Consider the following 57,671-nt stretch of genomic DNA (forward strand, 5'->3'; position numbering starts at 1 on the left):
GGTACATTCTTGTAAAAACATTAAAATCAGCACCTAAACTATTTTCATTATATATTCCATAATTCCGAAGTACATGTTGAATAAATATGTCTTTCGAAAACTCAATCCGCTCCTTTCGAAGACGGTTGAAAATCAAAGAGTAAATTGATGCATGCCCCTCTTTAACTAGGTGAAAATGAAGAAGCCATAGCGTAACATCATCTTCCAAATATTGGTCAACTCCATCTGAATCCCGAAAAATAAAGTCAGCCAAAGGTGTGAGTTCTCCATTCAAATCTAAAATCCCAAATGATTTCATCCAGAACTTTATGGCGCTTACCATATTTTTCCCAACTCCAAGCTCAATTACAGAGTCTTCATCAGAGAAATTTTTACCTGACCGGATGTAATCATAGCCCTTTTTCAACCAGAAATTCCTACATGGAAACGAATCATGTCCCGAAAAAGTCAACCTTGTTTTATCCTCTAAAATCTCCATCGCTTTACTTCCGATTTTCTATAAAATAAGTCAAATATTCTCTCATTACAAGTTCAGTTACCACAAAAAAACCACAACCTTTTCAAGTTGTGGTTTGAATCTATTTTTGGGATTGGGATTAGCTGCCTTCGAGGGCGTTGGCACCGGCCACAATCTCCAAGATCTCGTTTGTAATTGCCGCCTGACGCGTACGGTTGTACATCAAGCGAAGTTCCTTCAGTAGCTCTCCTGCATTTTCAGTCGCCTTATCCATGGCAGTCATTCGGGCACCATGCTCGGAAGCATTGCTTTCCAATACTGCCTTATAAACCTGAATCTTCAAGGAGGTAGGCACCAGTTCTTCGATGATGTAGGCTCGGGAAGGCTCCAAGATATAATCCGTCTCAGCAGTCGTTGCTTCCTCTTCGCTTTCCTCTTTTGCCATGGGCAAAAACTGCTCAGTTTGGACGATTTGGGTAGCTACGTTTTTGAATTCGTTGTACACCAAGGTCACCTGATCGTAATCACCCGCAGCGAAACCATTCATGGCGAATTCTGCTGCCTCTCGCACTACGTCGAAGGACAAGTCCATGAATACACCGTAAAATTGATCTACAAGGGTATAATCAGTCTTTTTGAATGCTTCAAAAGCTTTCTTGCCCAAAGGAAGAATAGAGATCTCTTTCCCTTCAAACTGCTGCCGAATAGCGGCATTGGTAGCCTTGATAATATTCGAATTGAAGGCACCACAAAGTCCCTTATCCGAGGTAATCGGAATAATCAGGACCTTCTTCACTTCCCGCTTTTGTGCATAAACGATATCTGCAGCACCTTCAGAGGAGGCTGAGACATTGTTGAGGATAGCGGTCAGCTTCTGCGAATAAGGACGCATCTGAACGATCCGGTCTTGTGCCCTTCTCAGCTTGGCAGCCGACACCATTTTCATGGCTTTGGTGATCTGCTGTGTGGACACTACCGAGGTAATCCGCTGCTTTACTTCCTTCAGGTTAGCCATTCGTGCGTGTTTCTTCTAGTATAAATTCCGGAGGCTTTCACCTCCGGATGGATTCTGATTTATTTTGCGAATTTAGGTGCCAATTCTGCGGCAGCTTTCTTCAATACTTCCCCTGCATCGTCAATCTTACCTGCTAGGATCAATTCCAAAGCTTCAGGATAAGAAGCATCAAGCAAGGTGTAGAAGTCCTTTTCAAAAGCTCTAGCTTTTTCTACAGGAACTGTATCCATCAAGCCTCGGGTAGAAGCATAAATAATGGCTACCTGATGCGCTACAGATACCGGAGAGTACTGAGGCTGCTTCAAGATTTCCTGGTTACGACGACCTCTTTCGATAGTACGCTTGGTAGTGGCATCCAAGTCAGAACCGAATTTGGCGAAAGCTTCCAATTCACGGAACTGTGCCTGATCCAACTTCAAAGTACCAGCTACTTTTTTCATGGATTTGATCTGTGCGTTACCACCTACTCGGGATACAGAGATACCCACGTTGATCGCAGGACGGATACCGGAGTTGAAGAGGTTAGTCTCCAAGAAGATCTGTCCGTCCGTAATGGAAATCACGTTCGTCGGGATATATGCGGAAACGTCACCTGCTTGCGTTTCGATGATAGGAAGGGCGGTCAAAGAACCTCCACCTTTCACCAAAGGCTTGATAGACTCAGGAAGGTCGTTCATCTGCTGCGCAATCGCGTCAGACTTGTTGATTTTCGCAGCTCTTTCTAGCAATCTGGAGTGCAAGTAGAATACATCACCAGGATAAGCTTCACGTCCCGGAGGTCTTCTCAATAGAAGAGAAACTTCACGGTAAGCTACGGCTTGCTTGGAAAGGTCATCATAAACCACCAAAGCAGGACGTCCGGTATCACGGAAGAATTCACCGATTGCAGCACCGGTAAATGGTGCAAAGAACTGCATTGGAGCAGGATCAGAGGCTGCTGCAGATACAACAACCGTGTATGGAAGAGCTCCACCTTTTTCCAAGGCAGCAACTACTCCTGCTACAGTAGATGCTTTCTGACCTACTGCTACGTAGATACAGAATACAGGCTCTCCTTTATCGTAAAATTCCTTTTGGTTAAGGATAGTATCGATTACTACCGCAGTCTTACCTGTCTGACGGTCACCGATCACCAATTCCCGCTGTCCTCTACCGATTGGAATCATCGCATCGATAGATTTGATACCAGTCTGAAGTGGCTCAGTTACCGGCTGACGGTAGATTACACCCGGTGCTTTACGCTCCAATGGCATTTCGTACAAGTCACCGGCGATAGGACCTTTTCCATCGATAGGCTGACCAAGTGTATCTACTACACGGCCAAGCATTCCTTCACCCACTTGGATGGAGGCAATCTTTTTGGTACGCTTTACTGTATCGCCTTCTTTGATGACCTTAGAGTCACCGAAAAGTACGGCACCGACATTGTCCTCTTCCAAGTTAAGTACCATTGCTTTCAGACCATTGTCGAATTCAAGCAATTCACCGGCCTGCGCCTTAGAAAGTCCATAGATACGGGCTACCCCATCCCCTACTTGGAGGACTGTACCCACTTCTTCGAGTTCGGCTTCTGTTCGGGCTCCCGCAAGTTGCTCTCTTAGGATTGCCGAAACTTCATCTGGTCTTACTTCTGCCATGATATCGATTGATTAATGCTTTTTTGATTAGATTTTACTTTCGTAATGGTTTTCTTGGAATTCCATTTTAAGAATTCTCAATTTACTGCTTAGAGACTCATCCAACTGACGGTCATTGACCTTCAGGATAAATCCTCCGATCAGATTAGGATCGACTTTTTCAACCAATTGTACGGTCTTTAAGCCGGAAATTTCCTTCACAATTCTCTCAAATTCCGAACGCATCGCATCGTCAATTGGGAACGTCGTGGTCAAATAGGCTACCTGAATAGACTTATGAAGATTGTACTGAGCTTCAAACTCCTTGGCTACATCCAAAAGAACTGCTTCTCGGTTTTTCCGAGAAACGATCTCGAAAAAAGTCAAAGTCATAGGTTGAGCACCTTCCGCAAACAAAGCTTTCAAGACTTTAAGCTTTTTGTCGGAAGTCAAAACCGGATTTTTCAAGGCAAAGCCTAAATCACTATTGCCCTTGGCAATTGCACTTAGCTTTTGAAAGTCTGCGTGTACTTCCTCCAATACTCCTTTTTCAAGGGCCAACTCCAAGATTGACTTGGCATAACGGGAGGCTACTCGATGATTTGACATGGAGATTGGATTAGTTTAGCTTGAGGTCTTTGACATACTCGTCTACCAATGCTTTCTGCGAAGCATCGTCGGCCAAGTTTTTCTTCAATAATTTCTCTGTTACTTCTAGGGTCAAAGAAGCTACTTGATTCTTCACTTCAGTAAGGGCAGCTTTCTTTTCTGTCTCAATGACAGCCTTTGCATTCTCGATCAGCTGTGCACCTTGCTTTTGTGCTTCGTTCTTAGCCTCTTCGATCATTTTATTAGATGCCTCTTGAGCCTTCTTCAAGATATTGTCTCTTTCCAAACGGGCTTCAGCTAGAAGCTTCTCGTTTTCAGCCTTTAGATTGGCCATTTCATTTCGGGCGATCTCAGCCTGCTTAAGGGCGTTTTCAATGGTGCTTTCACGCTCTTCCAAAGCTGCCAGCATAGGTTTCCAGGCAAATTTGATCAAGATGAAAAGCAATCCCAGGAAGCCAATTAGCTGCCAGAAAATAAGACCGGAACCGGGAGTAATCAAATCCATGATGTGTGATTTTTCTGTTTGTCCAATAGATATTAAGAATGGGGAAAGGCCTAACGCCATTCCCCAATCAATTTTTAGCTGATGCCTGCGATATTCAAGGCGATCAACAGACAGATTACCGCTGCGAACAGGGAAACCACCTCGATCAAGGCTGCGATGATCAACATAGCACCTTGGATCTTACCAGCAGCTTCAGGCTGACGAGCAATAGATTCCATTGCCTGACCACCGATACGACCGATACCAAGTCCTGCGCCAATCGCAACAATACCTGCACCGATACCAGCTCCCATTAGAGCGTAACCAGCAGTCAACAAGATAGACATTAACATAGTAGTTATATTTATAAATTGAACAAAGAAATTCTAATTAATGATGCTCATCATGAGCATGTTCGGCTACTGCCCCACCGATGTACATCGCTGTGAAAAGCGTAAATACATAGGCCTGAATAGTAGCCACCAATAATTCTATAATATTAATAAAGGTCACCATCAAGGTGGAAACCACCCCAATAGCATACGATTCAAAGATGAAAGCAAGGGCAATGAAACCCAAGATCACAATGTGACCGGCTGTGATTGCGACGAAGAGTCGGACCATCAAGGCAAACGGCTTGGTAAACAAACCGATGATTTCTACTGGCACAATGATCAAAAGCATTGGAATCGGAACTCCAGGTGTAGCAAACACGTGCTTCCAGTAATCTTTATTTCCGTTGACATTGGTAATGATGAAAGTCAAAACCGCCAAGGTCATCGTCACTGCAATATTTCCAGTCAAGTTGGCAGCACCCGGAAGTAGTCCGAGGAGGTTACCAAACCAAATGAACAAGAATAGCGTGATCAAATACGGTACAAACTTCTTGTATTTAGGCCCGATGGACTTCTCAGCGATTTCATCCCGCACGAAGATCACAATCGGCTCAATTAGTGCTGCAGCGCCTTTTGGTGCAACTGCCCCGTTTTTCTTGTAGTGGTTGGCAGCCGATAGTGCCACGTAGGCCAAAACAAACATGACGATAAACATCATCACGACATTTTTGGTAATGGAAAGCTCGATAAAACTTGCGCCATCTACACGACCTAGATGATCATGTTCATCGATGTAGTAACCTTCATGTGCGTATTCTTTTCCGAAAGCATGTGTATCATGATTTTGGAAATCTGTAGAAGAGAAAAATTCTAAACCTCTGTCAGAAGAATAGACAATAACAGGTAGCGGAAGTGTCACATGAGTGTGTCCAAAAGTCGCAAAGTGCCACTCATGGGAATCTTTCACGTGGTGCATGATGAAGCTAGTTTTGTCTTCTTCAGAACCTGCGGCGAAAGATGAATTTGTATTAAACAGCAAAAAAGCTGAAAATAAAATACTTAGAACCAGGATTTTGCGCGTCATCAACTCTATTTTTTGAGGGCTACTTCGAAATCGGGCGCAAGTTAGATAGAAAGGCGTAGATATCAAATATTAAGTAGAACAAAAAAATCACAAAGAAATCAGCTATAAACAAAATAATATTCTCCATCCCGGGCCAAACTTCCACTCCAACAAAAACTAATGAGGCAACTAACCTCAGAATCATAGCCAAAACGGAAATATGAAAGAAATTTTCAGCAAATGCTTTTAATAAGGCTGAATTCAATAAAGCGATCAAAAATGACAGGATTAGCAAGAAAAAATAAATGTGCCAGATCCGTTCGTGAATAATTACGGGGAAAAGCACTTGCAGTCCCAAAATCAAAAGGGCAATAATTGCTGATAGTAGAAAGAAGCGGAAATGTAAGTTTTGAAGGAGCTTCACGGAGTATTAAATTTTGGGTAAAGGTACCCCAAATCTCCAAATTAACCATCCCGTTTGATTGAAAGCCACAATTGATAAAAGGCAATAAAAACCGAAAGAAAGCTGAAAAACAGAATCCAAACCGGGAATTTCATGTCAGATCGCTGCTGAATCCACCAGCCCAGCCAAGTTCCTCCTCCAATGATAGCAAACAGCTGAAAAGACAAACCGATATATTTGACAAAAGTGGGATAATTCCCCGGGGACTTACCTTTGTAGCTTTTAGAGTCCTTTTGATCTGAATTCATTTTCTTAAAATAGGTAAATATTTTTGGCCATTGGAAGCAGTGGCCTGTCTTTTGAAATAAATAGAAAAGCCAAATCGTTCTTCCTTTGTACAATAAAGACTATTTTGCTAGCTCAATTGCAATTGCCCTCATGCGCTTTTCAAAACGCCTGTTTTCCATATCCCTTTTTCTTTTGGCGGCCTGCTCATCCGAACGGGACACCTTTACCAATCGGGCATTTCATAATCTCACCTCCCACTACAATGCTTACTACCTCGCAGATGTGAAAATTCAGGAGGTGTTGGATGAAAATCAACGGAATTACAAGGAAGACTACACCCAGATATTACCGGTTTTTATCCCTTTGGATTCGGGAGTAATTCAATCCTCCAAAGAAAAACTCGAATCTGCACGTGAGTTGGCTTCCAAGGCCATCGAATGGCATCGTATTTCCAAGTGGGTGGATGATAGTTATTTTCTTTTGGGAAAAATCGACTACATGCAAGCCAACTTTGACGATGCTAAAAACGCACTCAAGTATGTCAATGTAGAAAGCAAGGACGCCGACCTTCGTCACCAAGTATTGATTTCACTCCTTCGCCTATATGTTGATTTAGGAGAGATAGAAAATGCGAATTTTACCATAGACTACCTTTCCAAGGAAGAAAAGATCTCCGATGAAAACCGCTACGATCTTTACCGCACCCTGGCTTACTATTACGAAAAGCGTAATGATCAAAATGGTGTCATTGGCTCCCTAGACCGGGCTATCGAGTACGCCAAAAACAACAAGGAAGCTTCCAGAATCTACTTCATCTTAGCCCAGCGCTATCAGCAGGAAGGCTTGGATAATTTGGCCTATGACTTTTACAGAAAAGCATTGGAAGGCAATCCACCCTACGAGCGGGCATTTTATTCCCAACTTTTTGCCCAACAAGTAGCTGAATTAAATGCATCGAAAGACCTTCGCAAAGTCAGAAACTACTACGAGTCACTTTACGATGATCCGAAAAACAAGGAACTCAAAGATGTGGTCGTGTATGAGCGAGCACTTTTTGAGGAGAAACAGGGAGATCTTCCACTGACAGTAGATTTACTTCATCAGGCTGCCAAAGAGCCCGGCAGCAATCCTCGACTGAAAGGATACATCTATCAAAAATTAGCGGAAATCCACCTTGAAGAATATGTCGATTACCGTGCTACTAAATATTACCTAGATTCAGCTCTGACTTTTATTAAACCTACTGACCCTGCTGCTGCTTCTATTGCCAGCCAAAAGGAGGTACTGGATCAATTCGTATTTCATGTGGAGCGAATTCAGAGTAATGATAGTTTGGTCCGTCTTAGTGGAATGAGTGAAGAAGAGCAGCGCCTCATCGCCGAGCAATACATTCAGAGAGAAGAAGAACGGCTACTTGCAGAAGCAAGGGCAAAAGAAGAACCTAAAAACAGTGGGATTTTTGACAACCTCCTCGCCTTTGCAGATCGAGGAACAGGATCCTCATTCTACTTTGACAATGCAGTGGCGATGCAGCAGGGTGCTATAGAATTCCGAAGAGTATGGGGCACTCGTCCCCTACAGGATAATTGGCGTCGAAGCGCAGCTACTTTTCAAAGCACTCCTGAAACGGAAATAGAGAAAAAAGTAGATTCCACCGCTATCTCTGAAGAAAATAACCCATTAGCTCAATTGCCCGACCTAGAAAGTCTCTTGGCACAGATTCCAAAAACTGAAGAAGATATCGCCCAACTCAACGATGAACTGGAGGAGTCTTATTTCGAACTTGGCAAGCTTCAGTACTTTGATCTGGAAGAAATAGAGTCAAGCGTGGACAATCTTGAAACCGTCGTCCGCGAATACCCTTCGAGCAGTCGAAAGCCTGAAGCCTATTACCTACTCTACCTTGCCCAAAAAGACCTCAACGGGAACTTCCAGCAATATGTCAGTCGCCTTAACCGGGAGTATCCCGAGTCGCAATACACTTTCTCTGTCAATAATCCAGATGCAGCTTCAGGGAATTTGGCCTATCTCGCATCTTCTGAAAATTATGAGCAGGCTTATAATTTATATTATGCAGGAAATTGGAGACAGGCACGAACTATCATTCAGCAGACTTTAGAGGAATACCCGCTTACACGAAATACAGAGCGATTGCTGCTTTTGGATATCATGGTGACGGGAAAAATCGAAAGCAAGGATCGATTTAGAGCCCGCTTGGAATCGTACATTGAAAATTCTCAGGATGAGAGCTTGGTGAATTTGGCAAGGAATATGCTAAATCCCTTACTGACAGCTGAGGAATTGGCAGCGCTTAATCCGGTTGACTCGACGGCATTGGATTCTGTGGCACAAGCCTTGGCAATGGAGGATTCGACAGCGGTAAAGCCTGACTTGACAGATTCCCCATTCAAAGTCAATGATTCCCAAACGCATATCATGGTCTTGATCATGAGTCCGGAGCTTGCAGAGGAGTCTCAAAGCCTAATCGGTGACCTAGAAAACTTCCATGCAAAAACCTTCTCAAATTCCAGGTTGCGAACGGGAAATATGAATATGAATCGGGAGAATGCCATCTTTATCATTAGTCCGTTCAACAATGCCGACAAAGCAAAAGAGTACTATGATATCTTTATGGAAAAATTTGAATCCGACAATTTGACCGAGCAAATCAAGGAGAACAGTTTCTTTATTTCCATAGAAAATTTCCAGACCCTCAACCGGTCCAAAAACATCGAAGAATACCGGGCTTTTTTCAAGGCCACCTATCAGTAAAACATGAGTAAATCAAAACAAGCATCAACGCCCAATTGGGTTAATAAGACGATCAAATTCCTTTGGCTTGCCTTCGCCGCGGGTGTGGTAGGTTTCATCGTGTTTATTTGGATGGTCAGCGTCAATTTTTTGGGGCTATTTGGCCCACTACCGGATTTCAAAGCTCTCGAAAATCCTGACACAGAAGTAGCCTCTCAGTTATTCTCCTCTGATGGAGTACTATTGGGAACTTACTACCGACAAAATCGGAGCCCCGTGACTTATGATGAGCTTTCTCCCAATTTAGTCAAGGCACTAATTGCCACAGAGGACGAGCGATTTGAGGAGCATTCAGGAATTGATCTGAAAGCTATGATTCGGGTTTTTGTCAAATCAATCATTCTGAGACAAGACGCCGGGGGTGGATCAACATTGAGCCAACAAACTGCTAAGAACCTTTTCAATACCCGTACAGATGCCAATCAAGGGCTATTGAGTTCGGTACCAGGTCTTCGCATGCTCATCATCAAGACCAAAGAATGGATAGTTGCTACTCAATTGGAGCGAGCCTACACCAAAAAGGAAATTTTGACGCTTTACCTTAACACCTCTGAGTTTGGATCCAATGCTTATGGTATCAAGACAGCTGCAGAAACATTCTTCAATAAAAAACCTTCAGAGTTGAATATTCAGGAATCGGCTGTACTTGTAGGGCTTTTCAAAGCACCTACCTACTACTCCCCTGTTTTCAACCCTGAAAACTCATTAAGAAGAAGAAACACTGTCCTCGGTCAAATGGTGAAAAATGATGTATTGAGCGAGTCAGAGTATGATTCACTTGCTGCACTTCCCATTGAACTTGACTACAATGTGGCTAACCACAACAAAGGTTTGGCGACGTACTTCCGGGAAGTTTTAAAGGCTGATTTGATCCGATGGACCAAAGAAAATCTGAAATCAGATGGAAGCTCCTATGATCTCTTTGGGGATGGGCTCAAAATATACACCACTATCGACAGTCGCATGCAGCGCTATGCTGAGGAGGCAGTAGCTGAGCATATGGAAGCCCTCCAGCAAAAGTTTTATGATGAAATGCGTGGTCGAGAACCTTGGGTAGATAGCGAAAACAGGGTCATCCCTAACTTCATCGAGAATGCGGTAAAGCGGACTGAAGCCTATCGACTACTCAAGATTCGCTACAAAAACGATGAAGACTCTATCAACATTAAGCTCAACGAGAAAAAACCAATGAAGGTATTCTCTTGGGAAGGAGAAGTTGACACTTTGATGAGTACGATGGATTCCCTCCGATACTACAAGAAATTCCTTCAAACAGGCTTTATGAGTATGGACCCACATACCGGCCATATCAAAGCTTGGGTCGGTGGTATTGATCATAAATACTTCAAATTTGACCATGTGAAGCAAGGGAAAAGACAGCCAGGATCGACCTTCAAGCCTTTTGTTTATGCAGCTGCTATCGAAAATGGATACTCTCCCTGCTACTCCGTAGTAGATCAACCTGTGGAAGTTTATATCCCTGGTCAGCCGGCATGGAGTCCAGCGAATGCGAATGGTGAATTCACCTATGAAAAAATGACGATTCGCCAGGCAATGGCCCAATCGGTCAATTCTGTGACGGCCTACATGATGAAAAAATTAAGTCCTAAGATCGTGGTAGAAACAGCCAAGCGACTGGGAGTTACGAGTGATTTGGAAGAGGTTCCTGCACTTGCCTTGGGAGTCAATGACGTATCCGTTTTCGAAATGGTTGGAGCTTTCGGCACCTTCGCTAATAAAGGAGAATACACTACCCCATTCTACATTGATCGAATTGAGGATAAAAATGGAAATGTCATCCAGCAGTTTACCCCTAAAAAGCGCCCGGCTATGAGTGAGGAACACGCCTACTTAATGACATACATGCTTCGGGGAGGATTCGATGAAGCTGGCGGAACTAGTCAAGGTGTACCTTACAGCCTACGTGAGGGAAATGAACTAGGAGGAAAGACAGGTACGACTCAAAATGCCTCAGATGGTTGGTATATCGGAATGAGTAAGGATTTGGTATCAGGCGTTTGGGTAGGCGGTGATGATCGTGCGATTCACTTTAGAAGCTGGATATCAGGTCAAGGTGGTAGAACAGCCCGGCCCATTTGGGTCAAATACATGGAAAAAGTCTACGCCGACGAATCTTTAGGATACACCAAAGGTCCTTTCCCAAGGCCCGAGCGACCACTCAGCATTGAAATTGACTGTGATGCCTATGAGCAAGAAAGTCAGCGTTTCGTAGATTTTGACTACGATGCCAAGAAAAATGATTTCTAAAATCGATTAAGAAAAACCCAAAACTTAAAAACAGCTTTCTTTCAAAGCTGTTTTTTTAACTCGGACTATGTATTAGAATCAGTAGTGAGAGTTCAAAATGCAAGAAAATCAAGCATTTGGCGAATGAGGCATAGCATCGCTACGGTGATTGAGCTAAATGCAGCAACGCGATTGATTTTGAAGCGGTTTGAGCTCGTAATAGGAAGTCTAATACATATTTCGAGTTCAATTTAGTCCCATGGAATCCTCATCATTCAAACCCAAAGATCATCTGATGCTTCCTGACCATCCGGGAGTGTACAAATATTTCAATGAGATAGGGGATTTGATTTATGTAGGCAAAGCCAAAAGCCTCAAAAAACGAGTTAGCAGCTATTTTAATAAGAATACCGGGGTCAATCTCAAAACACGCCGGATGGTTAAAGAGATTGACAAAATTGAGATCACGCTCGTGAATTCAGAGTTTGACGCTTTGCTACTTGAGAATAATCTGATCAAGAAGTCCCAACCCAAGTACAATATCTTATTGCGGGATGATAAGACCTATCCGTACTTATTGATCACTGATGAGCCATTCCCAAGGATTTTTCAGACAAGACGAATGATTCCCAAACGCGGCACCTATTTCGGTCCATTCGCAAGCGTCAAGGCCATGAATAATGTCTTGGACCTTATTCGCTCACTTTTCACCATTCGGACTTGTAAGCTTGACCTATCCCCATATAAAATCCAGGAGGGAAAATATAAAGTTTGCCTAGAATACCACATCGGAAATTGTCAGGGCCCCTGTGTCGGAAGGCAAAGCGAAAAGGACTATCTCAAAGACCTAGAGCAAGCAAGACATATTCTTAAAGGAAATCTTGGGCTGCCCAAAGCCCATTTCAAATTGGAAATGCAGGAGTTTGCACAGAATCTGGAGTTTGAAAAAGCACAGCGGGCAAAGGAAAAGTTGGATCTGCTTGAAAAGTATCAAGCCAAATCTTTGGTAGCCAATCCAAGCATTCACAATCACGACGTTTGTACGCTTGTAGTTGATGAAAAGTATGCTTATGTCAATTACATGCGCGTGAAAAACGGGTCCTTAATCGTATCCAAAAATGTAGAACTCAAAAAGAAGTTGGATGAATCCGATGAAGAATTGCTCTTGACCGCCCTGATTCGACTACAGGACCAATTCAAAAGTGATGCGGAGGAGGTGTTGGTTCCTTTTGAGATAGAGAACCCCATTGAGGGATTAAACCTTGTCATGCCTAAGATTGGGGATAAGAAAAAATTAATCGATCTCTCCCTGAAAAATGCAAAGTTCTACAAGCAAGAAAAGGCGCTTCTACAAGGGCTCAACAAAGACAAAAAGGACCGAGTCATTCGCCAACTTCAGGAGGACCTGAGCTTGCCGGATATTCCTGACCATATCGAATGCTTTGACAACTCCAATATCCAAGGCAGCAGCCCGGTGGCTAGTATGGTTTGCTTTCTCAATGGAAAGCCTGCGGTAAAGGAATATAGACACTATCACATCAAAACAGTAGAAGGTCCCAATGACTTTGCGAGTATGAAGGAGGTAGTAGGGAGAAGGTATAAGCGACTGATGGAAGGAGACAAACCGCTCCCAAAATTAATCGTAATTGATGGAGGAAAAGGTCAGCTTTCATCAGCAGTAGAAGCACTGCAGGAATTGGGTATTTATGGGAAAATGCCCATCATCGGAATCGCCAAACGCTTGGAGGAAATTTACTTTCCGGGAGACTCTTTCCCTATTCACATTGATAAAAAGTCAGAAAGCCTTCGATTGCTTCAACGAATCCGCGATGAAGCTCACCGCTTTGCAATCACATTTCACAGAAAAGTCAGAAGTAAAAATGCTTTTGGAACCCAACTCACTGCCATACCAGGTATTGGGCAATCCACAGCGGATAAATTACTGAAGCACTTCAAAAGTGTAAAAAAGCTAAAGGATGCAAAGGAAGAAGAAATTGCCAAGGTGATTGGTGTCAGCAGGGCAAGAGAACTGGTAGAATGGAGAGAAAAAAATAAAGGGAGCGATTAAGCTCCCTTTTTATTTTACCATTCCCAAAGGGAATTTTCAAATTCTAATAATCTGTATTCAAAGGCTAATGCATCGAGATAAGCCTGCATATCCGGATTCGGATGTTCAGGGTTTACCATATCTGCAACCAAAGCCTCGTCAGGATTTGTAAACCTTCTTACTACTGATCGGAACAGACGAGTATCGAAAGCTTGATCGTAAGTTAGGCTTTTTGAAAGGTTTTGGAAGTTGATCCAACGTGCCTCGGGATGATCCTTAAAATAGTTGTAGAAGTCCTTATAGCGAATGAATCCAATGGTCTTTTGACCTGCATCGGCATTGGTAGCTGACGGCATCACCAAATGGATATACTTTACATCAAAAACCATATCCGAGTGATGCTTATCAAAAACAAAATCTTCTTTGAAATCCAAGTAATACAATTGCTTGACGAAGATGCTATCCCCAATAGCATTCAACCAGAAATTTTCCTGAAACTCAGCAATAGATAAGGGCTGTTTAAAATCCTCGTCACCAAAGACTTCAAGCGCATTTTCATCTACCACCGCCTTGTAGATCTGATTGATGATACCATTAGATTTGGTATCTCCTGAGCCATACAAGGAAAGATTGTACTTCTCACGGAGGTCTATTCTTCTCCAAACTCCAATTTGGTACATTTTATCATCCTCCCGAATTCGCTTCGCAGAGAAAATGGTATCCATCTTAAACTGACGGTCGCCATAGCCTGATGGATTGACACTTGTAGCCACTTGAGCATGCCCCTCAAAAGACCATAAGGTGGCTGCCATCAAAACGGCAATAAAGGAATATTGAAGAAACTTTTTCATAATCATCTGTTCTATAGTCAGGCGAGAAAATTATTTCACACCTATACGAATCACTTGATTCAAAGAGGAAGGTATTTTATTTCCTCGGAAGTTTGTACGCGTTACTTGATTGACGACGATAACAATATCATCACCAGCTCTTGCACTTTCTAGAAGCTGACGCATTGCCAAACTACTTCCATTTGATATTTGAATCGTTTGTCTTGGTACGTCATTTCTCAACAATCTAACTTCACCGCCCGTAACCTCGAAATTTGCATCTTTTGCCATTGTTCTTCCGAAGGTAGGCTCAGGTTCTGCAATTACTTTCAATCCAGTCAATGAACCGATAGCCTGTGATTGAGTTTGGTCAAGAGGCGAACCGTTAGAAAGTGTAGGAACAATAGTCGGTGCAGGTACTGGTTTAATATCAAACGAAACGTCATCGATTTTATTTCCTCCTGAGCTTACACCGATTGTAACTGATCCGGAAGCTCCTGGGATAATTGTTACCTGTCCTGGAGAGCTACCTTTGATCGATTGACCATTGCTAACTGTAAATTCTGGTGCATAAGTATTTCCCAATGCTGGAACCTCGATCAAAAGTTCATTAGCACAGTCTGCATAAAGCTGCTGAACCACTTCAGAAGAAACCTTCACCACCGGCTGAGCTACAAAGTACTCATACTCCACAGGAAGCACTTGATCTTCTCCTCCGATATTTGTTACGATTTCGCCTTTGAGGACTCGTCTTGCGAGACCTCTGTCATCATATTCAGAAGCTGGAGTAGCAGTAAATTCAATGCGTCCAAACCCTTTTTCATCTACTTCAACTGATCTCCCATCCAAAGACATGGAAGGCGCTGCTGAAGAAGAAGAGGAGGCTATAAACATGGTGCCTTCGAATTTAGTACCTGCCGCCACGATATTAGAAACTGCAGAGATTTTTGCCTCTGTGATATCTGCTTTGAAATAGAATGAACCAATGGTGTTGGCAATGCTGGTTAATGCCTCACTTTCAATATTCAAAACCTCATTTTGATACTGAGAAAGCAATGTCATAACAGCACCCACTGGTGACTTCACAAAGTTCAACGCCTCAAAAGACTTCCCTTTTGCTTCTCTATCGTTTTCAAAAAGAGGAATTTCTGAAGCATCTAAGGCGATCTTGTCAAAATTGATATCAAGACCAACACCTGACAAAATCTCTTCGATTCTTTCAGGATAGGCATTCAATCTATTTTTTAATTCCTCTCCTCGTCCGTTATTGATAAATAGGTTACCTGCGATTTCAGTATTTTTCAAAGCTGAATTCACATAAGTACCTTCTTCCGTTTTAGCATTGGAAACTTCGATTAGTTCCTTTTTCAAAGCTGCTAGGTAATCATAAGCTTCTTTTGAAGCTGCCCTTACTTCCTGAGCAGCCGCTACCTTCGGCAAATCCTTCTCATTATTACCTTGCTGCTCCACTGTATATTGAATGGATTCAACTGAGGTTTGATTGTCGAGAATGTAATTTTTGGAAGTACGCTCTAGTCCATCATTGATGAGGACAAATTTCTGGAGGATCTGATTGCTGACCTGAAGCGCCAAAAGCGCTGTCAAAACCAGGTACATCATCCCGATCATCCGTTGTCTAGGTGTCTCTTTAACTCCTGCCATTTTTTGGTTTATCAGTTTAGATGGTAGAAATGATTAACCTTTCATGGCTGATAGCATGCCACCGTAGATTTTATTTAGAGAGCTGACGTTAGCGTTTAATTTAGAAAGCTCAGTTTTGAAAGCTTCAGTTTCTTTGCCAGCAGCTGTGATACCTTCCATGGCTGTAGTCATGTTGGAGTAGAACTTATTAAGTGTCTTCACGTGATTGTTGGCATCCTGTAGTTCCATCTCATATACTGCATTCAATGCAGAAAGATTTTTTGTGACGGTTACGACTTGCGTATGATACGCTTTAGCATCTTGAGAAGCTGCTGACATCTCAGTCAAAGCAGCAGCAGTTTTGCCATAAGAAGAATTCATATCTACCAATGTCTTGGCAGCTGCTTTTACGTTAGTAGCATATTCGTTCGTAGCCACTGCTGCATCGGCAAGATTACCCATTTTCTCAGCTGAAGTAGCTAAGTTTTTCATGCCCTTACCTAGGCTATCGATCAATTCTGGGCCAACTTTCGCATTAGCCAGCATTTCATCAAGTTTTTGAGAAACACCATCTCCAGCAACTGCCTTTGATTTTGCTCCCATTTTTGAAGGACTGGCACCCTCTTCTGCTAATTCCGGATAGACTTTAGACCAATCTACTTCTTGAGGTCTCGGTTCAAAAGCAGATAAAAAGAAAATCAATGCTTCTGTAGAAAGACCTACTCCAATCATTAGATTGGCAAATTGCCAATCAAGAATTTTAAACATCGCACCTAGAATTACGACTGCTGCACCAATACCATAGATCTTAGGCATGATGTTAGAATAAAAGAAGTTGCTGTTGCTAGCCATTGTTGTTTGTTAGAATTAAGGTTATGGTTTTTTAAGGTTTTGAATAGGAATTATCTTCTTCTTCTTTGGTTGGTTTTTACGTCCATTGATCCAGATCTTCCGATGAATGTCATCGCCGTGCGGAATCCGATGTGCGCCTGAGCCACATCCTGATATTCGTAGGTACGAGTTGAAGTCTCCAGATAGTGATTGATATCTTTCCAGCTACCGCCACGAGTCACTTTTCTTGGCTCTGTTTCAATATCATATACAGGGTCTAAATCCCATGTCACTGTGCGGGAAGTCGGAGAGTAAGCATCAAGCACCCACTCTGCTACATTTCCTGACATGTTGTGCAATCCAAAACCATTCGGAGCAAAAACATCAACAGGAGCTGTATAGGCAAATCCATCATCGATATAGTTACCTCTTCCAGGCTTGAAATTAGCCATCAGACATCCGCGCTTGTTTTTAAGATAAGGACCACCCCATGGATATTTTGCAACATCTTTTCCTCCTTTGGCTGCATACTCCCATTCTGCCTCAGTAGGCAAGCGGAAGCTAGGCATGTCAAAGTCATACTCATCGTTAGCATTCATGTAATAGGTTCTCCACTCGCAGTACTTTTTAGCTTGATCCCAAGTCACACCCACCACAGGATAGTTATCAAAAGCAGGATGATCAAAGTAAAACTCCATTAAAGGATCACCATAGTGAAAAGTAAAACTGGTAGACCATACGGTCGTATCAGGTTTCAACTCTTCATAATTAAATTGTGGTTCTTCTTTTAAAGTTGTTGGAGTACCAAAAGTGAGCTCTCCATTTTTTACTGATTCTAAAAACTGCCGATACTTATTATTGGACACTTCGTATTTATCCATAAAAAATTCAGAAATCGTAATCTGTTTGTTCATTGAAGACTGCGAAAAAGCAATATCCTCATCAGATTGCCCCATCCAAAAAGTACCTGCCTTTACAGGAACCATATCGTAGGGAAGGTTTTGTTGCCAATTGGCTCTTTTAGGGACCCCCGTCACTTCACCTCGCCGGTTGAGTTTTTCACTCGCTGTACCTTTTTTGTTAAAGAGCCCACAACCCGGTAGGATGGTGGCTATAGCAAGTCCTAATGTTACACTTGCTAATCGTAGATTAATTTTTTTATACATAAATGACATTTTTTATATCATCAAATGATTTTCTATTTTAAAAACTACTCAATCGGCGAAATTTAGCTGAATTTTCCACATTTATGCAAATAACCTGCCAATTTTCAGAGCATTATTTTTTGGCCAAATTATCTTTTAATTCGACCCTACTTTGGATCAAAACCGGAATCTCGGTGTCCTCTGAATCACTCGTTCTATCTCTCGTGTCACTGTGGTCAATCTGTACCGTAACATCAACTCATGGCTAGTAGGTGACTTAGCTTCCAATCCACTAATCACCAAATCAAAGGAATATCCCAAGGTCAGGGAATTATCAGGCAGAAGGGAATATCCTAGAATTACAGAAACTGATTCCTCCCCTCTAAACGCTAAGCCTCCTGTAATCTTATTTTGATGGGTAGCAATAACGCTCACATCATAAGAAAAATTATTGAAAGATACAGATTTCAACAAGAAACTTGGCTCAATTCTAAATTGCCCAATAGGCCTAAATCGATATCCAGCCAATAAATAGGAATGATTTTCTAATGGATTTGCAAAACCTCCATCTCCGAAATCAAAACTTGGACGATTAATATGTCTACTGCTCAATCCAAGATAATAATTCCCTCTATCTAATAAGAGACCTGCTCCAAAATTTAGATTAATTGAATTTTCCTTACCTGAACTAGGCAAGTTAGGCTCAGGATTGACGACAATTAGCTCGCCATAATCAATCGCGCTGGAAAACATTCCAACATAAGCCCCAAAACTGAGTGTAGTACGATTGATTTGCTTGTGATAGCTACCCTGAAGGTTAATCTCTAAGTTACCGGTAGCACCTATTTGATCATTCACCACGGTAAGTCCGTAGCCGATATTTTTGGAATCAAGACGGCCTTGTGCCGTCAATAGTTGGGTAACTGGAGCACCTCCTGTTCCACTGGAAGTGGTGTAATTAGCCCATTGTGAACGATGCAGGGCAGAGAATCTATATCCTCCTTCTTTACCGGCAAACGCCGGATTATAATACATGCCATTAAACATGTATTGTGTAAACTGCGCATCCTGCTGCGAAAATGCATTTCCCCAAAGCAGAAACGAAAGCAAGAATATGGAAGTAAAAATGGATTTCCGTCTAAACCCTAAAGTCATCAATATGTGGTTTTTACAGATCAAAGGACTATTGTAAGGATTTTAACTGAAAAACCACTGATTTTGATTCCGATTATTACAAATTATTCGCTTTTTTAATATAAAGCTCCAAGGCTCCGGTCATGCTAGGTGCATTTGGGAGTGGTGCTTCAATGTCCAAAATCAAGTCTAATTCTCTTACTGCTTCGGCTGTTGTAGGCCCAAATGCAGCGATTCGAGTAGGACCCTGTTCGAATTCAGGGAAGTTTACCTTAAGAGATTTGATTCCTGAAGGACTGAAAAAAGCCAAAATATCATACTTCACATCAGCCAGGTCCGAAAGGTCAGCAGCTACCGTATGATAAATAATCGCTTCAGTGAAGTCAATATTATTTTTAGCCAAATAATCGGGAATGTCATCCTTCCTGATATCAGAACAAGGGAATAAATATTTCTCGTTTTTATGTTTTTTGAAATAATCAAAAAGATCTTGAGCTGTTTTGGTGCCTACAAAAAGCTTTCGCTTCCGGATCACAATGTACTTCTGCAGATAATGGGCAGTTTGATCGGAGATACAAAAATATTTCATATCAGCCGGCATCTCAATTTTGAAATCTTTACAAATCGCAAAGAAATGATCAATAGCATTACGACTAGTGAAAATCACCGCTGTATGCTTCAAAATGTCGATTTTTTGCTTTCTGAAATCCTTGGAGGACACAGGCTGTACCTCAATAAATTGCCTAAAGTCTATCTTGAGATTGTACTTCTCAGCAAGCTGAAAATAGGGAGAATTATCGTTGGTAGGTTTTGGTTGGGAGACAAGAATACTTTTCACGGGTCTTAGCCGGTCCTTCGTAGCTGCACTCATGCTTCTTTTCCTTTATGTTTTGGTTTAATATTGACCGAAATCCATGATCCACTTCACGAGAATCAGGAACGGAACCAGTTCTGCGATGCAAAGGTAAGTAAATAAATGGTATTTCTTAAAGGACAGTTTATTCATCATGGATAGAAACAAAAAAGCAATTCCAACCAAATACATCCAGAAAAACACTTCATAGAACGTCTTCAGAAAAGTCTCCACCTGTGAAAATGTATTCATCAAAAAAAAGAATATCACTAGTAGAAAAACCAGGTTTACCCATACAATGAGCCTCAGCAAATAGAAAAAATGAGAAAACTCCATTCTTCCCAAATCAAACACAAAAGCCGTGATTCGAATACCCACAAACTTCAAGACCGTCAGACCAAATATTAGCATAGCCCCTACCATCCAAATCAACAACAAATCCAAAGCAGTCCCGTCGCTCCAGGCATAGATTAGGTCTTGTCTAAAAAAAATCAATCCAAAAACCCCAGAAAGTGCTGCAAGAATATTGACAATCAATACGAATAATAGGACATCAAAGGAAAAGAACTTCTGAAGACTGCTTCCTTCAGAAAAATCCTCAGCGGTAACCAATCCTCTGGGGCTCAAAACTGAGAAAAACACGTAGGGATATGCTTGTCTGTAGCCTGCTAATAGAAATAGACAAATCAACAAAGCGATAATAAAAAAATCCCGGACCGACTGCCTCTCAAAATCTCTCTCAACCAAACTAGGACTAGCGGTCTCCTTCTTTTGCTCTACTGTAAAGGTTGGGTTTAAGCGCTTCTCCAAAAGAGCCTCAGCTTTCACCAGTTGGTCTCCCAAAAGTCTAATTTGTAGGGAATCAACACCGAATTCCAGTTGATAATCCTTGACCTTTCTGCTAAGTAAAGTATCCTTCTCTGCATAAAACCAAAGCCTCTCTCCCGCAAAAACCATGGTCTCCCCCGGAATCTGCATCACTAGGTAGGCCTCCGGAAACTGCCTGATATCGATCCATTGACTTAATTGATCGCTAGAAGAAAACCAGTTTTTTACCAAGTTTTCCTCCCAATCATTGCTGTAGTCTTCTAAAACCTGCCCATTAGAGGTAATCAAAAAACATAAACTGAAGAGAAAAAGTAAAAGACCTTTTTTAAGCATGTTTCAAAACTGAAAGATATATCCGAAGTGAATTTTTGAAAATTGTAAGGAAAGTGGTTGTTCTTGGGTTTTGCCCACCGCGTAGACAAATCTAAAGATCCCATTTTCCGTCTCAAGATTCAGGCCAGCACCAAGTGAAAACGGCTGAATATTTGGTGCTGCAAAATACGGGTTTTCGATGAAGCCGTAATCGGAAAAGAGAAAAAGGAAGCTATTTGCACCAAAAAAGAGTCGTGGCTCAGCATTCAGGTAAAAATAATCTCTGGCAAAGAAGAAATTTTCATTGAATCCCCGAATACTTTGCAATCCTCCGAGTCGATAAAGATCATTTTGGAAAAGGTTTTCATTGCGAATCAAACCAGCAGCACCCCTGAAATACAAGCCCCAATTTTTCGTGATAAATACATGCTTTTCCCCAAAACCTGATAAAGCATACTGTGGGGTCCTCAGGTCTATCCCCTCGTATGCGAGCGGAGGAATTCCCGTGTTTTGTAAAATTTCCTTGTTTCCTGCCGAAAAAGTCAACTGAATCATGCCTCCTTTCCGTGGGGAAATCGCATCATCCAACCAGTCCATTCGTGCATTAACCCCATATTCTGTCCATCGGAAGTCTGCCAATTCAGGCAAAACCTCCACCTCCGAATAGGCCACCGTACTGATCAAATCACCAGCTTGCCTTCTCACGAAAAAATCAAAATACAACCAATTTGTACTCCGGTAGCCAAAGCGTAATCCCAATTTCCTATTGACAAAGCTTGTATCCTGCTTAAGTAGACTAAACTCTCCTGACACATCAAGGCGGGAGCCAAAAATAAAAGACTCTTTTGCTCTAAGGCTCAAACTTTGGGTCAATTCATTGAATCGCTGCCAGTGTAGTTCCACATCTCGTCCCTTTCCACCTAGATGATACAGTGCCAAATCAAGTTGCCCGGTGACAAGCACTTTGCCAGGCTCGTTTTCATTGGGCAAAACGCCCAAAATACCATCCAAGACATTGGCTTTGCGGTCTTCAAGCCGGAAAGCAGGACTGGCTTTTTGAAGTCTAAAATCAAGCCGAGGCTGTCCCTGAAGCCGAAAATAAGGACTGCGACGAATAGTAGTAAGTGAGCGTTCAATATCCTTTTGTGAAAATGGATCACCGGGATGAATTCCCGTCAAACGCTGTAAATAGGTCTTCTTGGTCACCGAATTGCCTTCAATCTGAACGCTATCCCAAAGAATCAAAGGCCCACTTTGGAAATCTACCTGTCCAAAAACTTGATCTCCATCGCGATTGAGGCTGTCCAATTGAAGGGAGGCAAATGGATAACCTGTCTCGTCTGCCCAATCCAGCACTTCCCCAAAAAAACTATTGACCTCCTCAAAGGAAAGAGCCCCCTTTTTCTCCAAATCTTCTCGCCACTGTGTTGGAAGGCTTTTGGATGTAAGTGCTACTCGATCAATCTTTGGACCTTCATAAATCTCTACCCAAAGTGAATCCCCAGATTCTTGAAGCCGATCAACAGAGGCTCCCAAATACCCATTCGACCGAAGGCTACTTAAGACAGAATCAATGGCTACTTTTCTCCCGAGTGAGTCCCCGAATACTTGCCATCTTACGTCAGTTTTTTCATTAGCTCCCTGCCAACCCAACCAAAAATTGGTTTGGGCCTGGATGGTGCCAAGTAGCCAAAAGGAAAGTAGCAGAATCAGAAACTGACGAATAAACACAGCAGGAATTGAAACACTTATATTTGCAGAATTAAACCTAATCAATTTGGCTGGAATTTACATTCATATCCCCTTTTGCAAGCAGGCCTGTCACTATTGTGACTTTCACTTTAGCACCAATACAAGCCGCTTTGAGGAGATGCTCCGGCAAATAGCTCATGAAGCTGAGTTGAGAAAAGAATTTTTGCAAGGCGAAACAATCCAAACTATTTATCTGGGAGGAGGAACTCCTTCCCTCGCAGAGCCTAATTGGTTGAAGGAGATTTTTGATACAATCAAAGGTAATTTCACCCTTGATCTTCAGGAAGTGACACTGGAGGCTAATCCAGACGACCTGACAGAAGCTAAGCTGGATCAGTGGCAAAAGTTGGGAATAGACCGTCTGAGCTTGGGAATTCAGAGCTTTCAGGATGAAGTACTGACTTTTTACAATCGTGCACATTCTGCAGAAGAATCCATTCAAGCTATTCAGAGAGCTCGAAATGCAGGATTCAAAAAGTTTAGCATGGATTTGATTTATGGTTTTCCACATGCCGATCATTCGATTTGGGAAAAAGATCTAAGCCTTGCTATTGCCCAAAATCCCGGGCATCTCTCCTGCTATGCCTTGACCGTAGAACCCAAGACCGCATTGGGACATTGGACCGAAAAAGGAAAATTCCAGCCTGCTGAGGAAGACTTTGTCGCAGAGCAATTTGAGATGCTACAAATCAAAACTGAGCGCGCAGGATACCTTCAGTATGAAATTTCCAATTTCGCTCTTCCCGGTCAGGAATCTGTCCACAATTCCAGTTATTGGAAAGGTGAGCCGTACCTGGGGTTAGGACCTGGAGCACACTCCTTTGATGGAAAAAACCGAGGTTTCAACCCCTCGAATAATGCCCTTTATCTTAAGGACATTCAAAATGAAAGGATTATCTACACGGAAGATCCTATGGACGAAATCGACCGGCTCAATGAATACTTGCTTACAGCTCTTCGTACTTCTTGGGGAGCTGATTTTGATTTGATCAAATCAACCTATGGAAAAGATCTGAAGGCGGAAAAACGCTCCCATCTGGAAAAATTAGAATCGGAAGGCTGGCTGGTTTGGAATGGAAATCGCCTATCTTTGAGCAAATCCGGGAAGCTGTTAGCCGATAGCATTGCCCAATCATTATTTTATTGATCGATGAATAATTTCACAGGAAGAAAAAAAGATGCCGCTCCATTGGAAGAAGCCTTTCAGGAACTTCTAAAAACCTACAGGCTTGAGGGTAAGTTCCGCGAAAAATCATTGATTCACGATTGGAGTAGCTTGGTAGGGAAAACCATCGGAGATCGTACGCAGTCTGTTTTCATCCGGGATAAAAAACTCTTTGTGAAAATCACCTCAGGCCCGGTAAAAAGGGAAATTCAAATGAATAAGAGTAAAATTCTCCGTCTAATTGAGGAGAGATATGGCGCAGATGTGATTGAAGACCTGGTTTGCCTATAAAATTTTAGAAGTCTCTTATAATTTTTTAACAAAACGAGAGTTACCAAAAAGCGCCTTAGCACTATTTTTCCAATCCCTTTGAGTAATATTGGGATAGCAATTCAATGATCAAGCTGCCCTCAGTACATATCGGAAGGCTTAGCCTGCTACTATCCATTTTGATATGGCTGTCTCTGCTATTTGTGGATTTAGTCCGGCTTTTTGGAGAGATCAATAATCTCAACTCCGGGATTGCTCCAGCTGTGACCTGGACCTTAGAGATTCTATTCTTTCTATCGGTTTACAGTTTTTACACTCGGAATTTTCAGCAAAATGCCAACAATGAGTTTTTGAATCTCATTTGGCGATCCGCCTCCACGGGTATTTTTGCTTCAGCAACTTTTCTGATCATTCAGCTCTTTTACCTTTTCTTGGGTGATTCGAATCTTGCCGAGGAGCCTTTTCTCAAAAACTTCTTTTATCACGTCCATTTTGCCCTGATCACGGTCTTTTTGATTTCCACGACTTTACTCTGGAAAAAACTCATCCTGTACCAAAAGACAAAAAAGGTCGTACAGCAATGGCAAACCTTTGAGATCGGCCTGCTTGTAGCGATGTTTTTTGTTTATTTCACCCAAGACACCTTTGGCTACAGTTTTATTTTTGCCTTTGTCATCCTGACGATTTTAGGTGGGTATTTATCTGTGAATCTTAAATGGATTCCTTACCTGACATATAAAGAAAAATGGAAATCTCTTCTTTTCCTTTCGGTAATTCTTTTGACCTCTATTTATCTTTTCCTGCAGGCAAATGCTTTGTCTGGCGAGCGGCAAATCTATCCGATCAATCTATTGGATAATCTTTTCCTAATTGCGCTTTACGTCTTCGTATTTATTTATTCTCTTTTCAGCTTTTTGGTGACACTGTTCAATCTCCCGACTTCTTCGGTATTTGAGCAAAAGCTCACGGAAGCCATCAATTTTCAAAGGCTCAGTCAGTCGATTCAGCCCGAAGAAAACGAAGAAAATGTGCTCGATATCCTTTTGGATTCTTCGATGAGTGCATCATTTGCAGATGGAGCTTGGCTGGAGATGTATCAGTCCGAAAAAAACGAGTCGATTACGCAGGTTCGATGGATTGAAAAAGAAGAACTTCAAGAACTATCCGACACTTTAGAGTCAAGTCAAGCTGCTCAAGAATGGGCTAGCAGTCAAAAAGCGGATACTCTGGAACCATTTTCCCTGAAAGTCAAAAAAGGAAAATACCAATCGCTTCTATTAGTCCCTCTGGTGATCAACAAGTCCGTAATCGGCCGAATGGTGCTCTGCAAAGAGATCAAGGATGGTTTCAACAAAGAAATGATCAATATCATCAGCACATTTGCCCGACAGGCAAGTATTGCTGTAGAAAACCACCGCCTCCTCAACCAGGCCATCGAAAACGAACGCTACCAAGAGGAACTAAAAATTGCACAACGCGTACAAAAGGCATTGCTTCCTGATCGGCTGGATCATCACAGTTCATTTGAAATCTGTGCTTATTCCAATGCTGCTGATGAAGTGGGAGGTGATTATTATGACACCTTTCAGCAAGCTGAAGACCGATATGTCCTGATTATTGGTGATGTATCAGGAAAAGGAACCTCTGCCGCTTTCCACATGGCTCAGATGAAAGGAGTCTTTCAGAGCTTGATTCAGCTCAATCTAAGCCCGGGCGAGTTTATGATCAGATCCAATGCTGCACTCAGTAAATGTCTGGAGAGAAATCACTTCATCACGGCATCAGTCTTTGAAATCAATACCTCTCAAAAGCTCATTCGCTATGCGCGGGCTGGACACGTCCCCACCTTGTACTTCAATGCCAAGAGTCAAAAAGCCACCTATTTGGAATCCGGGGGGCTAGGATTGGGAATTTTAAGAAACATGCAATATGAAAAGCACGTTGATCAAAAAGAATTCACCTATCACGAGGGAGACGTAATGGTGCTTTTCACAGACGGGATCATTGAAGCTAAAAATCAAAAAGCTATGCAATTTGGCTTCGAACGAGCTAGAAGCCTGTTGGAAATCAATCATTCTTTAACTCCAAAAGAAATTCAAGCTATGTTGATCGATACGCTCCACAATTTTGTAGGTGGAAATGGGCTTATCGATGACGATTACTCGATGATGGTAGTGAAATTCAATTAATTATGAAAATATGCTGACCATAGATACACAAATTGAAAATACACATCACATTCTGACTCCTTCTGGGGAAATCGATGCAAGTAATTCAGTCCAACTCGACGAATCGATCCGTCATCTTTCAGAAAGCGGAGCCATATCCATTCTCGTAGACGGCACTCATATTGATTACATTTCCTCCGCAGGCCTAGGAGTTTTCATGTCCTATTTGGAGGATTTTCAGGAGAAAGGTGTGTCGTTGAAAATCTTTGGACTAAAACCCCGTGTCTATGAAGTCTTCCAGATACTTGGATTAGATCAATTGATATCAATATTCCCGGATAAGGAATCGGCCTTAGCCCAGTAATCACTTTATGAAGCAGAAGATTCAGCTTTCCTGTCAAACTTCGGCCCTCGCTGAATTAAGGCGCTTTCTCGAGCGGCAGCTCGAGTCGACAAGCCTTTCAGAAAGAGACCGACACCAAGTCACCTTGGCAGTGGAAGAGGTATGTGCCAATTTGATTATTCATTCCCATAAGTGTAATGGCCGGGATCATATATTTTTAAGCATGAATGATTTACCCGATCGGATCGTTTTTGAAATAGAAGATCAAGGGGAGGCTTTTAATTTATTACAATATGAGGCTCCGGATATTCAGCGGGTCATATCCGAGAAGCGAAAAGGCGGTCTTGGCATTATTTTGGTAAAAAAGATCATGGATGAAATCCAATTTGAAAGTCATCAGGGTACCAATACCTGCAGGCTGATCAAATTTTTTCAATCCTAATTCATGTTAAAAGCAAGAGTGAACAGGCAATTCACTCAAAATCATCCTATTTTTGTATCATTGCAGCAAAATTGAAAGCAATCTCATTCATGACTAATCGGTCCCTTTCGGAGTCCATATTTATATTTTTGGCTTTTTGTACGATATCACTGACCGCTACCCATCCTGTAGCCGGACAGGATGCTACCTTGCTAAAAGTCGGAGATCAGGAAGTCCCTTTGAACGAGTTTATCTACTTGGTAGGGAAAGGAGCCACTTCTGAAGGCAATTCCATGGGCCTAACCCGGGAAGAATTCGAACAAAACCTAGCCTTATTTATCAATTACAAACTGAAAGTAGTCGAAGCGGAAGCTCAGGGACTACATCAGACAGAAGAGTTTGAGCGAGAGTTTGAGTCTTTCAAAGAAAACTTGAAAGCTCCATTCCTGATAAAAAACTCCCTGGAAGAAGGTGAGCTTCGCAAAGCTTACTCCCGAATGCAGGAAGTCATTCGAGCAAGTCATATTTTGCTTCGCTTTCCTCCCAATGCCAATACCGATGATTCCATTGCAGTGCTGAAGATGGCTCTCAAGCTAAAGGAAGAAATTGAGCAAGGCGTTAGCATCAATGAACTTGCTAAAGAGTATTCAGAAGATCCTTCTGCACAAAGCAATGAAGGAGATCTCGGCTATTTCTCTTCCCTTCAAATGGTACAGCCTTTCGAAGATGCGGCATTTATGCTTCAGCCTGGAGAGGTATCTGATCCGGTTTTGACCAATTTTGGATATCATATCATCCAAGTCACTGACCGCAGACCTAATCCCGGACAGGTCAAAGTTTCTCATATCCTTGTTCGAGTGGATGAAGAAGATCCTACATCGGAAGATCGGGCCCGCAGAAAAATATCTGATGTCTACGCCGAAATCCAAAAGCCAAGTACGCTATGGAGTGATATCGTGAAAAACTATTCCGAAGATCCTGCTACTAGTCAAAAAGGTGGCGAATTACCATGGTTTTCTGTTGGGAATATGATTCCTGAGTTTGAATTAGCAGCGTTTTCACTAAGTGAGATAGGTGAAGTATCCCCTCCGATAAAAACCCGGTATGGCTATCATATTTTGAGACTGGAGGACAGAAAGAACTTGGATAGTTTTGAGCAATTGGAACCTATGATTCGCTCTCGGATTCTGCGCGACTCTCGCTCAAGCATGATTCATACGCAGGAGCTTGCTATTCAGAAAGCCCGCTATGGTTTTCAGGAAAATGAGCCTTTGGTTTCACTACTGGAAAGCAATTTAAACTCAGTCAGTCCTTCAGAGTTTCAATCCAAAATCGACGAATTAGGAGAACGGAGCAGCGTACTTTTTACAGCTGGTGGACAGGAGTTCATGATTAATGATTTTATGGCATTTATTGCTGCTGAGGAAAGAAGACTTCCTCCAAATGCCCAAGCATTTGATGTTTGGTTTGACCGCTATTCCTCTAAAATACTATCCCAACTCGAGGAAAAGGATCTCGCTGAAAACAACACAGAATATCAAATGCTCTACAAAGAATATCGAGATGGTATTTTGCTCTTTTCTTTAATGAATGAGGAAGTATGGCAAAAAGGAATTCAGGATTCGGTAGGACAAAGACAGTACTTCAAGGAAAATCGCGAAAACTATCAGTGGAAAGAACGTGCCGAGGCTTTGATTGTAAAAGTATTGGACTTGAATCGGGTCAATGAGGCGAGGACCTTTTTAAATGGGAAAACCTACTCAGAAGAATTGGTCAATAACTTCCAAACCCAAATTGCAGATCAGTATCCCCTCGCCTACCAAATAGAATCTGGTCTGATGGAAATTCCTGACCAAGCCGTCCTTTCCCGCATGGATAAAAATCTTTCCTATCAAGAAATCGAAATCGACGGGCATTCGCACCTAGTCCTTACCGGTGAAATATTCCCCGCAGGGTCTAAAGAATTCGAAGAAACCCGTGGAATTGTCATTCGGGACTATCAAGAGTACCTAGATGAGCAACTCATCAAAAAACTCCGCTCTAAATATCCTGTGGAGATCAACGAAACCATCAAAGAAGAAGCTTTCGTAGCACTTAACCAATAATTCAAAAGCATTCGTTTTACATCTACAATGAGTAAACTTAAATACACCCTACTAGCCTTCAGTTTTATTCTTTCCCTCAATTCTTCCTTTGCACAGGACGACCCTACCTCAGGGCAGGTGTTGGATAAGATTGTAGCCAAAGTAGACAACAACATTATCCTAGAGTCTGATGTGCAGCGAACTTTCATTGAAGCCATCGCGCAATCTCAGCAGGGAATCACTCCTCCTACCCGATGTGAGGTATTCGAAACCCTACTGGTAAATAAATTAATGGTGGCGAAAGCCGAGATCGATTCAGTAATTGTAGCTCCTGCAGAAGTGGAATTGCAGACTGAAAATAGATTCAGCATGGTATTGCAGCAGATTGGAGGAGATGAAAATATGATCCTTCAAATGTACGGCAAAACAGCAGATCAACTGAAATCAGAGATGTACGATCTAATCGAAGAGCAGATGGTCGTACAACGTATGCGGGATAAAATCACAGAGGGTGTGACGGTTTCTCCAGCAGAGGTTCGTGCCTTCTTCGAAAGTATCCCAACTGATTCGCTACCTTTCTTTTCTGCCGAAGTGACGGTAGGTCAGATTGTCAAAAAGCCTGAGGTCAATGAGCAGACCAAACAAAAGATCTACGATCAATTGCTAGGCTTTAAGGAGGATATTTTGGCTGGAAGAGCAGACTTTGCAGACTTGGCAAGAAGATATTCTGAAGACCCAGGATCAGGAGCTCAAGGAGGTGATTTAGGATTTTTTGGAAGAGGTCAACTAGCTCCTGAGTACGAAGCAACTGCATTGGCCCTCAGACAGGGAGAAATCAGTGATCCAGTAGAAACACAGTTTGGTTTTCACATGATTCAGCTTCTTGAGGTAAGAGGTGCCACTTACAATACCCGACACATTCTGATGGTGCCTAAAGCCACCGAAGAAGACATCCAAAGAACTGAAAGATTTCTGGATAGTCTACGGACGGAGATCATGGAGGGCAATATTGAGTTTGCTAAAGCAGCCAAGGAAAACTCCGATGATAGAGCTACTTCAGACAACGGAGGCTATTTTACCGATCCAGGTACTAGTTCAAACAGACTGACGCTCCGAACACTTGAAGATCCTGTCTTATACTTCACAATTGATAGCATGGAGGTAGGTACAATTACCAAACCCATCCAATTCGAAGATCCAAGAGAAGGTACCAAGCTTCGAATCTTATATTATCAAAACAGATATCCTGCTCATCGGGCTAATCTGAACGATGACTACGAAAAAATGAAAGCTGCCGCGCTCCGAAAGAAAGAAGATGATCTTTTGAGTGTATGGTTCGTAACGGCGAAAGAAGATGTCTTCATCGATATTGATCCGGCCTACGACCGCTGCAATGCCCTTGCAGGTAGGTAGAATTTGAAAAGGCCGGACTTCCGGCCTTTTTTTATTTTTTAGAAAAAAGGGATTTGAATGCCAATCCCAGTTGACGGAAACCTTCGAGGAAAAAGCCTTTGGACTCCTTCAGTCTTGGCTCGTATTCTTCTTTCTTTTCTTTGAATTCTCGCTCGAGCATTTCCTTGCCTTTTTTGAGTTCTTCTTCGAGCGTAGTTTTATTCTCTCGCAACTCAGATATCTTCTTTTCGATTTCTTCCTTGACCTCTCCTCCTGCTTCTGTGCCTTTTGCAATTAGCTCCTCTATTTTCTTCCCTACCTCTTGTAGGGTTTTCTCGATATCACTGATACCGCTTCTTTGATCTTCCATGATGCTAGGGGTTTAGATGGATATAGTAAGTTAAAAAATTCTTTGCATCTCTTGTGTTTTATCAAACCAAATAATCGCTTGAGTCAATCATAAATCCCATAGAATCAAGCGAGTGTCAATCCATTGGAAAATCAGACAACAAATATGATTATCCATTTTACTGCAAGTTAGAATGGCATCACAGCTAAATTAAACGGAAAGTTTGAGCATTTCAGAAGCTTCTTTCTTCCTACTTCCAGCTAAATAAGATTTAAAAATAAGGCGAGAATCTATTACCGATAAACAAAAAATCAAACATCAGACTCAATGGACTCGCCCGCTTGGGTCTGCTTTTCATAAAGCTCCGCATAGGCACCTCTTTTGTCCATCAGCGTTTCGTGTGTTCCTTGCTCGATAAGTTCTCCGTCATCCAATACGATGATGTGATCGGCTAGCTTTGCGGAGGAAACTCGATGCGAAATAATCACAGAAGTGCGATCCTTCATGATCTTTTTGAGGGCGTTGAGAATGGCGTTTTCCGTTTTAGTATCGACCGCAGAAAGACAATCGTCCAAGATCAGGATTTGAGGTTCTTTTGCGATAGCCCGCGCGATCGAAACTCGTTGCTTTTGCCCACCGGAAAGCGTAATACCTCGCTCGCCTAGCATGGTGTCAAAGCCCTTGGTGAAGTCAACAATATTATTGTACACGTCCGCATCTTTGGCAGCTTGCTCGATGATCGCTTTATCCGGATGATCTATCCCAAAGGCAATATTATTCCCGATTGTATCAGAAAATAAGAAGACGTCTTGAGGTACAAAGCCTATGTTTTTCCTTAGATACGAAATATCAAAAGATTGAATCGGCTGATCGTCAATAAGGATTTCTCCTGAAGAAGGATCATACATGCGCATCAGAAGATTTGCAATAGTAGACTTCCCAGAACCTGTAGTTCCTATGATTCCAAGAGTTTTTCCAGCACCGATCTCGAAACTTACATTCTTCAGAGCTTTGACTTCTGTATCCGGATAGTCGAAGCTCAAGTCTTTCACGGTAATTTTTCCTTTGACAGGTATCTCAAGATTTTCCGTGCTACGGATATCATTTTTCTCATCCAAAAACTCATTGATACGTGTCTGAGAGGCAGCCGCTCGCTGTACGATACTTGTCACCCAACCTAGTGAAGTCACCGGCCAGGTCAGCATATTTACATACAAAATAAACTCAGCAATGACCCCATAACCAATCTCTCCATTGATCACCTGTAGACCTCCGATATAGACCGTGATGATGGTCGAAATCCCCACCAAGGCCATGATCAAAGGGAAAAACAGGGCGTTTACTTTAGTAAGTCGGATGGACTTTTCTTTATAATCCTCACTGGCAGTCGCAAAATCCCGAACGCTGTCATTTTCCCGCACAAAAGCCTTTAGCACTCGGATGCCTGAGAAAGCTTCCTGCACATAAGTGCTCAGTCCGGAAAGGCTACGTTGAATTTTCTCTGATCGCTCATTGATCAAATTATTGACAAAATAGATGGAAACAGAAAGTACCGGAAGCGGAAGAAGGGAATACAAGGTCAATTCAGGATTGACAGAAATCATGTAACTGATGACCAAAGGAAAAAGTATCAGCAAGTTCATCCCGTACATGATAGCAGGCCCTAAATACATCCGAACGCGACTTACATCCTCGGTGATTCGGGCCATCAGGTCGCCGGTGCTGTTTTTTCTGTAAAAACTGAGCGGAAGGCTTTGGTACTTTTCGAAAATCTCATTCTTCAGATCATACTCTACTCTCCTAGACATGATAATGATGGTCTGACGGATAAGAAAGAGAAAAAAACCTCTCAAAAGTGCCATTACCAAAATCAGAAGTCCGAATATGAAGACAAACTTGAGGAAAACTTCCTGTGCTTCTTCCCCCATTCCTCCAAGCTGAATTGGCTTAAAAATGGAAAAACTTTCCACCACATAATCTATGGCCAAACGAACCAACTGCGCAGGAATAATTACGAAGATGTTTGAGATCACCGTAAAAAAAATCCCCAAAAGCAACAGGCCCTTGTATTTGTATAAATACTTATTAAGTCTCCAAAGTGGTCTCACCAAATAAAAGCTTTTGAAATTAGAAATCTATTCATGAAACTTGGGCGAATTATTCCTTTGCTCGCTGATAAAAGTATTTAATTTTGTATCAATCGGGTTTGAGGAATTCAAGCAAGAACCCAAATATAACACAATCTAACCAGCGAAGTTCACATGTTACAAACCAAAGCTTCCGAAACAGTGCAAGAAGGATCCATTTTTGGACAAATCACAAATATGGATCACGAGCAACTCGTGATCTGCCATGACGCAGCCACTGGACTAAAAGCCCTCATCGGCATTCACAATACTACTTTAGGCCCGGCATTGGGAGGCACACGCATGTGGCCCTATGCTTCTGAGGCTGAAGCTATCACGGACGTCTTGAGACTTTCAAGAGGGATGACCTTCAAAAACTCCCTAGCCGGTCTCAATCTTGGAGGAGGAAAGGCAGTCATTATCGGAGATCCAAGCTTGAAAAGCGAGGCCTTTTTGAGAAGATTTGGCCGATTTGTAGAAAGTTTGGGAGGACGCTATGTGACTGCGGAAGATGTCAATATGAACACCGCAGACATGGAACATATTTCCATGGAAACCCGACATGTCACTGGCCTTCCTCAAATCAAAGGTGGCGCAGGCGATCCATCTCCTGTCACAGCTTATGGCGTATATGTTGGGATGAAGGCAGCAGCCAAAAAAGCCTTTGGATCTGATAATTTGGCTAGAAAGCGAATTGTCGTGCAAGGTGTGGGGCAAGTCGGAAAATACCTGATCGAATACTTAGTAAAGGAAAACGCGGAAGTATTGGTAACAGATATTTTTGAAGATAAGCTAAAAAAAGTAGCTCGTGAAACCGGTACACTTGCCGTCGACCCAGAGTTAATTTACGACTTGGACATGGATATTTATGCGCCTTGTGCATTGGGTGCTACAGTCAATGATGACACCATCGACCGATTGAAGTGTGCTGTGATTGCCGGCGGTGCCAACAACCAATTGAAGGATGAAGAAAAGCACGGTCGAATTCTTTTGGAAAAAGGAATCGTCTATGCTCCTGACTTCCTCATCAATGCAGGAGGAGTAATCAACGTCGGAGCTGAATACCTTGGAGATTATCAGCAAGAAACAGTCTTCAAGCAGACTGAAAAAATATATGATACTTGCCTAGGTATTTTGGATAAATCCGAAAAAGAGCAAATTCCTGCTCAGCAGGCAGCTATTCAAGTTGCAAAAGAGCGAATAGCTGCTATCGGTAGAGTTAAGTTACCCTTTTAAAAAGAATAAACTCGCTTAAATTTAAAAGCCACCGTATTGCTTCGGTGGCTTTTTTATGAGCGATCCGGGCGAATAAGCCCAATCAAAATGACTATATTTGCAGCTCGTTTGACTAATTATGCTAAATCGAAGAATCCTCAGGGTCAAAGCTTTTCAGAACCTCTATGCCTACGAACAGTGCAAGGCATCCAATCATAATCTCGCTCGCGATTTCATCAAAGAATCCTTCCTTCCTGATCTAAATAGCATGGAAGTTCAGGACAAAGCCGCCTTGAACAGAGAGGCCCAGTTGGCTTTGGAGATTTTTGAAAAAAACCTAAACAACACAGATGCCATTGAGGGATCTGATGCCAGCCCAAAAGTCAAAAAAGCAGTCAAAGAAGCCATTGTTCAATATCGAAACGCTAACCTGAGAGACCGGGAATTTTTGCTTAAAAATATGGTCACATCAGCCGAGCGAATTCCCCAACTCTATCTCACGGCGATTGAATTGATCCAGGCATTTGCAGACCATGTAGGGAAGGAATATGAAAGAAAGCGCAAACTTTCAGGAAGCCAAGCAGTGGAATTTTCCTCCGAATTGAACTTACACCGGAATCAAATTCTTGAAAAACTTCGAAACTCTCCCGCATATCAAGCCGCTTTAGCTAAAAACAATGTCAACTTGGACGACATTGAGCTGGAGATCAAGGAATGGTTCCGGGACTATGTCAAGCCTTCCGAGGAATATCAAGCTTACTTAGGCATCGACCAACCGACTGCTGAGCAGGATGAAGAGATAGTAGAGGCCATTTTGAAGAAAATTATTTTCAAAAATGAGGTAATTCTGAACTACTTTTCTGAAAAGGACCTTAATTGGACAGAGAACAAAGCTGTCGTGAGAAGTTTGGCAGCAAAAGTTTTCAAAAATGTACTGAACAGTGAAGTTTCAGATCTACCTGAAATTGCGATGAACTGGGAGGAGGATAAGGAGTTTTTTCAAAATATCTTTAACTTCACCATCGAGAGAGGTGCAGAAAACAGGGAGCTGATCGCTCAAAAAACCAAAAATTGGGACATTGATCGACTGGCTTTCACCGATAAGGTGATCATCTCTATGGCGATTACAGAAATGCAGCAATTCCCAAGCATTCCTGTAAAAGTCAGCATCAACGAATACATAGATATCTCGAAGACTTACAGCACACCGAAAAGTAAGCAGTTTGTAAACGGCCTTTTGGATGTGATGTCAAAAGAGTTAACTGAAAAGGGAAAAATCCGTAAGAGCGGAAGAGGACTTTTGGACAATAAATAACAGAAACTATGAGCAAGAGCAGCAATTCATTAATAGCATTTGTACTTGGAGCAGGCGTTGGTACTGCATTGGGTATTTTGTTTGCGCCTGATACAGGAAGCAATACCCGCGATAGACTTTCCTACAGACTATCAAAATACAAAAACGAGTTGGAAGAACTCATCGATGAACTCGTGGAAGGAAAAGAGCTACACCTCAACGAAGCAAAAACAGAGGGTAAGCGAGTGATCAACGACGCTAAAAATAAGGCAGAAAATCTACTTAACGACGTAAATAAATTAATCGACCAAATCAATAAAGACAACTGATTATGAAACTTAGAATTCTAAGCATCGCAGCAGCAGTTGCAGCCCTTTCTTTAGGAGCTTGCAGTCAAAAGACCCAGCAGGATGAGAAAATCAAAGCGCTAGAGGATAAAATTGCTCAATTGGAAGCGAAAGGATCATCCATCACTCCTGTGAACGCTCAAACTACTCAAGCTGCCGATCCGGCAACATTGGGAGCATTCCAGTTTGAAGAAATGGAATACAACTTCGGTACCATCAACGAAGGACAAGTTGTAGAGCGAGTTTTCAACTTCACTAACAATGGACAAGCTCCACTAGTAATTTCAAACATTACGGCATCTTGTGGCTGTACTAGCCCTGACTGGACCAAAACTCCGGTTAACCCAGGAGAAACTGGTTTTGTGAAGGTGGTTTTCAACTCAACTGCTAAGTCTGGTGCACAAGCTCCGACGGTAACCATCCAAGCTAATACCAACCCAACCGTGACTCGATTGAGACTGCGTGGTAATGTTACACCGAAAGCTGGAGGCCCTGCTCCCGTTGGACCAGTAAAGCGATAAATAACAAATGATAACAAGTATTTTGGCTCAAGCCTCCGCTGGAGGTGCAGGCATCATGGGACAGGTTTTCCTATTTGGATCCATCATTCTGATCATGTATTTCTTCATGATCCGTCCACAGCAGAAAAAACAAAAAGAGACAAAAAAATTCATTGAGGAAATCAAAAAAGGCGATCAAATCGTCACCATTGGTGGACTTCACGGAAAAGTCTCTTCGATCGATGGTGACACAGTGACGATGGAACTCGATCGCGGATTTAAAGTAACCGTTGAAAAGTCAGCGATTAGTCTAGATTTCACCAAAAAAACTTCAAAATAAGTTGAATTTTGCCGGAAACTAAACAGTCCAAAAGGGGAATAAGCCCCAAACAAGTCTCCAATATCAAAGTGGTAGTTCTCTGCGTCGCAGCGGCTACCACTTTTTGGATTTTAAATGCTCTCAATAAAGAGGACTACACCACCATTGTGGATTATCCAATCGAATTCGAATTCGATCAAGAGCAGTTTATGGCTGTGAAACCTTTACCATCCAGTATAGAAATCGAGATCAACGGAAATGGATGGGATCTGCTTCAAAAATATTTTCAGGTCAATGTACAGCCTTTCCTCGTTGAGCTTGATCGACCTGCAGCCAATGACTACCTTCTGACTGCTGATGTGAGAAGGAGTTTAAGTGAATTTATTTCCCCCACCCAACTTTTAAATCTTGGGACTGATAGCCTAAAGTTCCAAATCGATCCGATTCGTACTATCAAACTCACACCAACCCTAGACTCTACTAGCTACTCTCTAGGGAAAAACATCCGCATGCTCTCTAATCCGACTTTTGAGCCCAATACAATTACCTTGAAAGGCCCCTCAAGCATTCTGGACCTTTATGAAGGGAAATTCCCCATTTCCCTAGACGAAAACAGAATTGATCAGAATATTTCTAAAAATATCCCCTTAAAAATCTCTAAGGAACTGGCTGAATTTGTGACCTTAGAAACCGAAGAAATAAAGATAGAACTTGAAGTGGTTGCTTTTTTGGAGGGGAACAAACGCCTAAAATTGAAAAAGGTGAATTTCCCCAGATCGGTAAATTTGGAAGAGGAAGAGCCTATCGTAATGATGTATTACTTGGTGGATGAGCGGAAAACTGATCAGCTAAAAGATTTGGAATTTGAGGCAGTTTTAAATTATTCGAGAAGAAACAAGGAAGATTCCACAATCTCAATTCAAGTCAGTCCATTGCCGGAATTTTTGGATCAGGTAAGAGTAGAACCCAGTAGTTTTAAATTGATCTATGGCAACTAAGCCCAAAATCGTGGGATTGACCGGAGGAATTGCTTCTGGAAAATCCACCGTTGCAAAAATTTTTGAAATCCTGGGGGTTTCGGTTTATTATGCCGATGATCGAGCCAAGAAGCTCATGAATGAAGACCAGGAGTTAAAAAAGCAAATAAAGATTGCTTTTGGTGAGGAAAGCTATGATAAAAACGATCAACTCAATCGGCCATATTTAGCTGAAAAGGTTTTTAGCGATCCTGAGAAAGTAAAAATCATCAATAGCCTTGTGCACCCGGCAGTAGGAAGGGATTTTGAAGCATGGGCTTCTGCTCAAAATGGCAGCTATGTTCTTAAAGAAGCTGCCTTAATTTTCGAGACGGGCCAAGAAAAGAAGCTTGACGCGGTCATCAATGTAAGCTCACCGCTGAAAATTAGAATCGCGAGAGTTCTGATGCGTGACCCACACCGAACTGCAGACCAGGTCAATCATATTATTGATCAACAGCTACCTGACGAGGAGAAAAATGAAAAGGCTGACTACATCATTAAAAACAAGGAAAATACGCTATTAATACCTCAGGTATTAGCTATTCATCAACAGCTATCCTCATAGTTTTTTCTCTGTCCAACTTTTGTGGACAATTTTCCAGGTCCCATTCACCTTTATCAAGGTCAAAAAATCATAGTAATAGATTCCAGGCCAATAGAGCTCTGTTTCCACTGAAGCGGTATTCCCCTGTACTCGAATGGAAACGATGTTATTTTTATACTCATTGGTATCTCTTGGAGTCCCCTTTGCCGTACCACTAGCCCAAGTTTCAAAATCCGTGATGGTCAGATTTTCTCCTCGGTAGCCAATTAATCTTGCCTCTGGTAAAAACGCCTGATCCAACTTCGAACGGTCCCGTTCCATCATCCCATCAAAGTAAAGTTGAACAGTTTGAATAATCAGCTCTCTATCAGACTCCTCTTGAGCATAGGAGAAATTTGCCAAAACCAGGAAAGCGAATAAAACAAAGATCTTTTTCATTTTAGATCGGATTTAAATGAAAAAACCGTCCGATAGTCGGACGGTTTAGCTTATTTATATTCTATCGAATCCCAGATAACCATGCAATACTTCTGGCATGCGGATACCATCTGCCTCTTGGTTATTCTCAAGAATTGCCGCTACAATTCGAGGAAGTGCTAAAGCTGATCCATTTAAGGAATGTGCCAATTGCGTTTTCCTATCCTCTCCTCTGAAGCGTAGCTTTAATCTATTACTCTGGTAGGTTTCAAAGTTAGAAACTGAGCTCACTTCAAGCCACCTCTCTTGTGCAGCAGAATAAACCTCCATATCATAGGTCAATGCGGAAGTAAAGCCCATATCACCTCCACAAAGACGGAGAACTCGATAAGGAAGCTCAAGCTTCTGCAAAAGCCCCTGTACATAGGAACTCATTTGCTCCAAAGCCTCGTAGGATTTATCCGGGTGTGTAATTTGAACTATCTCTACTTTGTCAAATTGATGCAAGCGATTCAATCCCCGGACATGAGCTCCCCAACTTCCAGCTTCTCTTCGAAAACAAGGCGTATAACCAACATTCTTTACCGGCAACTCCTCCTCGGATAAAATCACATCTCGATACAAGTTAGTGATTGGAACTTCAGCCGTTGGGATTAAATACAAATTATCCGCAGTGGCATGATACATCTGTCCCTCTTTATCAGGAAGTTGACCCGTACCATAGCCAGAATCCTCATTGACCAAGATGGGTGGTTGCACTTCTACAAAGCCTGCTTTTAGAGCTTCGTCCAAGAAAAAATTAATCAATGCACGCTGAAGTCTCGCTCCTTTTCCTTTGTAAACAGGAAAACCCGCACCGGTAATTTTTACACCCAAGTCAAAATCGATGATATCGTATTTTTTTATCAGTTCCCAATGCGGCAACTTATCCTCATGCAGGGTAGGAATGGCACCATTTTCCAAAACCACCTCATTATCATCAGCCGATTTCCCGGCAGGAACGGAAAGATGAGGGATATTCGGAATAGTATAAAGTAAAGCCTTTAGATCCTCCTCTGCCTGAGTTGTTGAATCCTCCAACGCTTTGATCTCGGTTTTCAACTCAGCAGTCCGAGATTTGACTCTTTCAGCCTCCTCTCGTTGACCGTTCTTCATCAAGACCCCGATTTGCTTGGAAATACTGTTTGATTCGGCTTGAAGTTGATCTCGCTGGGTTTGGGATGATTTACGCTGATCGTCTAAGGCGATCACCTGCTCCAAAACAGCAGTAGCATCAGGGAAATTTCTTTTTTGTAAACCGGCTAAAACAGCATCAAAGTTTTCTCGGATTTGATTGACAAGTAGCATGTATTAAATCAAAATTGTGTGAAATCGCAAAGATAGCTACTTATCGCACAATCACCGTCTTGGTGACGGAAGAGAATGGTCCCTCGAGCTCAGTATTGTTATTTCTGAGGAGAGAAACTTTCACCTGATATTCGCCGGCAGGGAGATTTTCAATCCTGATTGGAGCCATATGGTCTATTTCGTACTCGTAGTCTCCAATTTCGATTTTCACTTTCAGCCCATCCAACTTCATATCACCTCCAAGCACTAAAAAGTCCACAACAAATTCATCTTCAGCGCCATACTCTTGATTTGCCCGGGGAAAATTCAGGGCTAAATACGGCTCTGCCGAATAAGGAAAGGGCCTGGAATCTCCTACTTGGAAATCCCGGTCAACGTAGTTTCCAAAGTTTTTCAAGGCAAAACCTGCTTCATCCACCAAAAAAGCCACTACCCGATAAGTACCTTCCTGAAGCTCCTGTTGAAAAATCGGACTTCGATGACCAACTGGATCACTTCCATTTAGAATTAGAAAAAGCCTAAACCGATTTGAAGCTTCCTCTTCAAAGGGGTAATTCTTGATATTGAATTCGAAAGGAACTTTACCAGGCCTGAACACCTGATTCCCTAAAGGTGTATAAAGCTCCAAAATGGCATCTGGAAAATCAGGTAATTCTTCATATTGAAAAAAAGCAACCTCGTCTCGCGCAACCTCTACTTGCGTAGAATCTTCCGAAGGATGCGGCACTACCTGCTCGTTAATTTTTTTTCTTTCCTCAGAGCAAGCCATCAGAAATACCACAGCAAAGCCAAGAAATATCAGGTTCTTTTTCATCAGCATGGGTTTTGACTCTAAAGGTATTATTTTTAGCCAAATTTTACTTGCCATACATTTAACATACCCACTATGTCAATCCTCTTTGATGAAATCCCCAGCTTGGATCTTGCCGATTTTACTTCCGGGTCGGTCGAACAAAAAGCAGCCTTTGTCAAAAAACTAAGTGAAGCATACGAAAACATAGGTTTTGTAGCGATCAAAAACCACGGTCTCAATCAAGACCTTCAAGATCGTCTATACAAGTCAATCAAGGACTTTTTCAGCCTGCCGGATGAAGTAAAAACGAAGTATGAACATCCAGAAATAGGATTTCAGCGAGGCTATACCGGCAAAGGAAAAGAGCATGCCAAAGGCAGAAATACCGGCGACTTGAAAGAGTTTTTCCATGTGGGACAAGAACTTTCTGAGATTCCCGAGGGGGATTCTGTGAAGGAAGAATATCCATCCAATGTCTGGCCGGAAGAAATCCCTGAATTCAAAGATGCGGCGACTGAAGCTTTCCAAACCCTCGAAAAAGCAGGAAAGGCGATGCTTAGAGCGATTGCAATCAGCTTGGAATTGGAAGAGGATTACTTTGAGGATAAAGTAGCATATGGAAATTCAATCCTGAGACAGATTCACTATTTCCCTATCGAAAATCCCGAAGAAGTGCCTGATGATGCCGTTCGCGCTGCAGAGCATGGGGATATCAATCTCATTACTCTTTTGATGGGAGCCAGTGCAGATGGGCTACAGGTATTGAGAAAGGATGGCAAATGGATTCCTATCACGGCACTTCCTGACCAGTTGGTGGTGAATGTAGGCGATATGCTCGAGCGACTGACCAATAAAAAGTTGAAATCAACCATTCACCGGGTAGTGAATCCACCTCGTGAATTGATGAATACGAGCCGATATTCCATTCCTTTCTTCATGCACCCACGCTCTGAAATGGACTTGACATGTCTGGAAAGTTGCATCAGTGAAGAAAACCCCAAGCAATTTGAAGATGCAACGGCAGGCGAATTTTTGGATGAGCGCCTACGGGAACTAGGCTTGAAAAAATAAACCATGTCGATCAAAAGGGTCAGATACTACTTGTTTCTTAAGGACATTCTGGCCCTTTCGCTGACTGCGTTTGGAGGACCGCAAGCTTTTCTAGCCATGCTCTTGGAGCGAATGGTCAATCAACGCGGCTACATTACCGAAGATGAGCTTTGGGAGCTAAATGCGCTATGCAATATGCTCCCGGGTCCATCCTCTACACAGTTGGTTTCCGCCATCGGTTTTCGGGTTGGAGGACCCAATCTTGCTTATCTGGCACTCTTGGTTTGGATCATTCCAGCCAGTTTGATCATGACGGGAGCCGCTATTTTAATTTACTTTCTTCAGGAAAAAACACCCGGGGCACTGAATTTTGCCAAATTCATTCAGCCCATGGCCATTGGGTTTATCATTTTTGCGGCTCAGAAAACCATCAGCAAAATGGTGCAGACCACCGAGGCAATGGTTTTGGTTCTTATTTCCACTTTTGTGGCCTTTTTCTACAGTTCGCCCTTCGTATTTCCCATCCTGCTGCTGATCGGAGGATTAAGCACCTCCATCAAATACAAAAAACAACCTAAACTGGAGCAAGACACCCCACTAAAGATCCAATGGGCTAATTTCTACCTCTGGGCGGGAGTGCTGGCAGGTGCCGCAGTATTGGGTGCTTTGACCAAATTCCAATCGGTCTTATTATTCGAAAATTTCTATCGAAACGGAAGTTTGATTTTTGGAGGGGGGCAAGTATTAGTCCCTTATCTCTACACCGAGTTTGTAGATTTCAAGCACTTCCTTTCTTCGGAAGAGTTTCTTACCGGATACGCAATTTCCCAAGGAATTCCCGGACCTACCTTCAGTATATCTTCTTTCGTCGGAGCGCTTTCTATGCGGGAGTATGGTTTACTAGGCTTCCTTACTGGTGGCTTGATAGCTGCTGCAGGAATATTTCTTCCAGGTATTTTTTTAATATTTTTCGTCATCCGATTTTGGGATCAACTCAAAAAATACCGCCCAGTTCGTGCTGCACTCGAAGGCATCAATGCAGTTTCCTGCGGTATGCTCATTGCTGCTGCATATCTGCTTTTCGAACCTCTGGAGGCTAATTTGCTGAATATTTTCATGATTTTAACTGCCTACAGCCTCCTCCAATTCACCAAAATTTCATCTCCTTGGATTATCTTAGGTGGAATTGTTTTAGGTATCCTAAACAACCTGATCTTCTAATCAAGGATTCGATTCAAGGAACAAGAAAACCTAGTTAGGCGTTTTGCTTTTATAAATCATTTCCTAACTTTCATTTATGCAGGCGTACGAATTTATCAATAACGTTATTCCACCACTCAAATTGACCGATCAGGCCAAGATGGCTTTGGCCTGGATGGAAGAGATTCGTACAGACCTTTTGCCAGTGGTAGATAAGGGTAAGTTTCTTGGATTTTTGAGTGATGAGATCATTTTTGATTTAAATGACCCAGAGAAGTTTCTTGAAACAATTCCTTTGAATAACTACAACTGTTGGGTCTACACTGATCAGCACGTATATGATATTTTGAAAATAAGTGCTGAACACCATTCCAATATGGTGGCGGTTCTGGACAGAGAAATGACCTACCTGGGAGTTGTGACCATGGAAGACGCCATATCAGCTTTTGCAGATAGCCTTTCCATTCAGTCTCAAGGTTCTGTCTTGGTCCTTTCCATGAATATGTCGGACTATAGCCTAGCTGAGATTGCCCGACTCACAGAGACAGAAAATACCAAAATCCTTAGCTCATTTATCAGCAATGATCCTCTCGATGATTCTAAGATAAAGCTAACGCTGAAGCTAGATCAGCCCGAACTTCGCTATATCAAAGCTACTTTGGAGCGCTTTGGCTACAAAATCCTCGATCACTATCAGGAAGAAGCAGGTATAAGCAGTGAAGAAGACCGAATCGGCAACTTGCTGAGATTTTTAGATATTTAGTGGATGAAATCGAGCAGGTCGCTAGCGACACACACCGGGATGATTTTAAAGTTTGCGAGATTCCATGTGACCATTAAAAAAGCAATTATAACCACATGAAAATTGCGCTTCACGGACTCAGCTTAAAGCAAGAATTTCTTCAAGACATCAAAGCACTCTTTCGTGCTTTGGAGAAAAAAAGCTTTGAAATTCACGTCACACAGCCCTTCGACAGACTCCTTCGAATGCAGGGAAATACTGGTCTTACCTATCAGCTCATCGATTCCAAAAATAAAATGGCTTCGATCGATTTTCTGATTTCCATTGGTGGGGACGGGACCCTTTTGGACTCAGTATGCCAAGTAGGAGCTTTGGAGACCCCGATTTTAGGACTGAATACAGGGAGATTGGGTTTTTTGGCTACAGTTACCACAGACACTATTGAGGAGGCGGTCAATCATCTATCCTCTGGAAATTTTCAAATAGAAGAAAGAAGCCTCGTGTCCTTAGACTGTGATCGAAAACTTTTCAATGGCTTGAACTTCGGGCTGAATGAATTCACCATTCACAAGCGAGACACCTCTTCCATGATCACCGTACACACCTACGTGGATGGAAAATATCTAAACAGCTATTGGGCAGATGGACTCATTGTGGCCACGCCTACCGGATCCACAGGTTATTCGCTAAGTTGCGGTGGTCCATTACTTTCTCCCAAAGCAAAAAACCTGGTGATTACCCCGGTCAGCCCTCACAACCTCAATGTGAGGCCGATAGTGGTTTCTGACGACAGTGAAATATGTATAGAAATCGAGGGTAGAGCTGACAAATACTTGGTCTCGCTGGACTCTAGATCCACCTCTGTTTCACCGGAACTAAGATTTAAAATCAAAAAAGAGACATTTTCAGCCAAACTTGTAAAGCTTCCCAATTATGATTTTTTTGATACCTTGAGACAGAAATTACATTGGGGTCTAGATATGAGAAATTAAGGCTCCAAATGATCGTTTTAGCTTAACAAAGATTAACCCAGGAGATACCAAAGAGCGTTTTTTAAACGTTAGGTACTTCATAACTTGCATCGTCTTGAAAAAGGTCAATTTTCAGATACTCAGCTTCTTTTATTGTTTTCTGCTCTTTGCGGGGATTACAGCCCCTGATGCCAAAGCTCAGAAATACGAAATCGGAGGAGGTCTAGGCACCACTGCTTACACCGGAGATATACTCAGAACTATTGACCTGGACCATTTAGGTCTTCACGGCACGTTGTTTGGCAAGAGAAATTTTGACAATGTCTGGACGCTTCGGGTAGGCATTACAGCAGGGACGATTCGGGCGACCGATAGCGTAAGACCCTTAGACCTAGCTGCTCAGCGTAGAGATGCGCGGTTTAGGGGTGGAATGATCGAGGGGTCAGCGGTAATGGAATTCAATTTTTTGGATTTCCTTCGGAATGATTCTGAGTTCTTCTGGTCTCCCTATGCATTCTTTGGAATTGGATACACGCATTTTTTCCTCAAAGGAAATACCTATGCATTCAACTCCTCCGATCGCTACAATCTAGGCACGGTAGTCATTCCCTTTGGTGGGGGAGTGAAATATCGGCTCAATGATCGCTGGACCCTGGCTATGGAAGCAGGAATCCGGGCTACTTTCACGGATTTTATCGATAGAATTGATAGTAGCTCCCCGCCCATACCAAGATTCCAAGACCCAAATAACCCCGATCAACCATACGGGATTAATTTTGGAAATCCCTACGACAAGGACTGGTACTACTTCCTGAGTCTCACGATCAGCTATACCATACAGAGTACAAAGTGCTACGCCTATTAATTAATTGAGTCTTAGGCTTAATATTTGGAAAAGAAATAGCATTTTTGTACCTCCAAAAATGTAGGTACCCGGATCGGAAGTAATGAAGGAAGTTTTAGACCGAGAGCGAATCCCCAATCACATAGCAATCATCATGGATGGCAATGGCCGCTGGGCCAAAAAGAAAGGCGCCATGCGGATATTTGGTCATCGTCACGCTATTCAGGCCGTGAAGGATGCCATTGAGGGGGCAGAGAATCTTGGTGTAAAGTACCTGACTCTATTTTCGTTTTCGACCGAAAACTGGTCCCGTCCACAGGAAGAAGTCAATGGATTGATGGAACTCCTCGTAAAAACTATCACTGATGAGGTGCCGATGATGATGAAAAACAACATCCGCCTGGAAAGTATCGGTGATCTGGACAGCCTTCCTCCCAATGCCTTCGACAAGCTAATGGAAGCCAAGAGGACAACAGAAGGAAATGATGGATTGACTGTCATCTTAGCACTTAGCTACAGTGGTCAGTGGGAAATCACCCAAGCAACCAAGCGCATTGCTCAAAAAATCTCTGAAGGAAAATTGAAGGTAGAAGAAATCAACCAACAGTTGATTGAAGACCACCTTGAGACCGCGGGCATCCCCAATCCGGAACTGATGATTCGGACAAGTGGGGAGTATCGTATCAGCAATTTTCTGCTTTGGCAACTAGCCTACACGGAGTTACATTTTACTCCGGTTCTATGGCCTGATTTCAGAAGAGAGCACCTCTTGGCTGCTATCATCGACTATCAGAAGAGAGAGCGTAGGTTTGGCAAAACAGGGGAGCAGGTTAAATCTTAAGTAATTGATGAAAAGAAGTTTACTGATTCTATTTTGTCTAGTATGGGCAAACACAGCGATGTCGCAGATACGGCTTGGGCAATCGAGATATTCCTCGAGCAAGCCTATAGACATCATGGAGTTGAACTACTCCAAGCCACAGACTTATCGAATCGCCGAGATAAAAGCTGTAGGGCTTTCGACGCTTGATGAAAACGCGATCATCTCCCTTTCAGGGCTGAAGGTGGATGATCAGATCGAGGTGCCCGGAGATGCTATTTCCAATGCTCTGAAAAAACTCTGGAATCAGGGGATCATCGGAGATGTGAAAATCTTGGTCACAAAGGTAGAGGGTGAAGACATTTCATTGTTGCTTGACCTCACTGAGCGCCCGCGATTCTCCAGAGTTGAATTTACCGGGATCAACAAAACCCAAGAAAGCGAACTACGGGATAAAATAAATATCCGTGGTCGGGTAGTGCGTGAGGATGTACTCAACACTTCCCAAAGAAATATTCAAAAATACTTTGTCGACAAAGGCTTTTTGAACACAGAAGTAAAGGTAGCCCAAGTCAGAGATACGACTTTACCCAATAGCGTGAAACTTAGATTTGATGTAGATACCAAAGGAAAAGTCAAGATCAACGAAATCCGGGTGTTTGGAAATGAGGAAATCACAGACGCCAAAATCAAATCCAAACTCAAGAAAACCAAAGAACATGCTCGGGTAAGTGTCTTTAAGGATGTCTATTCCAGAATGACCGCGGCTGGGCCTTCAGACGTAGCGAATGCAATTTTGTACACTGACTCCGCCTCAAAGGAGGATGTCAAGTCATACATCAATAAAAATTTCAAACTCAACTTTTTCGCAGGATCGAAATACATCCCAAAAGAATATCGAAACGATAAAGACAATGTGGTCAATTTCTACCAAACGAAAGGTTTTAGAGATGCCAAAATCGTTACCGATTCGATTTATTCCTTTGGTCAAGATGAAATCAATATTGACCTAGAAATCGAAGAAGGTCAAAAATATTACTATCGAAATATTGAATTCAACGGAAACTTTATTCACCCAGATCAGGTGCTACGAGCCAAGTTGGGAATTCAAAAAGGCGACGTTTACGATCGGGAGAAACTGGAAAAAAGACTGAATTATGACCCTCAAAAAGGCGATGATGTCAGCTCTCTCTATCAGGACGATGGATACTTGTTTTTCAACATCCAACCTGTAGAAGTCAACGTAATCGGTGATTCCATTGATATGGAAATGCGGATTTTTGAAGGTCCTCAGGTGACTGTGAATTCTGTCAATATCAAAGGAAACGAGCGAACTTCCGACCACGTAGTAATGCGGGAAATCCGAATTCTCCCTGGGCAGAAGTTCAATAGAGCACTTTTGGTACGAACCATTCGAGAACTTTCCCAATTGGGCTATTTTGATCCGGAAAAGATCAATCCTGATCTCCGGCCAAATTTTGATGCTGCTACCGTGGACATCACCTTTGAGCTCGAAGAGCGTCCAAATGATCAAATTGAGCTTTCCGGTGGTTGGGGAGGATTCTTCGGATTCGTTGGTACAGTTGGCTTGACGTTCAACAATTTCTCGATCAAAAACATCGGAAACTTCGACAAGTGGGATCCACTTCCTGTGGGAGATGGACAGAAGCTTTCACTTCGAGTACAGGCTAATGGTCGATCTTTCCAAAACTATTCGATCTCATTGACTGAACCTTGGTTTGGAGGTAAGAAGCCGAATGCATTGAGTTTCAGCTTTAATCACTCTGTACAGCGTCAGGTTGACTTCTTTAATCCAGGCAATTTTGGACAGGAACTTGGCTTCTTCAAAATCACTGGAGCTACCCTAGGCTTAGCTAGAAGAGTTACCTGGCCCGATGATTATTTCAGCATTTCTAACTCCCTGCAATTCCAAGTTTACGAATTTGATCAGTTTGGTACTTCATTTGGTCTGAGCTATCCAACAGGTAGATCCAATAGTCTTACACTCAACACAACGATAGCTAGGAACAACATCGATAATCCAATCTATCCAAGATTTGGATCGAATGTGATGCTAAATGTGGCGATGACTCCACCTTACTCATCCATGAATGACAATCTAAGTCCAGAATCTCCGGATGAGGAAAAGTACAAGTGGCTGGAATATCATAAGTGGATGTTTGATGCGAGTATTTACACTCCACTATTTGGGTCCAACAAACTCGTGGCAAGTGCTCGAGCGCACATGGGATTCTTGGGATCTTATGGTAATCGAATCGGCATCATTCCATTGGAGCGATTCGTAATGGGTGGTGACGGGATGACCTTCAACAACTTTGCCCTAGGTCAAGAAATCATCGGTCTGAGAGGTTATGAAAACCAATCCATCACCCCAGGTCGGGATACCCGTGGTACAGCAGACCCAGATCCATTTGGAGGTATCGTGTATAACAAATACGTGATGGAGTTGCGATTCTTGGTTTCTCCGAACCCTTCTGCTACCATATTTGTCTTAGGATTTGCTGAAGCTGGTAACAACTGGGGATCCTATGAGGAATTCAATCCGTATGATTTGAAAAAATCTGCGGGTGTGGGTGCACGGATCTTTATGCCAGCCTTTGGATTGCTCGGTGTAGACTGGGGCTACGGTTTCGACCCCATCCCTGGACAGACTCGTCGAAGTGGTCCACAGTTCCACTTCACCATTGGTCAGCAGTTTAGATAAAATAAATTGATGCAGAATTGGTTAATTTATGTCAAATTTAATGTTTGGTTCGAGCGTTTTAGCTCCTAGGACAAAATGATATCATTAGACATGAACAAAGCCATCAAAATCATACTTTTGCTATCCATTACTTTGATTAGCAATCAGTTATTGGCTCAAAAGTTTGGATACATTGACTCAGAATATGTGCTCAACAAGCACCCGGATTACAAAGTGGTACAGCAAGAGCTGGAAAAGCTGAGTAATGCCTGGAAGAAAGAGGCACAGGATTTGGATGCTGAGATCAAAGAAATGTATATACAGCTCAAGGCGGAAGAAGTCCTCTTGACCGAAGAAATGTACCAAAAACGAATGCAGGAAATCCAAAAGAAGGAAAAAACTTCTCAGGAGTTCAACAGCCGGATATTCGGAATCAACGGTCAGTACTTCCAAAAGCAAGCCGAACTCTTGCAACCGCTACAGTCAAAAATATACGATGCCATCGAGCGGGTTTCCCGTAAAAACAACTTGGCGATGTTATTTGACAAAGCTTCCGTACCTTCGGGCATTATTTACACAGACCCAAGACATGATTATTCGGAATTTGTCTTGGAAGAATTAGGAATAGAAGACAACAATTAAAATTAAATTCAAAACGTATGAAAGTAAAAGTTATCCTTTCTGCAGTCGCTCTGATCTGCGCAGGATTTGCAGCACAAGCACAAGACTTGAAAATTGGCTATACCAATGTGGAGTTTATCATGGACCTGATGCCAGAGATGGAGCAGATTGGCGCTGATTTGCAAGACTATCAAACTCAGCTTCAAACCAACATTCAGACTAAAGCGAACGATTTTCAGCGTCAAGTGCAGACTTATCAACAGGCTGCTCAGACTATGACTGATGATGCACGCGCGGCAAAAGAAGCAGAATTGACTAAGCTTCAGCAAGATCTTCAAAAATACGAGCAAGATGCTCAAGTGAGCTATCAGCGAAAGCTACAGGAGCTCCTAGAGCCTGTACAGACTAAGGTGATCAATGCGATCAATGCAGTAGCCGCTGAAAATAACTACACCCATATCTTTGCTGAGACAGCCGGTCAAGCTCCTATCCTTCTTTACACCAAAGAGCAGGACAAATTCACTGAATTGGTTTTGGCTAAGCTTGGATTAGAGATGCCTACTCCTCCAGCAGGTGCAAATCAGTAATCGTATCAAATAAAATCAAATGCCGGCTCTTGACTCTCAGGGGTCGGCATTTTTGCTTATGGCAAAAAAAAACCCCAAAGAATTGATTCAGAAAAGCCAAGACGCTGTTTTGGTAGATTTTTATGCTGATTGGTGTGGACCCTGTCAGACGATGGACCCGATTATCGCAGAGGTACTGGACGAGCTTGGTGGGAAGATCAAACTTTTAAAAATAAACGTAGATAAGCATCCTCAACTGGCACAGCAGTTTGCCGTCAGGTCTATTCCCCATTACGCATTATTCAAAAGAGGAAAAATCCTCTGGCGAAAAGGAGGAATCATGACCAAGAAAGACCTTCACCAAAGTCTAAAGGCTTTTTATTGATCAAGAAAAGCCTACAAACCCAATCATAAAATTTCCTGTCAAAAGCTAGATTATCTGCTTTTTTTGATTTGGTTTGTAAAGCTTATTCCCCTGATTAAAAAACCCTTACACCCTATGGATTGGTCAAAAGCAATTGACAGTTCCATCGAAATACTTCAAAAATCGGATCGAGGTATTGTCTTGATGGATATGTACAACAATATCCTCACTCCTGAGGAAGCCGCATTCAACAAAACAACCGTAACGCCTTACAATGCTTTGAAATTTATTCAACGGCAATTTGCAGGACTTGGATTTGATGTCTCTAAAAAAGAGAATCGAATTAAAATGATCGCCTTACTTGAGGAACTGGATCGACTTAGCAAAGAAAAACTTAGATTATAAGCACCTTGGCTCACTTTAGTCCGGACACTAATCTTACTGAAAGAAAAGCGGAAAAATATAAAAAATAAAGCCCAAGAACAGGATGCTCTTGGGCTAAGTGTTTTAAAGGAAAAACTTGAGTCTGACTACCTCTTTTTCAGACAGGAAGCGATAATTACCCCGCTTCAGGTCTTTCTTGTCCAGGCCTGCATACAACACTCGATCAAGCGCTGTGACATCATAGCCTAGATGTGCGAAGATTCTCCTCACAATTCGGTTTTTACCAATATGAATTTCCAAACCTAAGATTCTTCGATCCACTGAAAGTACCTGCAAATCATCCACCTCGGCTAGGCCATCTTCCAGCGTCAATCCTTCCCGGATTGCCTCTTCATCATTTTTGGTCAATGGCTTATCGAGCGTCACCTGATAGATCTTCTTGATCTTGTTGGAAGGATGAGATAGCTTGGCCGCGAGTTCGCCGTCATTGGTAAACAAAAGCAATCCCGTGGTATTTCTATCCAACCTTCCAATTGGGAATATCCGCTCCTCACAGGCATTTTCTACCAGATTCATGACTGTTTTTCGCTCCAAAGGATCCTCTGTGGTAGTGATAAAATCCTTTGGCTTATTCAGTAGAATATAGACTGGCTTCTCAGGGTTAATTCGCTTCCCATTATACACCACGCGGTCATCGCGCTTGACCTTATAGCCCATCTCCTTGATCACTTCTCCATTGACGGTGATTTGACCATTTTGAATGAGTTGGTCAGCTTCCCTCCTGCTACAAATACCTGAGTTGGCAATGTATTTATTGAGGCGAATAAGCTCGGTACTGGACTTTTTATTCTTTGCCTGGGGAATATCCTGAAAGTCATATTCAGGACGGGTGGTTTCCTGATTCTGAATACGATTCGGACGGTTTTTACCAAAGCCTCTCTTTGCAGAAGATCTATTGCCCTTTTCAGGTGCTTTCTCTCCATACATGGGCTTTTGATCCTTCCCCCTTCCTACATAAGTTCGCTTGGTACCAGGATTGTAATCGCGCTCATTTCTTTCGCGCTTAGGTGATTCTTCCTCCTTATTAAAAAATCGCTTGGAAGGAGACTTTCTGTTATCACTTGGCCCTCCTTCATTAAAATCCTTCTTAAAGCGCGGTTTGGATCCTTTTTTATCGAATCGCTTATCCGAAGATTGGAAATCTGATTTTCCGGATTTAAACCTTTTTGGACGATCTTGAGACTCCTCTCTTTTTTCTGATTTATCCTTACCAAAGAATGGTTTGCGTGGATTGTTTTTCATAAGTATGCAGCATCACTGCTGGATTTTGTTGTTTTGATAATTTACTGAATTCCAATTAATTGAATTGGGCTGCAAAGATAGATGATTTCCAATCGATATACTATTCAGCACGCCCCTTATCCAAATAAAAAGCTTTGGTCGCATTTCGGACAGAACCTTCCTTGATCAGTAGGTTTCGTGCCTCAGTTTCTCCCAAGCCCGTGGCCTCCATGATCATCCGGGTGCCTCGCTCCACTAGTTTGGCATTGCTTAGCTGCATATCAACCATCTTATTTCCTTTGACCCGACCGAGTTTGATCATAACTGTCGTAGAAATCATATTCAATACGAGTTTCTGTGCCGTACCTGCTTTCATTCGGGTACTTCCCGTAACGAATTCAGGACCTACCACTGCCTCCAGTGGATGTTCCACCTCTTGGCTTAATGGGGAATTTGGGTTGCAAGTAATACAGGCAGTAAGCAATCCTTTTTGCCTAGCTTCTTTCACCCCGCCGATCACATAGGGCGTTGTGCCGGAGGCAGCTATTCCAATGACGGTGTCCTGCTCCTTGAAACCATATGCCTGAATATCCTTCCAGGCTTGATTTGGGTCATCCTCTGCATTTTCTACAGCTTTTCTGATAGCTAAATCTCCCCCTGCGATCAAACCAATCACCCAATCATCCGGCACACCATAAGTAGGTGGACATTCAGAAGCATCCAAAATCCCCAGTCTTCCTGAAGTCCCCGCTCCGATGTAAAAAAGCCTTCCGCCCTCTTCCATCCGAGGGACAATCTGACTCACCAAAGCTGAGATTTCTGGTATAATCTTTTCTACTGCCAAAGGCACTTTTTGATCTTCACGGTTGATATTTTGGAGCAAATCCAAGACGGACATTTGTTCCAAATTATCATAGAGCGAACTGCTTTCGGTTACCTTCATAGCTTATTTTGATGATAGAGTGTCAACCCTGCAATGGGGTTTTCGATGATTTTCTGAATATTCAATCCTTGATCGTAAGCGGCTTTTCGGAGAATTGTACTGTTGTAAAAGGCGATCGAGCCCACAAAATTCACCGGCTTACTTCGGAAGTCCTGGTAGCGGGAAATATGCTTTTCAAAAAACTCTAGAAACGATTCATAATACAATGAATAGCAGTAAGGGTGATTGCTGTGTTCGGTGATAAACTTGCAGAAACCAGCCATGTATCGATTTGGATAAGGCTTACGATAAACATGATCCTGAATGATCTCCTGCGTCAAGCCAAACTCTTTGACAAAAGCCTCTTGAATATCCTTGGGCATATCATCGTAGATAAAGTCGCGAAGTAGCTTTCTACCAACATACGCTCCTCCCCCTTCATCACCTAAAATATAGCCGGGAGCTGGCCTGGTAGCCACTATTTTCTCCCCATCAAAATCACAGCTATTCGAACCCGTCCCCAAAATACAAGCAATCCCAGGCTCATGGCCACAGGTAGCATGAGCAGCCGCAGCCAAATCATGGTCGATTGTAATGGTAGCATGTGGGAAAATCGTAGCTAAAGCTCGTGAAACTTCAGCCTTCCGCTCAGCAGCCGAGCATCCAGCTCCATAAAAATAAATTTCTTTAGTCACGGCAGAAATACTCAAGAGAAACTCCTGCCGCATTTCCTTTTCCATCTCCTCTGAAGTCTGGTAGTAAGGGTTGAACCCAACTCCTCTGAATTGTGAAATACTTCCGTCTTGATGAATGACTCTCCAGTCTGTCTTACTGGAACCGCTATCTGCAATTAAAATCATAGTAATTTTCCAATGGCTGAAAATCTTCCAAATACCTTTTCAGTATGTGGAGCATCGACTAGCTCCTCTGTGAGGTCTTGTCCAGCCCAATGTTCGTAATGTTTTCCGTTTTTCCACAATCTAGATGCAGTCACATCATAGATAATGCCCTGGTAGGCAATCCAAATCTCCGGCTTATCCTGACCATTTCGAAGCGCTAATTGCTGCCGCGTGTAGGTTTGCATCAGAGTAATTTAATCTGTGCATTGATCCAACGCTCGGGAATTTCTCCTTTTTGGGCGGTCTGATAATCTCCGTAGCTACAGGGAATGGTCATCGTACCCCGGTCAAATCTATCAGGATCGTTTTGGGGAATTTCCATCCACCACTTGCCACTACGCTTACTCTTGTAGAAAACCAAAGAGTTTGGCTCTGCGTCCAAAGATACCGTATATTTAATATAGTCGCTGCTTTTGAAAGAAAGGCTGTCTTTCCTTGAATAAAACCCTTCGATAAAGTACCAAAGCATCACAGCTGCTACCATGGCTGTTTTATTTTGACTATCGTCGAAATAAGGCTCGTATCCATAGACTCCAAAAGAACTCAATTTCTCATTCATCCCTGCAAACCAGCAAATCTGACAAGCCTCCTCTGCAGTAAGCCCAAAAGGATTTGCCTCGGGGACTCCCGGAGCATCTGAAGATTGAATAGCCGCCAAGTCAAAGCTCAGCAGGTCAGCATTCCGAATAATGGGTTCAATCTCTTTAAACTCCTTACGAACCAATCCCAATCTCAGGTGATCGAAATAAAGCTTTTCGATCACATTTACCAAGGATGGATCGACCAAATAACTCTGGTATGCAATGTGAGCGTAGGAGAAAAGGAAGTTTGGCTGATGAAGAATAATCTCTTGGGTGTGCTTTTGGGACAAAGGCCCTTCTTCTTCCATGTCAAATTTGGCATCTACGGTCAAAAGCGAAACCAATTTCTTCATCTTTTCATAGGAGAGATACTGACCGTAATCCAGGTCATGACTTCCCCCAAAGTAGATAGGAAGAATCTGCTTTTTCATCAGAAAATCTCCTACTTTTTGGATCCGCTCGTAGGATTCTTCCAGCTTTTCTCCCGGGATCAAATCGCCCAAGTCTGCCACTCGATAGGAACCAATACCCCGCTTAAGTGAATAAAGCTTCTCGCGAATTTCGATTGCAGCCCGATCCATACTTCTACTCTCCTTTTCTCCACGGGTTTCCTTTAGCCCAATGAGCGCAATTTGGATACCTTTGAGATCGGGAAATTCTTCTCCATACCAGTGAATCTGTTTGAAGAAGGAATTTTCAGGATATTTTTTCTGCCAAAGAAAATCGGCTACGGGTTCAAAAAAAGACTGAATACTCATAGTTGGAGGTTAGATTTTAAAAATAATCAAAAAAGTATGAGCAAATAAAAAATCCCGCAAATGCGGGATTTTTTATTTAGCCTCCGAAATCATCGAATCGGATATTTTCTTCCGGAATACCCATGTCGTCTAGCAACTTGAGTACCGCTGCATTCATCAATGGAGGACCACAGAGGTAATATTCAACCTCATCTGGCTCCGGATGATTCTTCAGATAATTATCGAACAGAACTTGGTGAATGAAACCAACATAACCGTCACCCTCATCATCCAAAGTTTCTTTAATCTTCCAATTGTCCTCAGGAAGTGGCTCGGAAAGACCGATGTAGAACTTGAAGTTCGGGAAGTCTTTTTCGATTTCACGGAAATGAGGAACATAGAACAATTCCTTCTTAGATCTACCTCCATACCAGTATGATACTTTTCGATCCGTCTTCTCAGTATGGAATAGGTGGAAAATATGAGATCTCAATGGTGCCATACCTGCTCCACCACCGATGTAGATCATCTCACGTTGAGTAGGGTTAATATGGAATTCACCATAAGGACCTGAGATCGTCACTTTGTCACCAGGCTTTCTGGAGAATACATAAGAAGAACAAACACCAGGATTGACATCCATCCACTTATTGTTAGCACGATCCCATGGTGGAGTCGCGATACGGATGGTCAACATGATAATGTTACCCTCTGCAGGGTGGTTGGCCATAGAGTAAGCTCGGAATAGCTCTTCGTCATTTTTCATGACAAGATCCCACAAACCAAACTTATCCCAATCACTCTGATATACATCTTTAGGGTGACCCAATTCAGGATGTGGGGTGATGTCCATATCCTTGAAGTTGACTGTGATCGCTGGCACATCGATCTGAATGTAACCACCTGATTCAAAGTCAAGGTTTTCACCCTCAGGAAGTTTCACTTTGAATTCTTTGATGAAAGTAGATACGTTGTAGTTGGATACAACCTCGCATTCCCACTTCTTGATACCGAAGATTTCTTCTGGAACGCGGATTTTCATATCCTGCTTTACTTTCACCTGACAAGCCAAGCGTACATTTCCTTGCTGCTCAGCCCGGCTAAGATGTCCAACCTCTGTAGGTAAGACTTCTCCGCCACCTTCTTCTACTACACACTTGCACATGGCGCAAGTACCCCCGCCTCCACATGCTGAAGGAAGGAAAATCTTTTGATTACCTAGAGTAGAAAGCAAGGTCGTACCGGCTGAAGTGACCAGTGGACTGCTATCGTCCCCATTAATGACGATTTTCACATCTCCGGAATTGACCAGTTTGGACTGAGCAAACAGAAGGATGAAAACCAGCAAAAGGATAATCAGGGTAAATGCTACGATTGACGTGATAATTACTGAACCCATGAAATTTTGGTTTTACTTTTCGGATGGATTTAATGCCTCATTTGAGGCGTACAAATATATTTATTAATCATCAAATGCGACTATCCACTCCCACAAAAATGAAAGTTGGATACACATTTTTATAAGTCTATAACTGATTAATTGTTCAGGAGGTTTAACAAAGTTGAGATCCTTGTTTTCAACTGTCTTCTATCGATGATGAAGTCCAAAAATCCGTGTTCGAGTACGAACGCTGAACTTTGGAATCCTTTTGGTAAATCTTTACCGATCGTCTCTCGAATGACACGCGGCCCTGCAAAACCAATCAAAGCACCCGGCTCGGCGATGTTAAAATCACCCAACATCGCATAGGATGCAGTGACACCACCTGTGGTCGGATCAGTGAGTAAAGAGATATATGGAATTCCAGCCTGATCGAGTAATGCCAATTTTGCAGATGTTTTAGCCATTTGCATCAAAGAAAAACCTGCCTCCATCATCCGCGCACCGCCAGATTTGGAAATCATCAAAAATGGAACCTTATGCTTCAATGAGTAATCAATTGCTCGCGCAATTTTCTCCCCTACTACCGAACCCATTGATCCACCTATGAAGCTGAAGTCCATACAGGCAATCACGATATTCAGACCATTGATCTTTCCGTGAGCTGTCCTGACCGCATCCTTCAAATTGGTTTTTTCGATACTGCTTTTGATTCTGACAGGATAAGGTTTGGTATCCGAAAACGTCAATGGATCTCCAGAAGTCATGTTTTCATCCAGCTCCTTAAACT

General features: G+C 42.5%; 56 protein-coding genes (1 of these 56 running past the window's edge). 28 read left to right on the plus strand and 28 right to left on the minus strand.

The annotated features are described in order from the left end of the window. The 8 genes from OU792_RS10805 to OU792_RS10840 all read right to left on the minus strand — a co-directional run. The coding region (locus OU792_RS10805; protein ID WP_274670174.1) for a DUF4007 family protein at positions 1–478 on the minus strand (478 nt) is incomplete at its 3' end. A 118-nt stretch (positions 479–596) separates the two neighbouring features. Beyond that, on the minus strand, positions 597–1,472 hold the full coding sequence (gene atpG / locus OU792_RS10810; protein ID WP_274670175.1) for an ATP synthase F1 subunit gamma: 876 nt from the start codon (positions 1,470–1,472) through the stop codon (positions 597–599). Between the two features lie 59 nt (positions 1,473–1,531). Further along, a complete protein-coding gene (gene atpA / locus OU792_RS10815) occupies positions 1,532–3,109 on the minus strand; it encodes a F0F1 ATP synthase subunit alpha (RefSeq protein ID WP_274670176.1) in 1,578 nt (525 codons plus the stop codon). A gap of 27 nt (positions 3,110–3,136) precedes the next feature. Further along, on the minus strand, positions 3,137–3,697 hold the full coding sequence (gene atpH / locus OU792_RS10820; RefSeq protein ID WP_026947638.1) for an ATP synthase F1 subunit delta: 561 nt from the start codon (positions 3,695–3,697) through the stop codon (positions 3,137–3,139). 10 nt (positions 3,698–3,707) lie between these two features. Continuing rightward, the gene (locus OU792_RS10825) at positions 3,708–4,202 is read right to left on the minus strand and encodes a F0F1 ATP synthase subunit B (RefSeq protein ID WP_274670177.1); all 495 of its coding nucleotides are present in this window, start codon (positions 4,200–4,202) and stop codon (positions 3,708–3,710) included. A 74-nt stretch (positions 4,203–4,276) separates the two neighbouring features. Further along, the gene (gene atpE, locus OU792_RS10830) at positions 4,277–4,534 is read right to left on the minus strand and encodes an ATP synthase F0 subunit C (RefSeq protein WP_026947636.1); all 258 of its coding nucleotides are present in this window, start codon (positions 4,532–4,534) and stop codon (positions 4,277–4,279) included. Between the two features lie 37 nt (positions 4,535–4,571). Continuing rightward, positions 4,572–5,600, minus strand: a complete 1,029-nt coding sequence (gene atpB / locus OU792_RS10835; protein ID WP_274670178.1) for a F0F1 ATP synthase subunit A — start codon at positions 5,598–5,600, stop codon at positions 4,572–4,574. Positions 5,601–6,044: 444 nt separating this feature from the next. Next, on the minus strand, positions 6,045–6,290 hold the full coding sequence (locus tag OU792_RS10840; RefSeq protein ID WP_274670179.1) for an AtpZ/AtpI family protein: 246 nt from the start codon (positions 6,288–6,290) through the stop codon (positions 6,045–6,047). 130 nt (positions 6,291–6,420) lie between these two features. On the opposite strand from OU792_RS10840, the gene porW reads away from it, so the two are divergent. The 3 genes from porW (at position 6,421) to uvrC (ending at position 13,396) form a co-directional block, all read left to right on the plus strand. Beyond that, positions 6,421–9,042: a type IX secretion system periplasmic lipoprotein PorW/SprE gene (gene porW, locus OU792_RS10845; RefSeq protein WP_134199896.1), complete on the plus strand. Its 2,622-nt coding sequence runs from the start codon at positions 6,421–6,423 to the stop codon at positions 9,040–9,042. 3 nt (positions 9,043–9,045) lie between these two features. Next, positions 9,046–11,349 (plus strand): penicillin-binding protein 1A, encoded by a 2,304-nt coding sequence (locus tag OU792_RS10850; RefSeq protein ID WP_134199471.1) that lies wholly within the window; start codon positions 9,046–9,048, stop codon positions 11,347–11,349. A 238-nt stretch (positions 11,350–11,587) separates the two neighbouring features. Continuing rightward, positions 11,588–13,396, plus strand: a complete 1,809-nt coding sequence (gene uvrC, locus OU792_RS10855) for an excinuclease ABC subunit UvrC (RefSeq protein ID WP_274670180.1) — start codon at positions 11,588–11,590, stop codon at positions 13,394–13,396. A 14-nt stretch (positions 13,397–13,410) separates the two neighbouring features. Here the strand turns inward: uvrC and porN are convergent, their stop codons facing one another. The 8 genes from porN to OU792_RS10895 all read right to left on the minus strand — a co-directional run bounded on the left by porN (position 13,411) and on the right by OU792_RS10895 (position 22,725). Further along, positions 13,411–14,187 carry a type IX secretion system ring protein PorN/GldN gene (gene porN / locus OU792_RS10860; protein WP_274670211.1) on the minus strand — a complete coding sequence of 259 codons (777 nt, stop codon included), beginning with the start codon at positions 14,185–14,187 and terminating at the stop codon, positions 13,411–13,413. Between the two features lie 69 nt (positions 14,188–14,256). Next, positions 14,257–15,867, minus strand: a complete 1,611-nt coding sequence (porM, locus tag OU792_RS10865; protein ID WP_026947628.1) for a type IX secretion system motor protein PorM/GldM — start codon at positions 15,865–15,867, stop codon at positions 14,257–14,259. A 33-nt stretch (positions 15,868–15,900) separates the two neighbouring features. After that, positions 15,901–16,698: a type IX secretion system motor protein PorL/GldL gene (gene porL, locus OU792_RS10870; protein WP_026947627.1), complete on the minus strand. Its 798-nt coding sequence runs from the start codon at positions 16,696–16,698 to the stop codon at positions 15,901–15,903. 50 nt (positions 16,699–16,748) lie between these two features. Beyond that, entirely contained in the window at positions 16,749–17,843 is a 1,095-nt protein-coding gene (gene porK, locus OU792_RS10875; RefSeq protein ID WP_026947626.1) for a type IX secretion system lipoprotein PorK/GldK, read from the minus strand. 156 nt (positions 17,844–17,999) lie between these two features. Beyond that, positions 18,000–18,977: a PorP/SprF family type IX secretion system membrane protein gene (locus OU792_RS10880; RefSeq protein WP_051260903.1), complete on the minus strand. Its 978-nt coding sequence runs from the start codon at positions 18,975–18,977 to the stop codon at positions 18,000–18,002. 76 nt (positions 18,978–19,053) lie between these two features. Further along, complete coding sequence (locus tag OU792_RS10885) at positions 19,054–19,827, minus strand: uroporphyrinogen-III synthase (RefSeq protein ID WP_024283734.1); 774 nt, start codon at positions 19,825–19,827, stop codon at positions 19,054–19,056. A 24-nt stretch (positions 19,828–19,851) separates the two neighbouring features. Beyond that, entirely contained in the window at positions 19,852–20,970 is a 1,119-nt protein-coding gene (locus OU792_RS10890; protein ID WP_274670181.1) for a DUF4271 domain-containing protein, read from the minus strand. A 3-nt stretch (positions 20,971–20,973) separates the two neighbouring features. Further along, positions 20,974–22,725, minus strand: coding sequence for a POTRA domain-containing protein (locus OU792_RS10895; RefSeq protein ID WP_274670182.1), 1,752 nt, complete (start codon positions 22,723–22,725; stop codon positions 20,974–20,976). A gap of 1 nt (position 22,726) precedes the next feature. Here OU792_RS10895 and hemW point away from each other — a divergent pair, with 1 nt between their 5' ends. The 7 genes from hemW (at position 22,727) to OU792_RS10930 (ending at position 30,565) form a co-directional block, all read left to right on the plus strand. Further along, positions 22,727–23,848, plus strand: coding sequence for a radical SAM family heme chaperone HemW (gene hemW, locus OU792_RS10900; RefSeq protein WP_134199464.1), 1,122 nt, complete (start codon positions 22,727–22,729; stop codon positions 23,846–23,848). Between the two features lie 3 nt (positions 23,849–23,851). Next, positions 23,852–24,157 (plus strand): DUF721 domain-containing protein, encoded by a 306-nt coding sequence (locus OU792_RS10905; protein ID WP_026947621.1) that lies wholly within the window; start codon positions 23,852–23,854, stop codon positions 24,155–24,157. Positions 24,158–24,261: 104 nt separating this feature from the next. Then, positions 24,262–26,325 (plus strand): GAF domain-containing SpoIIE family protein phosphatase, encoded by a 2,064-nt coding sequence (locus OU792_RS10910; protein WP_134199462.1) that lies wholly within the window; start codon positions 24,262–24,264, stop codon positions 26,323–26,325. Positions 26,326–26,335: 10 nt separating this feature from the next. Further along, entirely contained in the window at positions 26,336–26,668 is a 333-nt protein-coding gene (locus OU792_RS10915) for an STAS domain-containing protein (protein ID WP_134199460.1), read from the plus strand. Positions 26,669–26,675: 7 nt separating this feature from the next. Then, on the plus strand, positions 26,676–27,089 hold the full coding sequence (locus OU792_RS10920; protein ID WP_134199458.1) for an ATP-binding protein: 414 nt from the start codon (positions 26,676–26,678) through the stop codon (positions 27,087–27,089). An 89-nt stretch (positions 27,090–27,178) separates the two neighbouring features. Next, a complete protein-coding gene (locus OU792_RS10925; protein WP_274670183.1) occupies positions 27,179–29,173 on the plus strand; it encodes a peptidylprolyl isomerase in 1,995 nt (664 codons plus the stop codon). Positions 29,174–29,200: 27 nt separating this feature from the next. Beyond that, positions 29,201–30,565 (plus strand): peptidylprolyl isomerase, encoded by a 1,365-nt coding sequence (locus OU792_RS10930; protein ID WP_134199454.1) that lies wholly within the window; start codon positions 29,201–29,203, stop codon positions 30,563–30,565. A 31-nt stretch (positions 30,566–30,596) separates the two neighbouring features. Here the strand turns inward: OU792_RS10930 and OU792_RS10935 are convergent, their stop codons facing one another. Together OU792_RS10935 and OU792_RS10940 are read right to left on the minus strand one after the other, a co-directional pair. After that, complete coding sequence (locus OU792_RS10935) at positions 30,597–30,914, minus strand: hypothetical protein (protein WP_024283744.1); 318 nt, start codon at positions 30,912–30,914, stop codon at positions 30,597–30,599. A gap of 290 nt (positions 30,915–31,204) precedes the next feature. After that, a complete protein-coding gene (locus tag OU792_RS10940) occupies positions 31,205–33,001 on the minus strand; it encodes an ABC transporter ATP-binding protein (protein WP_274670184.1) in 1,797 nt (598 codons plus the stop codon). Positions 33,002–33,154: 153 nt separating this feature from the next. Between OU792_RS10940 and OU792_RS10945 the strand changes: the two genes are divergently transcribed. From OU792_RS10945 to coaE, 7 genes are all read left to right on the plus strand, one after another. Further along, positions 33,155–34,255, plus strand: coding sequence for a Glu/Leu/Phe/Val dehydrogenase dimerization domain-containing protein (locus OU792_RS10945; protein WP_026947614.1), 1,101 nt, complete (start codon positions 33,155–33,157; stop codon positions 34,253–34,255). A gap of 118 nt (positions 34,256–34,373) precedes the next feature. Continuing rightward, positions 34,374–35,549, plus strand: a complete 1,176-nt coding sequence (nusB, locus tag OU792_RS10950; RefSeq protein ID WP_134199447.1) for a transcription antitermination factor NusB — start codon at positions 34,374–34,376, stop codon at positions 35,547–35,549. A gap of 8 nt (positions 35,550–35,557) precedes the next feature. Continuing rightward, positions 35,558–35,857, plus strand: a complete 300-nt coding sequence (locus OU792_RS10955; protein WP_133390345.1) for a YtxH domain-containing protein — start codon at positions 35,558–35,560, stop codon at positions 35,855–35,857. A 2-nt stretch (positions 35,858–35,859) separates the two neighbouring features. After that, the gene (locus OU792_RS10960) at positions 35,860–36,396 is read left to right on the plus strand and encodes a DUF1573 domain-containing protein (RefSeq protein ID WP_133390344.1); all 537 of its coding nucleotides are present in this window, start codon (positions 35,860–35,862) and stop codon (positions 36,394–36,396) included. 7 nt (positions 36,397–36,403) lie between these two features. After that, positions 36,404–36,715 (plus strand): preprotein translocase subunit YajC, encoded by a 312-nt coding sequence (gene yajC / locus OU792_RS10965; RefSeq protein ID WP_134199445.1) that lies wholly within the window; start codon positions 36,404–36,406, stop codon positions 36,713–36,715. Between the two features lie 8 nt (positions 36,716–36,723). Beyond that, on the plus strand, positions 36,724–37,692 hold the full coding sequence (locus OU792_RS10970; RefSeq protein WP_274670185.1) for a YbbR-like domain-containing protein: 969 nt from the start codon (positions 36,724–36,726) through the stop codon (positions 37,690–37,692). Then, positions 37,682–38,278: a dephospho-CoA kinase gene (gene coaE / locus OU792_RS10975; RefSeq protein ID WP_026947608.1), complete on the plus strand. Its 597-nt coding sequence runs from the start codon at positions 37,682–37,684 to the stop codon at positions 38,276–38,278. Before OU792_RS10970 ends, coaE begins: the two co-directional genes overlap by 11 nt. Here coaE and OU792_RS10980 read toward each other — a convergent pair. Genes OU792_RS10980 through OU792_RS10990 form a run of 3 tightly spaced genes read right to left on the minus strand, consistent with a single transcriptional unit; the run spans position 38,273 to position 40,835 of the window. After that, positions 38,273–38,695 (minus strand): nuclear transport factor 2 family protein, encoded by a 423-nt coding sequence (locus tag OU792_RS10980; RefSeq protein WP_274670186.1) that lies wholly within the window; start codon positions 38,693–38,695, stop codon positions 38,273–38,275. The genes coaE and OU792_RS10980 overlap by 6 nt on opposite strands. 54 nt (positions 38,696–38,749) lie before the next feature. Further along, complete coding sequence (gene serS / locus OU792_RS10985) at positions 38,750–40,021, minus strand: serine--tRNA ligase (protein ID WP_274670187.1); 1,272 nt, start codon at positions 40,019–40,021, stop codon at positions 38,750–38,752. Positions 40,022–40,061: 40 nt separating this feature from the next. After that, on the minus strand, positions 40,062–40,835 hold the full coding sequence (locus tag OU792_RS10990; RefSeq protein ID WP_274670188.1) for a hypothetical protein: 774 nt from the start codon (positions 40,833–40,835) through the stop codon (positions 40,062–40,064). Between the two features lie 72 nt (positions 40,836–40,907). On the opposite strand from OU792_RS10990, the gene OU792_RS10995 reads away from it, so the two are divergent. The 11 genes from OU792_RS10995 (at position 40,908) to OU792_RS11045 (ending at position 51,101) form a co-directional block, all read left to right on the plus strand. After that, positions 40,908–41,885: an isopenicillin N synthase family dioxygenase gene (locus OU792_RS10995; protein ID WP_274670189.1), complete on the plus strand. Its 978-nt coding sequence runs from the start codon at positions 40,908–40,910 to the stop codon at positions 41,883–41,885. A gap of 3 nt (positions 41,886–41,888) precedes the next feature. Then, a complete protein-coding gene (gene chrA / locus OU792_RS11000) occupies positions 41,889–43,085 on the plus strand; it encodes a chromate efflux transporter (protein ID WP_026947603.1) in 1,197 nt (398 codons plus the stop codon). 76 nt (positions 43,086–43,161) lie between these two features. After that, positions 43,162–43,827, plus strand: coding sequence for a CBS domain-containing protein (locus OU792_RS11005; RefSeq protein ID WP_274670190.1), 666 nt, complete (start codon positions 43,162–43,164; stop codon positions 43,825–43,827). Between the two features lie 95 nt (positions 43,828–43,922). Next, on the plus strand, positions 43,923–44,798 hold the full coding sequence (locus OU792_RS11010; RefSeq protein WP_274670191.1) for an NAD kinase: 876 nt from the start codon (positions 43,923–43,925) through the stop codon (positions 44,796–44,798). A gap of 94 nt (positions 44,799–44,892) precedes the next feature. Then, positions 44,893–45,642, plus strand: coding sequence for a type IX secretion system protein PorG (gene porG, locus OU792_RS11015; protein WP_222584014.1), 750 nt, complete (start codon positions 44,893–44,895; stop codon positions 45,640–45,642). A gap of 82 nt (positions 45,643–45,724) precedes the next feature. Continuing rightward, positions 45,725–46,462 carry an isoprenyl transferase gene (locus OU792_RS11020; protein WP_100629082.1) on the plus strand — a complete coding sequence of 246 codons (738 nt, stop codon included), beginning with the start codon at positions 45,725–45,727 and terminating at the stop codon, positions 46,460–46,462. 7 nt (positions 46,463–46,469) lie between these two features. Continuing rightward, on the plus strand, positions 46,470–49,166 hold the full coding sequence (locus tag OU792_RS11025) for a BamA/OMP85 family outer membrane protein (RefSeq protein WP_134199429.1): 2,697 nt from the start codon (positions 46,470–46,472) through the stop codon (positions 49,164–49,166). Between the two features lie 90 nt (positions 49,167–49,256). Next, the gene (locus OU792_RS11030; protein ID WP_026947597.1) at positions 49,257–49,787 is read left to right on the plus strand and encodes an OmpH family outer membrane protein; all 531 of its coding nucleotides are present in this window, start codon (positions 49,257–49,259) and stop codon (positions 49,785–49,787) included. A gap of 17 nt (positions 49,788–49,804) precedes the next feature. Beyond that, positions 49,805–50,353, plus strand: a complete 549-nt coding sequence (locus OU792_RS11035; RefSeq protein ID WP_134199427.1) for an OmpH family outer membrane protein — start codon at positions 49,805–49,807, stop codon at positions 50,351–50,353. Positions 50,354–50,411: 58 nt separating this feature from the next. Continuing rightward, positions 50,412–50,717, plus strand: coding sequence for a thioredoxin (trxA, locus tag OU792_RS11040; protein ID WP_274670192.1), 306 nt, complete (start codon positions 50,412–50,414; stop codon positions 50,715–50,717). Positions 50,718–50,831: 114 nt separating this feature from the next. Beyond that, a complete protein-coding gene (locus OU792_RS11045) occupies positions 50,832–51,101 on the plus strand; it encodes a hypothetical protein (RefSeq protein ID WP_274670193.1) in 270 nt (89 codons plus the stop codon). 102 nt (positions 51,102–51,203) lie between these two features. On the opposite strand, the gene OU792_RS11050 is transcribed toward OU792_RS11045, so the two are convergent. The 7 genes from OU792_RS11050 to accD all read right to left on the minus strand — a co-directional run. After that, complete coding sequence (locus tag OU792_RS11050; RefSeq protein ID WP_274670194.1) at positions 51,204–52,382, minus strand: pseudouridine synthase; 1,179 nt, start codon at positions 52,380–52,382, stop codon at positions 51,204–51,206. A 100-nt stretch (positions 52,383–52,482) separates the two neighbouring features. Further along, positions 52,483–53,304 (minus strand): N-acetylmuramic acid 6-phosphate etherase, encoded by an 822-nt coding sequence (murQ, locus tag OU792_RS11055; protein ID WP_274670195.1) that lies wholly within the window; start codon positions 53,302–53,304, stop codon positions 52,483–52,485. Continuing rightward, positions 53,301–54,143 (minus strand): N-acetylglucosamine kinase, encoded by an 843-nt coding sequence (locus OU792_RS11060; protein WP_274670196.1) that lies wholly within the window; start codon positions 54,141–54,143, stop codon positions 53,301–53,303. Before OU792_RS11060 ends, murQ begins: the two co-directional genes overlap by 4 nt. Continuing rightward, a complete protein-coding gene (locus tag OU792_RS11065; RefSeq protein ID WP_274670197.1) occupies positions 54,140–54,367 on the minus strand; it encodes a cytochrome b5 domain-containing protein in 228 nt (75 codons plus the stop codon). The genes OU792_RS11060 and OU792_RS11065 overlap by 4 nt, the downstream gene beginning before the upstream one ends. After that, entirely contained in the window at positions 54,367–55,521 is a 1,155-nt protein-coding gene (locus OU792_RS11070; protein ID WP_026947589.1) for a formimidoylglutamase, read from the minus strand. The genes OU792_RS11065 and OU792_RS11070 overlap by 1 nt, the downstream gene beginning before the upstream one ends. 76 nt (positions 55,522–55,597) lie before the next feature. Beyond that, entirely contained in the window at positions 55,598–56,899 is a 1,302-nt protein-coding gene (nqrF, locus tag OU792_RS11075) for an NADH:ubiquinone reductase (Na(+)-transporting) subunit F (protein ID WP_100629075.1), read from the minus strand. A gap of 137 nt (positions 56,900–57,036) precedes the next feature. Continuing rightward, positions 57,037–57,671: the 3' portion of an acetyl-CoA carboxylase, carboxyltransferase subunit beta gene (gene accD, locus OU792_RS11080; RefSeq protein ID WP_274670198.1), read on the minus strand. Its footprint extends 208 nt past the window's final position; 635 of the gene's 843 nt are visible here — the last part of the coding sequence; its start codon lies off the right edge, out of view; its stop codon occupies positions 57,037–57,039.

The sequence above is a fragment of the Algoriphagus sp. NF genome, from assembly GCF_028823735.1.
Taxonomy (GTDB): Bacteria; Bacteroidota; Bacteroidia; order Cytophagales; family Cyclobacteriaceae; genus Algoriphagus; species Algoriphagus marincola.

Bases quoted from the DNA above. Each gene is read 5' to 3' on its own strand.
- OU792_RS10960 (WP_133390344.1), top strand. From the start codon at position 35,860: ATGAAACTTAGAATTCTAAGCATCGCAGCAGCAGTTGCAGCCCTTTCT.
- porM (WP_026947628.1), bottom strand. From the start codon at position 15,867: ATGGCAGGAGTTAAAGAGACACCTAGACAACGGATGATCGGGATGATG.
- atpE (WP_026947636.1), bottom strand. From the start codon at position 4,534: ATGTTAATGTCTATCTTGTTGACTGCTGGTTACGCTCTAATGGGAGCT.
- OU792_RS11045 (WP_274670193.1), top strand. From the start codon at position 50,832: ATGGATTGGTCAAAAGCAATTGACAGTTCCATCGAAATACTTCAAAAA.
- OU792_RS10850 (WP_134199471.1), top strand. From the start codon at position 9,046: ATGAGTAAATCAAAACAAGCATCAACGCCCAATTGGGTTAATAAGACG.
- coaE (WP_026947608.1), top strand. From the start codon at position 37,682: ATGGCAACTAAGCCCAAAATCGTGGGATTGACCGGAGGAATTGCTTCT.
- OU792_RS11050 (WP_274670194.1), bottom strand. From the start codon at position 52,382: ATGAAAAACAATCCACGCAAACCATTCTTTGGTAAGGATAAATCAGAA.
- serS (WP_274670187.1), bottom strand. From the start codon at position 40,021: ATGCTACTTGTCAATCAAATCCGAGAAAACTTTGATGCTGTTTTAGCC.
- OU792_RS10825 (WP_274670177.1), bottom strand. From the start codon at position 4,202: ATGGATTTGATTACTCCCGGTTCCGGTCTTATTTTCTGGCAGCTAATT.
- OU792_RS10980 (WP_274670186.1), bottom strand. From the start codon at position 38,695: ATGAAAAAGATCTTTGTTTTATTCGCTTTCCTGGTTTTGGCAAATTTC.
- murQ (WP_274670195.1), bottom strand. From the start codon at position 53,304: ATGAAGGTAACCGAAAGCAGTTCGCTCTATGATAATTTGGAACAAATG.
- atpG (WP_274670175.1), bottom strand. From the start codon at position 1,472: ATGGCTAACCTGAAGGAAGTAAAGCAGCGGATTACCTCGGTAGTGTCC.
- OU792_RS10920 (WP_134199458.1), top strand. From the start codon at position 26,676: ATGAAGCAGAAGATTCAGCTTTCCTGTCAAACTTCGGCCCTCGCTGAA.
- uvrC (WP_274670180.1), top strand. From the start codon at position 11,588: ATGGAATCCTCATCATTCAAACCCAAAGATCATCTGATGCTTCCTGAC.
- OU792_RS10955 (WP_133390345.1), top strand. From the start codon at position 35,558: ATGAGCAAGAGCAGCAATTCATTAATAGCATTTGTACTTGGAGCAGGC.
- OU792_RS10945 (WP_026947614.1), top strand. From the start codon at position 33,155: ATGTTACAAACCAAAGCTTCCGAAACAGTGCAAGAAGGATCCATTTTT.
- OU792_RS11010 (WP_274670191.1), top strand. From the start codon at position 43,923: ATGAAAATTGCGCTTCACGGACTCAGCTTAAAGCAAGAATTTCTTCAA.
- nqrF (WP_100629075.1), bottom strand. From the start codon at position 56,899: ATGGGTTCAGTAATTATCACGTCAATCGTAGCATTTACCCTGATTATC.
- chrA (WP_026947603.1), top strand. From the start codon at position 41,889: ATGTCGATCAAAAGGGTCAGATACTACTTGTTTCTTAAGGACATTCTG.
- OU792_RS11005 (WP_274670190.1), top strand. From the start codon at position 43,162: ATGCAGGCGTACGAATTTATCAATAACGTTATTCCACCACTCAAATTG.
- atpH (WP_026947638.1), bottom strand. From the start codon at position 3,697: ATGTCAAATCATCGAGTAGCCTCCCGTTATGCCAAGTCAATCTTGGAG.
- OU792_RS11025 (WP_134199429.1), top strand. From the start codon at position 46,470: ATGAAAAGAAGTTTACTGATTCTATTTTGTCTAGTATGGGCAAACACA.
- porW (WP_134199896.1), top strand. From the start codon at position 6,421: ATGCGCTTTTCAAAACGCCTGTTTTCCATATCCCTTTTTCTTTTGGCG.
- atpA (WP_274670176.1), bottom strand. From the start codon at position 3,109: ATGGCAGAAGTAAGACCAGATGAAGTTTCGGCAATCCTAAGAGAGCAA.
- OU792_RS11030 (WP_026947597.1), top strand. From the start codon at position 49,257: ATGAACAAAGCCATCAAAATCATACTTTTGCTATCCATTACTTTGATT.
- trxA (WP_274670192.1), top strand. From the start codon at position 50,412: ATGGCAAAAAAAAACCCCAAAGAATTGATTCAGAAAAGCCAAGACGCT.
- porN (WP_274670211.1), bottom strand. From the start codon at position 14,187: ATGGCAGCCACCTTATGGTCTTTTGAGGGGCATGCTCAAGTGGCTACA.
- OU792_RS10925 (WP_274670183.1), top strand. From the start codon at position 27,179: ATGACTAATCGGTCCCTTTCGGAGTCCATATTTATATTTTTGGCTTTT.
- porL (WP_026947627.1), bottom strand. From the start codon at position 16,698: ATGGCTAGCAACAGCAACTTCTTTTATTCTAACATCATGCCTAAGATC.
- OU792_RS11035 (WP_134199427.1), top strand. From the start codon at position 49,805: ATGAAAGTAAAAGTTATCCTTTCTGCAGTCGCTCTGATCTGCGCAGGA.
- OU792_RS11065 (WP_274670197.1), bottom strand. From the start codon at position 54,367: ATGCAAACCTACACGCGGCAGCAATTAGCGCTTCGAAATGGTCAGGAT.
- OU792_RS10910 (WP_134199462.1), top strand. From the start codon at position 24,262: ATGATCAAGCTGCCCTCAGTACATATCGGAAGGCTTAGCCTGCTACTA.
- OU792_RS10995 (WP_274670189.1), top strand. From the start codon at position 40,908: ATGTCAATCCTCTTTGATGAAATCCCCAGCTTGGATCTTGCCGATTTT.
- OU792_RS10905 (WP_026947621.1), top strand. From the start codon at position 23,852: ATGAATAATTTCACAGGAAGAAAAAAAGATGCCGCTCCATTGGAAGAA.
- OU792_RS10885 (WP_024283734.1), bottom strand. From the start codon at position 19,827: ATGAGTGCAGCTACGAAGGACCGGCTAAGACCCGTGAAAAGTATTCTT.
- OU792_RS11020 (WP_100629082.1), top strand. From the start codon at position 45,725: ATGAAGGAAGTTTTAGACCGAGAGCGAATCCCCAATCACATAGCAATC.
- OU792_RS10935 (WP_024283744.1), bottom strand. From the start codon at position 30,914: ATGGAAGATCAAAGAAGCGGTATCAGTGATATCGAGAAAACCCTACAA.
- OU792_RS11070 (WP_026947589.1), bottom strand. From the start codon at position 55,521: ATGAGTATTCAGTCTTTTTTTGAACCCGTAGCCGATTTTCTTTGGCAG.
- OU792_RS10890 (WP_274670181.1), bottom strand. From the start codon at position 20,970: ATGCTTAAAAAAGGTCTTTTACTTTTTCTCTTCAGTTTATGTTTTTTG.
- yajC (WP_134199445.1), top strand. From the start codon at position 36,404: ATGATAACAAGTATTTTGGCTCAAGCCTCCGCTGGAGGTGCAGGCATC.
- OU792_RS11060 (WP_274670196.1), bottom strand. From the start codon at position 54,143: ATGATTTTAATTGCAGATAGCGGTTCCAGTAAGACAGACTGGAGAGTC.
- nusB (WP_134199447.1), top strand. From the start codon at position 34,374: ATGCTAAATCGAAGAATCCTCAGGGTCAAAGCTTTTCAGAACCTCTAT.
- OU792_RS10880 (WP_051260903.1), bottom strand. From the start codon at position 18,977: ATGACTTTAGGGTTTAGACGGAAATCCATTTTTACTTCCATATTCTTG.
- porK (WP_026947626.1), bottom strand. From the start codon at position 17,843: ATGTATAAAAAAATTAATCTACGATTAGCAAGTGTAACATTAGGACTT.
- atpB (WP_274670178.1), bottom strand. From the start codon at position 5,600: ATGACGCGCAAAATCCTGGTTCTAAGTATTTTATTTTCAGCTTTTTTG.
- OU792_RS10930 (WP_134199454.1), top strand. From the start codon at position 29,201: ATGAGTAAACTTAAATACACCCTACTAGCCTTCAGTTTTATTCTTTCC.
- OU792_RS10840 (WP_274670179.1), bottom strand. From the start codon at position 6,290: ATGAATTCAGATCAAAAGGACTCTAAAAGCTACAAAGGTAAGTCCCCG.
- OU792_RS10915 (WP_134199460.1), top strand. From the start codon at position 26,336: ATGCTGACCATAGATACACAAATTGAAAATACACATCACATTCTGACT.
- OU792_RS10990 (WP_274670188.1), bottom strand. From the start codon at position 40,835: ATGAAAAAGAACCTGATATTTCTTGGCTTTGCTGTGGTATTTCTGATG.